The 56797-nt window shown below is 73.3% G+C and carries 52 protein-coding genes (1 of these 52 cut by a window edge); 29 read left to right on the top strand and 23 right to left on the bottom strand.

Going from position 1 to position 56797, the window contains the following annotated elements; genetic code table 11:
* Positions 1-573, bottom strand: a 573-nt coding sequence (locus ACIF9R_RS28275; protein ID WP_399985199.1) for a maltotransferase domain-containing protein, incomplete at its 3' end; no start/stop codon positions are given.
* 73 nt (positions 574-646) lie between these two features.
* Positions 647-949 carry a DUF5133 domain-containing protein gene (locus ACIF9R_RS28280; protein ID WP_399985200.1) on the bottom strand — a complete coding sequence of 101 codons (303 nt, stop codon included), beginning with the start codon at positions 947-949 and terminating at the stop codon, positions 647-649.
* Positions 950-1304: 355 nt separating this feature from the next.
* Here ACIF9R_RS28280 and ACIF9R_RS28285 point away from each other — a divergent pair, with 355 nt between their 5' ends.
* The gene (locus tag ACIF9R_RS28285; RefSeq protein ID WP_399985201.1) at positions 1305-1817 is read left to right on the top strand and encodes a pep a2; all 513 of its coding nucleotides are present in this window, start codon (positions 1305-1307) and stop codon (positions 1815-1817) included.
* Positions 1814-3967 carry a glycogen debranching protein GlgX gene (glgX, locus tag ACIF9R_RS28290; RefSeq protein WP_399985202.1) on the top strand — a complete coding sequence of 718 codons (2154 nt, stop codon included), beginning with the start codon at positions 1814-1816 and terminating at the stop codon, positions 3965-3967. Before ACIF9R_RS28285 ends, glgX begins: the two co-directional genes overlap by 4 nt.
* A 19-nt stretch (positions 3968-3986) precedes the next feature.
* Here the strand turns inward: glgX and ACIF9R_RS28295 are convergent, their stop codons facing one another.
* Positions 3987-4787, bottom strand: coding sequence for a VOC family protein (locus tag ACIF9R_RS28295; protein ID WP_399985203.1), 801 nt, complete (start codon positions 4785-4787; stop codon positions 3987-3989).
* Between the two features lie 245 nt (positions 4788-5032).
* On the opposite strand from ACIF9R_RS28295, the gene ACIF9R_RS28300 reads away from it, so the two are divergent.
* On the top strand, positions 5033-5359 hold the full coding sequence (locus tag ACIF9R_RS28300; RefSeq protein WP_399985310.1) for an ANTAR domain-containing protein: 327 nt from the start codon (positions 5033-5035) through the stop codon (positions 5357-5359).
* A 78-nt stretch (positions 5360-5437) separates the two neighbouring features.
* Here ACIF9R_RS28300 and ACIF9R_RS28305 read toward each other — a convergent pair whose 3' ends face one another.
* Positions 5438-6229 carry an RNA polymerase sigma factor SigF gene (locus ACIF9R_RS28305; RefSeq protein ID WP_399985204.1) on the bottom strand — a complete coding sequence of 264 codons (792 nt, stop codon included), beginning with the start codon at positions 6227-6229 and terminating at the stop codon, positions 5438-5440.
* Between the two features lie 493 nt (positions 6230-6722).
* Here ACIF9R_RS28305 and ACIF9R_RS28310 point away from each other — a divergent pair, with 493 nt between their 5' ends.
* Positions 6723-7244 carry a hypothetical protein gene (locus tag ACIF9R_RS28310; protein ID WP_399985205.1) on the top strand — a complete coding sequence of 174 codons (522 nt, stop codon included), beginning with the start codon at positions 6723-6725 and terminating at the stop codon, positions 7242-7244.
* Positions 7245-7251: 7 nt separating this feature from the next.
* Here ACIF9R_RS28310 and hemC read toward each other — a convergent pair whose 3' ends face one another.
* The 3 genes from hemC to ACIF9R_RS28325 form a co-directional block, all read right to left on the bottom strand.
* Positions 7252-8187 (bottom strand): hydroxymethylbilane synthase, encoded by a 936-nt coding sequence (gene hemC, locus ACIF9R_RS28315; protein WP_399985206.1) that lies wholly within the window; start codon positions 8185-8187, stop codon positions 7252-7254.
* Between the two features lie 81 nt (positions 8188-8268).
* Entirely contained in the window at positions 8269-9045 is a 777-nt protein-coding gene (locus ACIF9R_RS28320; protein WP_399985207.1) for an NPP1 family protein, read from the bottom strand.
* Positions 9046-9189: 144 nt separating this feature from the next.
* Positions 9190-10170 carry an ATP-dependent DNA ligase gene (locus ACIF9R_RS28325; RefSeq protein ID WP_399985208.1) on the bottom strand — a complete coding sequence of 327 codons (981 nt, stop codon included), beginning with the start codon at positions 10168-10170 and terminating at the stop codon, positions 9190-9192.
* A gap of 306 nt (positions 10171-10476) precedes the next feature.
* Here ACIF9R_RS28325 and ACIF9R_RS28330 point away from each other — a divergent pair, with 306 nt between their 5' ends.
* Entirely contained in the window at positions 10477-10944 is a 468-nt protein-coding gene (locus tag ACIF9R_RS28330) for a peroxiredoxin (RefSeq protein WP_399985209.1), read from the top strand.
* A gap of 163 nt (positions 10945-11107) precedes the next feature.
* Here ACIF9R_RS28330 and ACIF9R_RS28335 read toward each other — a convergent pair whose 3' ends face one another.
* The 4 genes from ACIF9R_RS28335 to ACIF9R_RS28350 all read right to left on the bottom strand — a co-directional run bounded on the left by ACIF9R_RS28335 (position 11108) and on the right by ACIF9R_RS28350 (position 15207).
* Positions 11108-11938 (bottom strand): aldo/keto reductase, encoded by an 831-nt coding sequence (locus tag ACIF9R_RS28335; protein ID WP_399985210.1) that lies wholly within the window; start codon positions 11936-11938, stop codon positions 11108-11110.
* A 261-nt stretch (positions 11939-12199) separates the two neighbouring features.
* Positions 12200-13714 carry a metallophosphoesterase family protein gene (locus ACIF9R_RS28340; protein ID WP_399985211.1) on the bottom strand — a complete coding sequence of 505 codons (1515 nt, stop codon included), beginning with the start codon at positions 13712-13714 and terminating at the stop codon, positions 12200-12202.
* Positions 13715-13813: 99 nt separating this feature from the next.
* Positions 13814-14569: a dienelactone hydrolase family protein gene (locus ACIF9R_RS28345; RefSeq protein WP_399985212.1), complete on the bottom strand. Its 756-nt coding sequence runs from the start codon at positions 14567-14569 to the stop codon at positions 13814-13816.
* Positions 14570-14586: 17 nt separating this feature from the next.
* The gene (locus tag ACIF9R_RS28350; protein WP_399985213.1) at positions 14587-15207 is read right to left on the bottom strand and encodes an L-threonylcarbamoyladenylate synthase; all 621 of its coding nucleotides are present in this window, start codon (positions 15205-15207) and stop codon (positions 14587-14589) included.
* Between the two features lie 159 nt (positions 15208-15366).
* On the opposite strand from ACIF9R_RS28350, the gene ACIF9R_RS28355 reads away from it, so the two are divergent.
* The 4 genes from ACIF9R_RS28355 (at position 15367) to ACIF9R_RS28370 (ending at position 20403) form a co-directional block, all read left to right on the top strand.
* A complete protein-coding gene (locus ACIF9R_RS28355; RefSeq protein WP_399985214.1) occupies positions 15367-16863 on the top strand; it encodes a helix-turn-helix domain-containing protein in 1497 nt (498 codons plus the stop codon).
* 560 nt (positions 16864-17423) lie between these two features.
* Entirely contained in the window at positions 17424-19082 is a 1659-nt protein-coding gene (locus ACIF9R_RS28360; RefSeq protein ID WP_399985215.1) for a catalase, read from the top strand.
* Positions 19083-19472: 390 nt separating this feature from the next.
* Positions 19473-19796 carry a hypothetical protein gene (locus ACIF9R_RS28365; RefSeq protein WP_399985216.1) on the top strand — a complete coding sequence of 108 codons (324 nt, stop codon included), beginning with the start codon at positions 19473-19475 and terminating at the stop codon, positions 19794-19796.
* A gap of 73 nt (positions 19797-19869) precedes the next feature.
* On the top strand, positions 19870-20403 hold the full coding sequence (locus tag ACIF9R_RS28370; protein ID WP_399985217.1) for a DoxX family protein: 534 nt from the start codon (positions 19870-19872) through the stop codon (positions 20401-20403).
* 162 nt (positions 20404-20565) lie between these two features.
* Here the strand turns inward: ACIF9R_RS28370 and ACIF9R_RS28375 are convergent, their stop codons facing one another.
* The gene (locus tag ACIF9R_RS28375) at positions 20566-21936 is read right to left on the bottom strand and encodes a trypsin-like serine protease (protein ID WP_399985218.1); all 1371 of its coding nucleotides are present in this window, start codon (positions 21934-21936) and stop codon (positions 20566-20568) included.
* A gap of 692 nt (positions 21937-22628) precedes the next feature.
* Here ACIF9R_RS28375 and ACIF9R_RS28380 point away from each other — a divergent pair.
* From ACIF9R_RS28380 to ACIF9R_RS28410, 7 genes are all read left to right on the top strand, one after another.
* Positions 22629-23219: a hypothetical protein gene (locus ACIF9R_RS28380; RefSeq protein ID WP_399985219.1), complete on the top strand. Its 591-nt coding sequence runs from the start codon at positions 22629-22631 to the stop codon at positions 23217-23219.
* 28 nt (positions 23220-23247) lie between these two features.
* On the top strand, positions 23248-27588 hold the full coding sequence (locus ACIF9R_RS28385) for an HAD-IC family P-type ATPase (RefSeq protein WP_399985220.1): 4341 nt from the start codon (positions 23248-23250) through the stop codon (positions 27586-27588).
* Between the two features lie 476 nt (positions 27589-28064).
* Positions 28065-29138: a zinc-dependent alcohol dehydrogenase family protein gene (locus ACIF9R_RS28390; protein WP_399985221.1), complete on the top strand. Its 1074-nt coding sequence runs from the start codon at positions 28065-28067 to the stop codon at positions 29136-29138.
* A gap of 137 nt (positions 29139-29275) precedes the next feature.
* Positions 29276-29875: a hypothetical protein gene (locus tag ACIF9R_RS28395; protein ID WP_399985222.1), complete on the top strand. Its 600-nt coding sequence runs from the start codon at positions 29276-29278 to the stop codon at positions 29873-29875.
* A 240-nt stretch (positions 29876-30115) separates the two neighbouring features.
* Positions 30116-31771 (top strand): SulP family inorganic anion transporter, encoded by a 1656-nt coding sequence (locus ACIF9R_RS28400; protein WP_399985311.1) that lies wholly within the window; start codon positions 30116-30118, stop codon positions 31769-31771.
* The gene (locus tag ACIF9R_RS28405; RefSeq protein ID WP_399985223.1) at positions 31768-32205 is read left to right on the top strand and encodes an ATP-binding protein; all 438 of its coding nucleotides are present in this window, start codon (positions 31768-31770) and stop codon (positions 32203-32205) included. The genes ACIF9R_RS28400 and ACIF9R_RS28405 overlap by 4 nt, the downstream gene beginning before the upstream one ends.
* 148 nt (positions 32206-32353) lie before the next feature.
* A complete protein-coding gene (locus tag ACIF9R_RS28410) occupies positions 32354-32704 on the top strand; it encodes an ArsR/SmtB family transcription factor (protein WP_399985224.1) in 351 nt (116 codons plus the stop codon).
* Between the two features lie 233 nt (positions 32705-32937).
* Here ACIF9R_RS28410 and ACIF9R_RS28415 read toward each other — a convergent pair whose 3' ends face one another.
* Entirely contained in the window at positions 32938-33588 is a 651-nt protein-coding gene (locus ACIF9R_RS28415; RefSeq protein WP_399985225.1) for a class I SAM-dependent methyltransferase, read from the bottom strand.
* A gap of 108 nt (positions 33589-33696) precedes the next feature.
* Between ACIF9R_RS28415 and ACIF9R_RS28420 the strand changes: the two genes are divergently transcribed.
* Positions 33697-34149 (top strand): flavodoxin family protein, encoded by a 453-nt coding sequence (locus tag ACIF9R_RS28420; RefSeq protein ID WP_399985226.1) that lies wholly within the window; start codon positions 33697-33699, stop codon positions 34147-34149.
* Between the two features lie 112 nt (positions 34150-34261).
* Here ACIF9R_RS28420 and ACIF9R_RS28425 read toward each other — a convergent pair whose 3' ends face one another.
* Positions 34262-35347, bottom strand: coding sequence for a YihY/virulence factor BrkB family protein (locus ACIF9R_RS28425; protein WP_399985227.1), 1086 nt, complete (start codon positions 35345-35347; stop codon positions 34262-34264).
* A 106-nt stretch (positions 35348-35453) separates the two neighbouring features.
* Between ACIF9R_RS28425 and ACIF9R_RS28430 the strand changes: the two genes are divergently transcribed.
* The 3 genes from ACIF9R_RS28430 to ACIF9R_RS28440 all read left to right on the top strand — a co-directional run bounded on the left by ACIF9R_RS28430 (position 35454) and on the right by ACIF9R_RS28440 (position 39341).
* The gene (locus ACIF9R_RS28430) at positions 35454-36086 is read left to right on the top strand and encodes a GNAT family N-acetyltransferase (RefSeq protein ID WP_399985228.1); all 633 of its coding nucleotides are present in this window, start codon (positions 35454-35456) and stop codon (positions 36084-36086) included.
* A 437-nt stretch (positions 36087-36523) separates the two neighbouring features.
* The gene (locus ACIF9R_RS28435) at positions 36524-38524 is read left to right on the top strand and encodes a DUF1996 domain-containing protein (protein WP_399985312.1); all 2001 of its coding nucleotides are present in this window, start codon (positions 36524-36526) and stop codon (positions 38522-38524) included.
* A 238-nt stretch (positions 38525-38762) separates the two neighbouring features.
* A complete protein-coding gene (locus tag ACIF9R_RS28440) occupies positions 38763-39341 on the top strand; it encodes a hypothetical protein (RefSeq protein ID WP_399985229.1) in 579 nt (192 codons plus the stop codon).
* Between the two features lie 105 nt (positions 39342-39446).
* On the opposite strand, the gene ACIF9R_RS28445 is transcribed toward ACIF9R_RS28440, so the two are convergent.
* Positions 39447-42020 (bottom strand): SpoIIE family protein phosphatase, encoded by a 2574-nt coding sequence (locus ACIF9R_RS28445; protein ID WP_399985230.1) that lies wholly within the window; start codon positions 42018-42020, stop codon positions 39447-39449.
* Positions 42021-42185: 165 nt separating this feature from the next.
* Between ACIF9R_RS28445 and ACIF9R_RS28450 the strand changes: the two genes are divergently transcribed.
* Complete coding sequence (locus ACIF9R_RS28450; RefSeq protein ID WP_399985231.1) at positions 42186-42770, top strand: hypothetical protein; 585 nt, start codon at positions 42186-42188, stop codon at positions 42768-42770.
* Between the two features lie 28 nt (positions 42771-42798).
* Here the strand turns inward: ACIF9R_RS28450 and ACIF9R_RS28455 are convergent, their stop codons facing one another.
* The gene (locus ACIF9R_RS28455) at positions 42799-43464 is read right to left on the bottom strand and encodes a GAF and ANTAR domain-containing protein (RefSeq protein ID WP_399985232.1); all 666 of its coding nucleotides are present in this window, start codon (positions 43462-43464) and stop codon (positions 42799-42801) included.
* A 210-nt stretch (positions 43465-43674) separates the two neighbouring features.
* On the opposite strand from ACIF9R_RS28455, the gene ACIF9R_RS28460 reads away from it, so the two are divergent.
* From ACIF9R_RS28460 to ACIF9R_RS28485, 6 genes are all read left to right on the top strand, one after another.
* Positions 43675-44526 (top strand): restriction endonuclease, encoded by an 852-nt coding sequence (locus ACIF9R_RS28460; protein WP_399985233.1) that lies wholly within the window; start codon positions 43675-43677, stop codon positions 44524-44526.
* A 54-nt stretch (positions 44527-44580) separates the two neighbouring features.
* Entirely contained in the window at positions 44581-44847 is a 267-nt protein-coding gene (locus ACIF9R_RS28465; protein ID WP_399985234.1) for a hypothetical protein, read from the top strand.
* Positions 44848-44937: 90 nt separating this feature from the next.
* On the top strand, positions 44938-45810 hold the full coding sequence (locus ACIF9R_RS28470) for an oxygenase MpaB family protein (protein WP_399985235.1): 873 nt from the start codon (positions 44938-44940) through the stop codon (positions 45808-45810).
* A 101-nt stretch (positions 45811-45911) separates the two neighbouring features.
* Entirely contained in the window at positions 45912-46421 is a 510-nt protein-coding gene (locus ACIF9R_RS28475) for an SRPBCC family protein (RefSeq protein WP_399985236.1), read from the top strand.
* Positions 46414-48063: a phytoene desaturase family protein gene (locus tag ACIF9R_RS28480; RefSeq protein ID WP_399985237.1), complete on the top strand. Its 1650-nt coding sequence runs from the start codon at positions 46414-46416 to the stop codon at positions 48061-48063. Before ACIF9R_RS28475 ends, ACIF9R_RS28480 begins: the two co-directional genes overlap by 8 nt.
* A 90-nt stretch (positions 48064-48153) precedes the next feature.
* A complete protein-coding gene (locus tag ACIF9R_RS28485) occupies positions 48154-48612 on the top strand; it encodes a hypothetical protein (RefSeq protein ID WP_399985238.1) in 459 nt (152 codons plus the stop codon).
* A 108-nt stretch (positions 48613-48720) separates the two neighbouring features.
* Here ACIF9R_RS28485 and ACIF9R_RS28490 read toward each other — a convergent pair whose 3' ends face one another.
* The 6 genes from ACIF9R_RS28490 to ACIF9R_RS28515 all read right to left on the bottom strand — a co-directional run bounded on the left by ACIF9R_RS28490 (position 48721) and on the right by ACIF9R_RS28515 (position 53489).
* Positions 48721-49110, bottom strand: a complete 390-nt coding sequence (locus ACIF9R_RS28490; RefSeq protein ID WP_399985239.1) for an STAS domain-containing protein — start codon at positions 49108-49110, stop codon at positions 48721-48723.
* Between the two features lie 2 nt (positions 49111-49112).
* A complete protein-coding gene (locus tag ACIF9R_RS28495) occupies positions 49113-50192 on the bottom strand; it encodes a B12-binding domain-containing protein (protein WP_399985240.1) in 1080 nt (359 codons plus the stop codon).
* The gene (locus ACIF9R_RS28500; protein WP_399985313.1) at positions 50189-51811 is read right to left on the bottom strand and encodes a PP2C family protein-serine/threonine phosphatase; all 1623 of its coding nucleotides are present in this window, start codon (positions 51809-51811) and stop codon (positions 50189-50191) included. The genes ACIF9R_RS28495 and ACIF9R_RS28500 overlap by 4 nt, the downstream gene beginning before the upstream one ends.
* A gap of 271 nt (positions 51812-52082) precedes the next feature.
* Positions 52083-52766, bottom strand: a complete 684-nt coding sequence (locus ACIF9R_RS28505; protein ID WP_399985241.1) for an adenosylcobinamide amidohydrolase — start codon at positions 52764-52766, stop codon at positions 52083-52085.
* 74 nt (positions 52767-52840) lie between these two features.
* On the bottom strand, positions 52841-53266 hold the full coding sequence (locus ACIF9R_RS28510; RefSeq protein ID WP_399985242.1) for an ATP-binding protein: 426 nt from the start codon (positions 53264-53266) through the stop codon (positions 52841-52843).
* A gap of 73 nt (positions 53267-53339) precedes the next feature.
* Positions 53340-53489, bottom strand: a complete 150-nt coding sequence (locus ACIF9R_RS28515; RefSeq protein ID WP_399985243.1) for a hypothetical protein — start codon at positions 53487-53489, stop codon at positions 53340-53342.
* Between the two features lie 549 nt (positions 53490-54038).
* Between ACIF9R_RS28515 and ACIF9R_RS28520 the strand changes: the two genes are divergently transcribed.
* Positions 54039-54467: a hypothetical protein gene (locus ACIF9R_RS28520; RefSeq protein WP_399985244.1), complete on the top strand. Its 429-nt coding sequence runs from the start codon at positions 54039-54041 to the stop codon at positions 54465-54467.
* 180 nt (positions 54468-54647) lie between these two features.
* Positions 54648-56288 carry a phosphoglucomutase (alpha-D-glucose-1,6-bisphosphate-dependent) gene (gene pgm / locus ACIF9R_RS28525; RefSeq protein ID WP_399985245.1) on the top strand — a complete coding sequence of 547 codons (1641 nt, stop codon included), beginning with the start codon at positions 54648-54650 and terminating at the stop codon, positions 56286-56288.
* 53 nt (positions 56289-56341) lie between these two features.
* Here the strand turns inward: pgm and ACIF9R_RS28530 are convergent, their stop codons facing one another.
* A protein-coding gene (locus ACIF9R_RS28530) for a hypothetical protein (RefSeq protein WP_399985246.1) crosses the window boundary here: on the bottom strand, positions 56342-56797 show its 3' portion. It continues 60 nt past the right edge of the window; the window shows 456 of its 516 coding nt (coding positions 61-516); its start codon lies off the right edge, out of view — the gene reads right to left on this strand; it ends in the stop codon at positions 56342-56344.

The following is a 56797-nucleotide window of genomic DNA, read 5'->3' on the forward strand; positions in this document are numbered from 1 at the left end:
CAGGGGCAGCGGGTCGCTGCTGGTGACCAGCTCCCGCAGCGGATGCCGGGCCAGCACCGCCGCCACCTCCGGCGTCAACGCCCCCGCAAGACGGGTGGCGCAGGGCAGGGAGTCGTCGCGCAGCGTCCGGGCCGCGGCCAGGACCGCGTCCCGGCCGTCGTCCCGCGGCACCCCGGCCGCCGCCCGCTCGTGGAGGTCGGCGCCCTCCTCCAGTACCAGGCCGGTGTCGATACCCGCCGGAACCTTGATGGCGGCGGTCCTGCGCCAGGTGGCCACGGGATCGCCCCAGGCCTCGACGCGATAGGTCCACTGCCCCGGGGCGTTCGCGGTCACCTCGGCGCCCCACCGGTCCGTGCCGGGCGTCAGCTCCCGCATCGGGGTGAACGGGCCCGGACGTCCCTCGGGATCCTTCAGCACCACATTGGCGGCCACCGCGTCGTGCCCCTCCCGGAAGAGGGTCGCCGTGACCTCGAACGTCTCGCCCACGACGGCCTTGGCCGGCCGCCTGCCGCAGTCGACGGACGGCCGGACGTCCCGTACCGGGACACGACCGATGGTCCGGGTCGTCTTCATGGGTCTTCGCACCTCCGCCGTGCTCGACGCCCGGGCCGGCGCCCGGGCGTGGTACCAGACAGCGGCGGGAAGGTCATGGCCTTCCCGCCGGAGAGCGCCGCTCGAGGGCCGGCAGGCCGCGTCGGGCCGTCGCGGCCGGACGGGGCCGGTCGTTCTGTTCCTGCAGATAGGTGATGAGGGACGTGCGCAGATACCGTTCGGCGGCGTCCGCGGCCTCGCGCGCGCAGCGCTTGCCCATCAGCACACAGAGGGTGTAGCCGGAGTCCTCGAAGGTGGCCCGCACCGTGTGGTCGGTGGGGGCCGCCAGCATCACGCGTTCCCAGGCCCGGTAGCGACGCAACTGCCGGGCAACTTCGGCTTTGGCGGGTAGCAGCATGCGCCGTTCACCTTTCCGGGGCTCGATTTCGGGCGCGTTGTCCCGGCGGTCGGGCGGGACCGTGCGCACCGATGCACGGGCCCGTAACGGCGATCGAGGTCTTCACACATGGTGCACGGGTGATGACGCAACGTCTTGTTGGGTTTTCAATCACCATGGAAGGGCTCGTGTTCGCCCTCCCGTGTGCTCAGTTGTCGCCTCCTGTGCCTCAGTCGTGCGCTCGTGTTGCACGAATGGACCAACCCCCTCACGCTGAAGGTGACTCAGAAGCGATACCCGCTCACGTTCCGTGTCCGGGGGCTCGTCCCGAAGGGGCGAGGAGGAGCGAGAGCTTCGCGGTGAGGAGCCGACGACGATGAAGACCGCAGCGCCCTGCTACTACCACCTCGACGTGGAAGTCAGCCCGGAGAAAGTGGGACAGGTCAGCCGCATACTGGCCGCGCACCTCCGGTTCTGGGACCTGGAGAACCTAGTGGAAACCGTCTGCGGCGGCGCCGAGATGCTGCTGCGGGCCATCGACGAGCACGCCACCGACAAGAACACGTCGATCGAGATGTGGTGGAACGGCCAGCACCTCATCACGGCCATCGGGGACCACAACCGCGCCCTGCGCCCCGACCAGGAGCTGCGCGGCTGTCTCGAGCACATCGCGGCGAGCAGCGACGGCTGGGGCTGCTGCGCCACCGAGACCGGCAGCAAGGTCATCTGGTTCTCGCAGCGCGCCCGCGCCGGCGAACGCGTCCCCCTCGTACCGATCGGTCCCGGACCGCGGGAGAGCGAGGGTCTGGACCTGCCCCGCGAGCTGAGCGTCAGCAGGCTCACCGGCCGGGTACGAACACCGGGCGGCCTCCTGGAGGAGGTCCGGTGACCCGGCGTCAGACCCGGAAAGGGGCGCCCGCGTGGAGCGGGCGCCCCTACCCGCTGGGTGCGACCTACGACGGTGAGGGCACCAACTTCGCGCTGTTCAGCGAAGTCGCCGAGGGCGTCGAACTGGTCCTGGCCGACGACGACGGGCGGCACCGCACGGTACGGCTCACCGAGGTCGACGGTTTCGTCTGGCACGGCTACCTCCCCGGCATCGGCCCCGGGCAGCGCTACGGCTACCGCGTCCACGGACCGTGGGACCCCGCGGTCGGGGACCGCTGCAACCCGGCGAAACTCCTCCTCGACCCCTACGCCACCGCGGTGGACGGGCAGATCGACAACCACCCCTCGCTGTACGAACGCGATCCGCACGGACCGGACCCGGCCGACAGCGCCGGCCACACCGTGCTCGGCGTGGTGACCGACCCGGCCTTCGACTGGGGCGACGACACCCCTCCCTGCCGCCCCTACTCCGACACGGTGATCTACGAGGCCCACGTCAAGGGCCTGACCCGCACCCACCCGGACGTCCCCAGGGAACTCCGGGGCACCTACGCCGGGCTGGCGCACCCGTCCGTGGTCGAGCACCTCACCTCGCTGGGCGTCACCGCCATCGAGCTGATGCCGGTGCACCAGTTCGTCCAGGACGGCGTGCTGCAGAGCCGCGACCTGGCCAACTACTGGGGCTACAACACCATCGGCTTCTTCGCCCCGCACAACGCCTACGCCGCCCGGGGCACCCGGGGACAGCAGGTCACCGAGTTCAAGAACATGGTGAAGACCTTGCACGCGGCCGGACTCGAGGTGATCCTCGACGTCGTCTACAACCACACCGCCGAGGGCAACGAGAAGGGCCCCACGCTCTCCTTCCGGGGCATCGACAACTCCTCGTACTACCGCCTGGTGGACGGCGACTGGCGCCACTACTACGACACCACCGGCACCGGCAACAGCCTGCTGATGCGCCACCCCTACGTACTCCAGCTGATCATGGACTCGCTCAGGTACTGGGTCACCGAGATGCATGTCGACGGCTTCCGCTTCGACCTCGCGGCCACCCTGGCCCGGCAGTTCCACGAGGTGGACCGGTTGTCGGCGTTCTTCGACCTGATCCAGCAGGACCCGGTGATCAGCCGCGTCAAACTGATCGCCGAACCGTGGGACGTGGGCGAGGGCGGTTACCAGGTGGGCAACTTCCCGCCGCTGTGGTCGGAGTGGAACGGCCTCTACCGGGACGCCGTACGGGACTTCTGGCGCGGTGAGGAGCACACGCTCGGTGATTTCGCCTCCCGGCTGACCGGCTCCTCCGACCTGTACGCGCACCACCGGCGCCGGCCCCGCGCCAGCGTCAACTTCGTCACCGCGCACGACGGTTTCACCCTGCGCGACCTCGTCTCGTACAACGACAAACACAACGAGGCCAATGGCGAGGGCAACCGGGACGGCGAGAGCAGCAACAGGTCCTGGAACTGCGGCGTCGAGGGCCCCACCCGCGATGCGGCCGTGCTGGAGCTGCGCGCCCGCCAGCAGCGCAACTTCCTCGCCACGCTGCTGCTCTCCCAGGGCATCCCGATGCTCTCCCACGGCGACGAACTCGGCCGCACCCAGCACGGCAACAACAACGCCTACTGCCAGGACAACGAGATCAGCTGGATCGACTGGCGGCTCGACGACGAGCAGCGCGCTCTGCTCGACTTCACCCGCACGCTCATCTCCCTGCGCAACGTCCATCCGGTGCTGCGCCGCCGCCACTTCTTCCGGGGCGAGACGGTGCGCCACGCGGACCAGCCGCTGCCCGACCTGGTGTGGCTGCTGCCCAACGCCCACGAGATGACGGACGACGACTGGCAGCGCTCCGACGCCCACTCGGTCGGCGTCTTCCTCAACGGCGACGCCATCGCCGAACCCGGCCCACGCGGCCGGCGGCTGGTCGACGACTCGTTCCTGCTGCTGCTCAACAGCCACTGGGAACCGGTCGACTTCCGGCTGCCGAACGCCTCCTACGGCGAACGCTGGACGGCCCTGATCGACACCGCCGACCCGGACGGCTCCCCCGACGAGGCGGAGCACAAGGCCGGCACCACGCTCACCGTCGGCGCCCGCAGCCTGGTGCTGCTGTCCCGCCCGTCCCGCCCGTCCCGTCCGTCGCGGTGACGCGCGGGCCCCGGGGAGGTCAGCGCTCGCGGCGCGAGGTCACCGTGAACTGGGCGCCGTCGTTGTCGCGGAGCACGGCCTCCTCGGGCCCCTCCGACAGCACGCTGCCGCCGTGCCGTTCGGCGGCGCGGGCGCAGGCCGCCACGTCCTTCACCGCGAAATGGACCTGCCAGTGGGGCCGGATCGACGGGTCGGGGGCCGATCCCAGCGCCCCCGACTCGATGCGTGCCACCACGTCCCCGCCGCTGCGCAGCACCACTTCCTCGCCCTCGTAGCCGACTTCGCAGGTGCCGGGCCCGGCCGACCCCCAGTCGAAGACCTCGCCGTAGAAGATCGCGGCGTCGAAGGCGTCCCGGGTGTGCAGCCGGATGAACGCGGGCTGCGCCCGGTGCCAGGCGGGCCAGTCGGTGAACAGCTCTCCCTCCCACACGCCGAACGTCGCCCCGTCCCGGTCGGCCAGCAGAGCCGCACGGCCGGGCGGCAGGGAGAGGGGACCGACCGCCGACGTACCGCCGCGCTCCTGCACCCGGGCCGCGGCCTCGTCGGCGCTGCGCACCGCGAAGTACGGTGTCCAGGCCACCGCCATCTGCCACATGCCGGCGACGGCGGCGATCCCGGCCACCGGCCGGCCGTCGGCCAGGGCGACACGGAACCGGTCGCCGAGGCGCATCGGGCGCCACTCCCAGCCGAGCACCGCAGTGTAGAACTCCTCGGTCGTCCGCACATCACGGCTGGTCAGGCTCACCCAGCAGGGTGCGCCGAAGACGGAGTGCGTCGAGAAGACCTCCGTCGCGGCGGAGGAGGGCATGTCGTGGTTCATGGCAGTGGTGTCCTGATCTCGTCGGCCTGGCAGCCACCCGGATGGCACCAGTGTCCGTGGCAACCGGCCCGGGCGCCTGCCGGGTACCCCGACGGCGGGCCGGAAACGGTGCCCCCCCGTGCGCCCTCGGACCGCCCCGGTGGCACAGGGCGGGACCAGTAGCGACGATGGATGGATCGGACACTGGGTGAAGGCACTCAAGCACCATGCCGAGGCACCACGAGAGCGGCACACCGGACCCGGAGGTGACCATGCCCACGGACGGGGGCGCGGACCGGATTCTCCAGCTGGAGGAAGAGGTTCAGCAGCTGAAGGACGCGGTCGTCTCGCACGCGGTGGTGGACCAGGCGATCGGCATGATCGTCGCACTGGGCAGGGTTTCGCCCGACCAGGGCTGGGCGGTGCTCAGGGAGGTCTCCCAGCGCACGAACATCAAACTCCGCAACGTCGCCGACATGATCCTGGTCTGGGGGCGCACCGGTCTGCTGCCGGCGGAGGTGCGTACGGTCCTGGAGGAGGTCCTGGACCGGGTCGGCCCCACCCGCCTTCCCGGCACGCCGCCCGAGCGCTGACGCGGCACGCCCGGAGCGCCGGCCACGGCCGCGGGCCGTGCGGGCCCCCGCCCGGCCCGCGACCGTGCGGGGACCCGCTCAGCCGGCCTCCGGCCGCAGTTCCTCGCGCAGCTGGGCGAAGCAACTGCTCAGCAGCCGGGAGACATGCATCTGCGAAATGCCGAGCTGCTCGGCGATCCCGCTCTGTGTCATCCCCTTGAAGAAGCGCAGATAGAGGATGAGCCGCTCGCGCTCGGGCAGCGCCTCCAGGCAGGGTCGCGCCGCCACCCGGTCGACGACGGTGTCGTAGGCCGGGTCGGGGCCGCCGAGCGCGTCCCCGAGGGCATATCCGTCGGTGCCCGGCATCTCCGCCTCCAGCGACAGCGCGGAGAAACACTCCAGTGCTTCCGTCCCGGTGCGCACCTCGTCCTCGGTCAGCTGGGCGTACGCGGCGATCTCGGCGACCGTGGGAGCCCGGCCCGGGGTCGTCTGCGCCAGCTCCTTCGCCGCGTGCCGCACACGGTTGCGCAGGTCCTGGACCCGGCGCGGTACGTGCAGGGTCCACATGTGGTCGCGGAAGTGGCGTTTGATCTCACCGGTGATGGTCGGTACGGCGTATGCCTCGAACGCGTTGCCACGGGCCGGATCGTAGTGGTCGACGGCCTTCACCAGGCCGAGGGCCGCCACCTGGTACAGATCCTCCAGGGCCTCGCCGCGCCCACGGAAGCGGACGGCGATCCGCTCGGCCATGGGCAGCCAGGCGGTGACCAGACCCTCGCGCAGCATCCGGCGCTCGTGCCCGTCGGGCAACGCGGCCAGACGTGCGAAGTCCCCGGCAGTGTCGGGGGCGTCGTCGTGGGAGTGCGGCTTCCTGGGACTGACGGTACGCATCGCGCGCACCTCCCTGAGAGGGGTGCCGGATGGACAGAACCCGTGGGAAGCGCCGACTTCGGACCGGGCGGGCCCGGGGCCGGCGAACCGGTTCCCACGGACGTGCCTCCTGTCCGAAGCACTGCACATTCCATTCCCCGTGCCCCGCCCTTTCAAAACGGCTTTCCCTGATTCACCCGCACCGCATTGTGGAAAGGGTACGTTCTGGAATCGAAGGAATTCGGTGCGTAAAATCCCGGCGGTACGGGCGGCCGGTCCCGCCCCGCGCCGGCCGCACGGGCCGCCGCGGTGGCACGCCGGTGATCACGGCGGCGGACGTGATGTGCGGCACGCCGCGGCGGAGGGCCCGGCGGGCGCTCGGGGGATTCCTCCAGCGCAGCGCTTGATCACTCGTCGGACCAGGTGAACTGCCTGACCACGGCGCATTCCGCGCATTTGACAGTGCGCCGAGCCCCCGGATAGGAAACAGCGGACAGAAGTCGAAAGGTGCACTGTGTACGAGCCGAACGTGGTCGGGGACTGGCAGGAGTACGGCGAGTACGCCGGTCTGCGTGTCCGTGTCCACCGTCTGGAATCGGGCGAACCGCCACGCGGACGGGACGACGCCGCCGAGGGGCTGACGTACTTCAGTGTCCGCGTGACCGTGGAGAATCGCGGCGACCGGCCTTTCTGCATTCATCTCGAGGACGGCCAGATCGATATTCGGACCGGCCCCGACGGCGAGAGCGCGTTCCTCGACTGGCGCAACTCGCAGTTCATCGAGGGATTCGACGTCCACCCGCTGCGCCGCGTCACCGCGGTGCTCTACGCGGCCGGCCCCGAGGCGTCCCTGGGCCAGGTCGACGTCCAGGTCCAGCTGCGCGCCGACGAGGAGTGGGCCGGCCGCCGGCTGTGGACGGGCGGCGTCGGTGTGCACGAGGGTGCCGCCGGGACGCCCGTCGGCGCGTGCCGGGACAGTCTCGCCCAGCAGGTGAGTGTCTTCCTTCAGGAGCAGGCGGAGGAAGGCACCTCCTGAGCGGACGTCAGTGCGGGATGCCGTCGATGATCTCGCGGGCGCCCTGACGCAGCAGGGCCACGGCGACCGAGGTGCCGAGCGTGGCCGGATCGAGCCGGCCCGCCCACTCGTGCGCGTTCAGCCGGGTCTTGCCGTCCGGGGTGAAGACGCAGGCGCGCAGGGACAGTTCGCCCCCGAGGTCCTCCCGCGCGTACCCGGCGATGGGGCTGTTGCAGTGGCCCTGCAGCACATGCAGGAACATGCGTTCGGCGGTGGCCTCGCGGTGGGTGCCCGGGTGGCCGAGGGCGCTGACCGCTTCGATGAGTCCCCCGTCGCCCTCGCGGCACTGCAGGGCGAGGATGCCCGCGCCTATGGGCGGCATCATGGCCTCGGGGGAGAGTACCTCGCTGATCACGTCGGTGCGGCCGATGCGTTCCAGGCCGGAGAGCGCGAGCAGCAGGGCGTCCGCCTCCCCGTCCGCGAGCTTTTGCAGCCGCCGGTTCGCGTTGCCGCGCATCGGCACGCACCGCAGGTGCGGATGGGTGGCGGCGAGCTGGGCGACCCGGCGCACGGAGGACGTGCCGATCCGGGTCCCGGGCGCGAGCTGGTCCAGGGTGAGCCCGCCGGGGTGCACCAGGGCGTCACGGATGTCGTCCCGCCGCAGGAACGCGGCGAACACCGTGCCCGCCGGAAGCGGCCGGTCGGCGGGCACGTCCTTGACGCAGTGCACGGCGACATCCGCCTCACCCGCGAGCAGTGCGGCGTCCACCTCCTTGGTGAACGCGCCCTTGCCCTCCACCTGGGACAGGTCGCCCAGCCACTTGTCCCCGGTCGTTCTGACCGGCACGACCTCGGTGCGCACCTCGGGCAGCGCGGCGGTCAACTCCGCCCGGACTCTTTCCACTTGGGCAAGCGCCATGGGCGAGTCGCGGGAGACGATGCGGATCGTCGAGGGGATCGGCATGGCGACACGATAGACCCTCGGGGGCACCTGCGGTGCCGGGAACGCCGTTCGGCGTCCCCGGCGTCAACGGGACTGTCACGGTCAGCCGTTCGGGTCGAACGGGATGTCCGAGGGCTTGGCCTTCGCCAGATGGGAGGCGAAGCTTCCGTCCTTCAGGCCGAAGTGGGCGCTGCCGAAGTCGTGCGAGACGAGCTTGTCGCGCAGACCCGCCGGGTAGCCGTTCCAGCCGACCAGCGCCGGGTACTGCCAGGTGCCCCGGTGGTTCTCCGGCGGCTCGTCGCCCGCGCCCGCGAGGCGGAAGCAGTGGGTGCCGATGCCGTCCTTGTGGTACGCGATCTTCGGATGCGTGCCCTCGAAACGCACCGCCGACCGCGCGTGGACGGTGAACGAGCCGTGGTTGGACGTGGCGACGTACTGGGCGGCGCCGTCCCGCACCCAGACCACGACATGCTCCCAGTCGTGGCGGTGGCCCCCGAGGCTTATGCCCGGCAGCGCCTGGTCCTTCTCGAAGTACAGGGCGTAGACGACGGCGCACCAGCCGTTGTTGCACTTGGAGCGGGCGTAACCATTGGTGCTGTCCAGGTCCGAGGCGTCGCGGCAGTTGCCGTTGAGGGCGCCGGTCGGCTTGAGGCCGGGGTTGACGGCGCCGTCCGGGCCGATCGCCGCCGTGGGATAGCAGCCGTCGGTGTCGTAGTCGTAGGCGGGCTGGAAGGTCTGCTCCAGGGTGTCGGCACTGGCGGGCAGAGCGGCCGGGGGAGCGGCGAAGGCGGTGGCGGGGAAGGCGATGAGAAGTGCGGCGGCGCCGGCCAGGCCGGTCAGCCATCTCCTGCGGTGCGTTCGCGACGTGCTCGACGGCACTGCGTCCTCCTGTTGGTCCAGGCGCAGCCAAGTGGCTGTGGGGGTGGGGGAGTTCAGCATCCCGGCTGGACGTATACATGCCAAGAGGGTGCGGGCGTACCGCTGGTGAAGCGTGGCGCAACTTCTGCGGCGCCGGGGTCCGGATCAGACCAGGTCGTCCGGAATGTCGGCCGCGGCCTCCTCAGGAGCGAGGTCGGGGCGCAGGCGCAGCCAGGACGGCTGGCGCAGCATTCCGTGCCGGGTGCGGGTGCTGTACCGCACCTCCCCGACCAGCCGGGGCACCACCCAGTGCGCGCCCGGGACGGCCGGCACCGGGTCGAAGGGGCAGGCATCGGTGGCCGCCGCCCGCAACAGCCCGGCGAGCTCGGTGCGTTCGGCCTCGCTCCAGCCGGTGCCCACGCTGCCGACGTAGCGCAGCCGTCCTCCCGCGCGCTGCCCGGCCAGGACCGCGCCCGGCAGCCCGCTCAGCCGTCCCCTGCCGGGCAGCCAGCCGCCGACCAGGACATCCTCGCTGCGCATGTTGCGGATCTTGATCCAGGCGCGGGAGCGCACGCCCGGCTCGTACACCGAGTCCAGGCGCTTGCAGACCAGTCCCTCGAGCCCGTGCTCGAGGGTGGCCCGCAGTGCCTCGGGGCCGTGACCGACGATCGCGGACGGCGTGGACCAGGCCGGCCCGTCGAGAGCGAGGTCCAGCAGCACCTCGCGGCGCCGGACGTAGGGCAGGCGGAGCAGTGACCGTCCCTCCAGATGCATCACGTCGAACAGCACCAGGTGGACGGGGACCGCCGCCGCCCGTCGGGCCGCCCGGCCGGGGGCGTGTGCCAGGCCCATCCGGGACTGGAGCAGCTGGAAGCTCGCGCGGCCGTCCGCGTCGAGGGCGAGCACCTCGCCGTCCAGCACCGCGGGCGTGGCACCGAGGGCGGAGGCCAGTGGATGGAGCTCCGGGTATGCGCCGGTGATGTCCTGGCCGGAGCGGGCCCGCAGGACCACGGTGCCGTCCCCGGGGAGATAGACCACGGCCCGCTGACCGTCCTGTTTGGTCTCGTAGGCCCAGCGGGCGTCCGCCGCCGGAGGCGGCAGCGAGCCGGGTGTGGCGAGCATGGGCGGGATCAGCGGCAGGATCACGGGTGAGGTGTGAACGCCCGCGCCGCCCGCCACGCGCCGGCCGCCGGGGATTCGCCCGAACGGCTGCGGGGCCCCGGTCGGCCTGCGCCGCGCGCTCCGCGGGGACTTGACGCCCGTGGCGTACTTACCATCCGGTAATGTCGTGCCGCAGGTCACCCGAGGAGGAACCGTGACACGGTCCGCACGCTCGTCTCTGCTGCCCGTCGGCCTGCCGGCCGCCGCGGGCAGGCGGGCTCACCGTTTCGACCCCACGGTGCGGCGCACCCTGCCCGGCTCGCCCCGGACCCGGAACGCGGAGGGCCGGTCATGAGCGGACGTCCGGAGAAGGGCGACACGGTCGAGGACTTCGCGCTGCCGGACGAGACCGGCACCGTCCGCCGGCTCGCGGATCTGCTCGCCGAGGGGCCGGTGGTGCTCTTCTTCTACCCGGCCGCCCTGAGCCCCGGCTGCACCACCCAGGCCTGTCACTTCCGGGACCTGACCGCCGAGTTCGCCGCCGTCGGCGCCCGCCCGGTGGGCGTGAGCGGGGACCCCGTCGAGCGGCAGGCGGAGTTCGCCGGACGGCACGCGCTCGGCATGCCCCTGCTGTCCGACCCCGACGGCACCGTCCGTGAGCGTTTCGGGGTGAAGCGGGGCATCGCACTGGCGCCCACCAAACGAGCCACCTTCGTCATCGCACCGGACCGGACCGTCCTGGAGGTCGTCCGCAGCGAGATCCGGATGAACGCACACGCCGACCGGGCGCTCGCCGCGCTCCGCGCCCGCCGGGCGTGACGCCGCCCCGGGTGCCCCGCCGCCGCGGTTGAGAGGGCGCGGCCACGGGGCGATATCGGACCAATGGAGGAAGCCTCCGCCACGGTGGTCGTCGATGCCCGCGGCACCGTGACCGGCCGGCGCGGACACCACCACTCGGCGGGACGCCATCCCGGGCACCCGGTCAGAACTCCTCGTGCACCTCCGGGTCCCCGCCGATCCGACGAGGTGCGCGCTCGGCGATCATCCGCATCTGGGCGGCGTCCAGTTCGAATCCGAACACGTCGAGGTTGGCCCGCTGCCGCAGTGGGTCGGACGACTTGGGGACGGGGAGCACACCCAGCTGGATGTGCCAGCGCAGCACCGCCTGGGCGGGGGTGACCCCGTGTGCCTCGGCGACGGTGGCCACGGCCAGGTCGTCCAGGAGCCGCGAGCCACGGCCGAGCGGGCTCCAGCTCTCGACGAGCACCCCCTTGTCCGCGTGGTAGGAGCGCAGCTCCTCCTGGGGGAAGAGGGGGTGCAGTTCGATCTGGTTGACCGAGGGGAGCACCCCGGTCTCCTTCTCCAGCCGCTCGATGTGGGCGGGCGTGAAGTTGGAGACGCCGACCGACCGGACCAGGCCGTCCTCGCGCAGCTTGATCATGGCCCTCCAGGAATCGACGTACTTGTCGACGCGGGGGAGGGGCCAGTGGATCAGATAGAGGTCGACGTACTCCAGGCCGAGCCGGGCCCGGGACTCCTCGAAGGAGGCGAGGGTCTCCTCGTAGCCGTGGTGACGGCCCGGAAGTTTCGTCGTCACGACGATCTCCTCGCGAGGCACGCCGGCCGAGGCCACGGCACGGCCGACACCGGTCTCGTTGCGGTAGTTCGCCGCCGTGTCGACGAGGCGATAGCCCGCCTCCAGGGCCGTACCCACCGCCCGCTCCGCCTCGGCGTCGTCCATCGGCCAGGTGCCCAGGCCCAGGGCGGGGAGGGTGGTGCCGTCGTTGAGGGTGTGGCTCGGGATGCTGGTCACGAGAGGGCCTTCCCTGGGGGAGTGTCTTTCCTCCAGGGTCGGGGACGGCGGGGACAACGATCAACCGGACGGGCGGGCGCGTGCGCCGGAGGCGCTGTCGCCGGGCCTTGCGTGCCGGGCACCGGCCGGGCGTCGAACACCGCGCACCTCGACCCTCATGCACCGGGTGATGCTCGCCGGTGACGTACCCGTGGGCGTGGACGGCCGTCCGTCGATGGCCTTCACCGGCACCCCACCGGGCCGCTGGTAGCGGGTCCGCGCTCACGTCAGCGGGATGGTCACCTCGTCCTCGACCGGCGGGTCGACCTCGTGCGCGCGCAGGCCGGTGGCCGCGTGACAGCGCAGCCGGACCGCCTCCGGGCTCACGTCGACGCGCAGGAAGCTCTTGAAGAACGGCGGACTGTAGGTCGCCGAACCCGGTGAGAACACCGACGTGTAGGCCTTGCGCACGGGCAGCCGGAACCGCTTGCCCCGGTCCGGCCGGCGACCGGTGCCGAGCACGCCTGCGACCAGCCTCATCCGGCGGGTGACCCGGGCCGGGGTGCCCGGGGCGCGGGTGGGCCCGATCCCGAGACGCTCGGCGATCACGGCCATCGCCTCGGCCTCGGTGAGTGCGAAGAAGCGCCGCAGCCGCAGCCGTCGCCCGTAGAGGGCGCTGTAGAACGCGAGGGAGTCGCCGCGCAGCGGATAGCAGCGGAAGTCACGCTCGGTGACTCCGGCGACGTCGACCCGGGGGATGGTGTGGGTGGCGTGGGTGAACGCGCCCGAGCCGCCCGCCACCACGTACTGCAGGGTGCGGCCGTCGTCCAGCCGCACCGGGTAGCGCTGGTAGTTGTGGATGTCACCGCCGATCGCGGCCACATAGTGGTGACCGGGGTCGCGGACGATGTCGTCGACGGTGCCGCCGCCCTCGATCGGGCACGGGTGGTACGCGCCGTCGACGTACAGGGGTGAGCCCGTGACGAGGATCTTCGGGCGCGGTCCCCGGGAGATCTCCCGCAGCCAGGCGCCCTGTTCGGCGTCGACCGTGCCCAGCAGCCCGGTGTCGATGCCGACGATCCGCACCGGCCCGGCGTCGATCGCCCAGTACGGCCCCGGCTGCACCGCCTGCTGGGCGGGCGCCGAGCGCAGCGTGCGCGCTTCCGCGAGGCGCCCGCCGTCCCCGGGGCGCGGCCGGTGCCACAGCAGGGAACGCAGCCAGGCCCGGGTGAGGGGGCGCGGGGCGGGCGCGGGCGGCAGGGGCGGGGCGTCGTCGCAGAAGACGCGCATGAAGCCGGCCAGGTCCTCGTACCAGTCGTGGTTGCCGGGTATCGCGTAGATCGGGGCACGGTAGTCCCGGTACGGCCGGAAGAACTTGGCGTCGTAGTCGTCGGCACTGCCCACGGGGTAGATCACATCGCTGGCGAGTATCGCGAAGGCGGTGTCCCGGCCCTCCTTCAGCAGGCCCGGCACGACCGCGTACTGCGGCTCGTCGCCCTCCCCGGTGTCGCCGAGGACCAGGAACGAGAACCGGTCCGGTTCGTCGCGCCGGATCACCTTGTCGTCCGGGGCGCCGGCCGCCGCGCGCTGGGCCGTCCAGCGGGCCCGGACACCCGCTGTGGGGTCGCCCAGCCAGGAGGCCAGGACACCGTTGCGGGCGGCCCAGAGCATTCTCGGGTCGAGCCAGGAGATCTTCTCGGTCCGGGGCGGCATCAGCTGCCGGTACGCGCCGGGTTCGGCGGAGCCCCAGCCGGCACCCTCGGCGGTCTCGCGTGAAGAGCGTGAAGAGTCGGACACCGGTGCACCGTAACAACGGTGCGGTGAACCGCCGGTGACCGGGGGCCCGGAACGAGAGCGGTGAACTCCCGCCACCGGGCGCCCGGTTGACGGAGGGAACTAGAAGGTGCGGGCCAGCAGACCGAGCAGCGCCGCCCAGTGCAGCTCGTCCGCGTCCTTGTCGTAGGCGGCCGTGTCGGACTGGGTGAATCCGTGTCCGGCCCCGGTGTACACCTCGCAGCGGTGCCGGACACCGGCGTCCGTCAGGGTCCGCTCCAGACGCTCGATCTGCTCCGCCGGCAGCGACGGGTCCCGGTCGGCGTGCCCGAAGTAGAGCTCGCCGGTGATCCGGCCGGCCAGGAGATGAGGGCTGTCCGGCGCGTCCGATGCCAGCCGGCCCCCGTGGAACCCGGCCGCGGCGGCCACGCGCTCCGGATGGGTGGCCGCCGTGCGCAGGGACAGTGCCGCGCCCATGCAGTAACCGGTCACCGCCACCGGGCCGTCGGCCGCCGACGGACAGCCTTCCAGCCACCGCAGATACGCTCCGGCGTCACGCGCCGCCCGCTCGGGCGTGAGCTGCCGCATCACCGGCATGAGGCCCCGCAGCAGCCGGCCCCGCGAAGCGTCGTCGATGAACTCGGGCAGTTCGGCCACCGGGGCAGGACCGCGGCGGTAGAACACGTTCGGCACCAGGACGGTGTACCCGGCCTCCGCCAGCCGGTCGGCCATCGCCCGCAGCCGCGGGCGGAGCCCGAAGGCGTCCATGTAGAACAGCACCGCCGGCCGGGGAGTCCCGTCGGCGGGACGCGTCAGATAGGCGTCGGCGGTCCCGTCCCCGGTAGGGATGCCCACGCCGGTTCCCCGTACGGCGGACATGGCCGGTCCGCTCCCGGTCACTCGAACCGCGAGACGTCGCCCGCGCCCCGTCGCACGATCTCCGCCTCGCCGCCGGAGAAGTCGATGACCGTGGTCGGCTCGGTGCCGCACTCCCCGGAGTCCAGGACCGCGTCCACCTGGTGGTCGAGCCGGTCCTTGATCTCCCAGCCCTGGGTCATCGGCTCGTCCTCGCCGGGCAGCAGCAGCGTGCTCGACAGCAGGGGCTCACCGAGCTCCGCCAGCAGCGCCTGGGTGACCACATGGTCGGGGATGCGCACGCCGACGGTCTTCTTCTTGGGGTGCTGCAGCATGCGCGGCACCTCCTTCGTCGCGGGCAGGATGAAGGTGTAGCTCCCCGGGGTCGATGCCTTGACCGCGCGGAACACGTCGTTGTCGATCCGGACGAACTGACCGAGCTGCGCGAAGTCCCGGCACACCAGGGTGAAGTGGTGCCGGTCGTCCAGTTTGCGGATGGTGCGGATCCGGTCGATGCCGTCGCGGCTGCCCAGCCGGCAGCCCAGCGCGTAGCAGGAATCCGTGGGGTATGCGATCAGGGCGCCCGCACGAATGCTGTCGGCGACCTGGCCGATGGTGCGCGGCTGGGGGTTGTCGGGGTGCACGTCGAAGTACTTCGCCATTCATCGAGCTTATGCCGCCCGCGCGGGAGCACCGCACACCTCGGGGCTTGGCGTCCTCCTCCGCCGGGTGCGGCGCCGCGCCGGGGTGAGCGCCGCCCACGTGTGGGGTAACGTCCGCGACCTGGGCCGGGACGGCGGCGGGACGAAGGGAGGACCGGGGTGGCAGGCCGTGACGACGGGATCCGGGGAACGACCCGGGACACCGGGGATGGGGAGCCGTCGACCTGGGCGCGGGAACTGCTCGATCATCTGCGGCCGTCCGGGCGGGACGCCCGCCGGGTCGTCGACTGGCTGGCCGGCACCGCGCGCGCGGACGTGTCCCTCCAGGACGCCGCCGGCACCCTCCTCGCCGGGACCCGGCTGCCCCTGGACGGAGCCCTCGTCGCCGATATCGGCTCCGGCCGGATCGCCTCCGCCGCCTGGGAGGGGGAGGGACGCCATCAGCGTCTGGTGCGGATCGGCCACCCTTCGGGCACGTGTGTGCTGGCCGTCTCCCGCGAGGCCCCCTTCGACCGGCACACCGCCGAGGTCGTCACCCGCACCGCCCAGGTGATCGAGCTCCTGCTGGCCGCCCATGAGACGACCGAGGCCGGGCGCCGCCTCCGGCGGGCCACGGCCGATCTGCGGCTGGCGATCCTGCAACTGCTGATGGTCGAGGACACCGTGGCGGCCCGACGGGTCGCCGCGGGACTCTGGCCGGGCCTGCTGGACGCCGACACGGCCTGTGTCTACGTCGTCGAATCGGCGCCCGCCCGGCGCGAACGGCTGGTGGCGGAGTGCCTGGACACCACGGGGGACGAGGCACTGGTCGTGCGGTGCCCCGCGATGGACGGGCACGTCATCGTCGTCAGCCCCCGCGCGAGAACCGCCTCCGATCTGCGGTCGCTGGTCGGCCGGCATCCCGGCACGTTCCTCGGCGGCAGTGTGTGGCAGAGCCTCGCCCGTACCGCCACCGCGTACGGACAGGCCGTCAGCGCGCTGGCGGTGGCGCGCTTCCGGTCGGACAAGACGGCCGTGTACGCCGAGCGCACCCACCCCGAGCGGCTGATGGACCCCGCCGCCCTGCGCGGCTGGGCGGGCCGGGTGCTGCGTCCGCTGGACGCGCTGGCCCACCACACCCGGGCCGAACTCCTCGCCACCACCCGCCTCGGCCTGGAGTTCACCGCCGTCAACACCGCCAAGATCCTCGGCGTCAGCCGCAACACCGTGCGGGCCCGCATGGAACGCGTCGAGACCATGCTCGGTGTCGACTTCGACGACGTCACCGCCCGCGCCGTCGTGCACCTGGCGCTGCACACCCAGATCAACCTCCTGGACGGGCAGGCGGGCACCGGCCAGGACACGCACGCCCCGGGCCTCGCCGGTCTGCTGGCCTGCCCCGCCGTCGACGCCTGGGCGCGGGAACTGCTGGGCCGGCTGGACCACGACGCCCGCAACGTGCGGCGCACCCTGCGCACCTGGATCGACGCCGGAGGCAACGCCGAACGGGCCGCGCAGAGCCTGGGCGTCCATCCCCAGACCGTGCGCGAGCACGTGCGCAGCGCCGAACCGGTCCTCGAACGCCAGCTGCTGGCCACCGGGACCGATCTCTACGAGGTCGTGCTGGCCCATCTGGCGGTGGGCGATCTGGAACAGCCGGTACTGACAGCGGGGTAAAGCGGACCTTTCGGGCGTGGTTGTGCACGGATGAGTGCTCCGGCGGCCGCAGCGGGCACCGGCGCGATACACAGGCGCTCCCGCTCCGGTTACTTTCGAGCCACGGCGGGGGCACGACCGGAACGGGGGACCGGTCGCGGCCCCCGCCCCTCGGCCGCTGCGCGCCCCGTCCTCCGCCGTTCCCGGCGCCGGGCGCTCCCTTCTTCGTCGCCGTGTGCCACCGCCGCCGGCGGGTGCCCGCCCGCGGCGGTGAAAGCCCGTTTCCCTCCGTACGTCACGGACCGGGGTGCGGTGGACGCACCGCGAAGGGGGGATCCGGAGCACGAAGCCGACGCCCGCGCTCACCCGTGCCCACCGACGCCGCCGTAGCCCATCGACCGGATGGCGTACGGCCGCTCCACGGGCCCGTCCGACGGTGGCGTCCGCCCCGGTGCCGTTCGCACGGTTCGCCGGCGGCATCCGCCGTGCCTTCGAGTCGCAGCCCGCCGTGATGCGCGGCAGCATGACCCCCGTACACACGCGACCGGGGGGACGACGAGCAGCGCAAGGAGCCCACCAACATGACGGACGTTTCGAGCCGGGGCCCCGCTCCGGGCGACGACCGCAAGGTACTGACCAACCGGCAGGGTCATCCGGTCTACGACAACCAGAACCAGCGCACGGTCGGCGCCCGGGGCCCCGCCACGCTGGAGAACTACCAGTTCCTGGAGAAGATCAGCCACTTCGACCGGGAACGCATCCCCGAGCGCGTCGTGCACGCCCGCGGCGTCACCGCCTACGGGTACTTCGAGGCGTACGGGAAGTGGGGCGACGAGCCCATCTCCCCGTACACCCGGGCCAAGCTCTTCCAGGAGCAGGGCAAGCGCACCGACGTCGCCGTGCGCTTCTCCACCGTCATCGGCGGTCGCGACTCCTCCGAGGCCGCCCGTGACCCGCGCGGCTTCGCCGTGAAGTTCTACACGGAGGACGGCAACTGGGACCTCGTCGGCAACAACCTGGGCATCTTCTTCATCCGGGACGCCATCAAGTTCCCCGACGTCATCCACGCCCTCAAACCGGACCCGGTGACCTTCGAGCAGCAGCCGCGGCGCATCTTCGACTTCATGTCGCAGACGCCCGAGTCCATGCACATGCTGGTCAACCTGTTCAGTCCGCGCGGCATCCCGGCGGACTACCGCCACATGCAGGGCTTCGGCGTGAACACCTACAAGTGGGTCAACGCCGCCGGCGACACCAAGCTGGTCAAGTACCACTGGATGCCCAAGCAGGGCGTGCGCTCCATGACCGAGGAGGACGCCGCGAACGTGCAGGCCCACTCCCTCGGCCACGCCACCAAGGACCTGTACGAGGCGGTCACCCGCGGCGACCATCCCGAGTGGGAACTGCTCGTCCAGATGATGGACGACCACGACCACCCGGAGCTCGACTTCGACCCGCTGGACGACACCAAGACCTGGCCCGAGCAGGACTTCCCGCCGAAGCCGGTGGGCCGGATGGTGCTGAACCGGATGCCCGGCAACTACTTCGCCGAGAACGACCAGATCTCCTTCGGCACCGGCGTCCTCGTCGACGGCCTGGACTTCTCCGACGACAAGATGCTCGTCGGCCGGACCTTCTCCTACAGCGACACCCAGCGTCACCGGGTCGGCCCGAACTACCTGCAACTTCCGGTCAACCAGGCCAAGAACGCGGAGGTGCACACCAACCAGCGGGACGGCCAGATGGCGTACCTCGTCGATGACTCCGGGGCGAACCCGCAGGTCAACTACGAGCCGTCGATCACCGGCGGTCTGCGTGAGGGCGAGTACCCGACGCACGACGACCAGGGGCCGGAGATCGTGGGCCGGCTCACCCGCAAGCGCATCCCGCGCACCAACGACTACCTCCAGGCAGGCCAGCGGTACTGCCTGATGGAGGACTGGGAGCGCGACGACCTGGTGAAGAACTTCATCGAGCTGTTCGCCCAGTGCGACCGCCAGGTGCAGGAACGCATGCTCTGGCACTGTCTCCTGGCCGAGAACGACCTCGGCCGCAGGGTCGGCGAGGGACTGGGCATCACGCCCGAGGAGGTCGCCCACCTGGAACCCCTCGCGGGCCAGGACCTCACGGAGGAGGACCGCAAACGGCTGGCCAGCCTCGGCGACAACCCCCCGCGCGACGTGGAGGGGCTCACCATGACCCACTGCGTGCCCGACGCACGGCATGTGGTGACCCGCTGAGCGGTCGGACACAGGCAGCCGCGCGGGCCGACGCGAGCACCCGCTCGGCGTGGCCGCGGCCGAACGGCACGGCGTGCACCAGCAGCGGGAACGGCTGGTGCACGCCGACGCGTGTCCCCGACCCGCCGGCGAGCGCCCCGCCGGGACGATCGGCCGGTCGTGCCCCCGTCGGCGCCCTGGGCACACGGCCGTTCCCCGGGTCCCGTGCAGCCGCGCGGCCCGGCCGGAGCGTTCCGCCGTCACAGACCCGCTCGACGCCCCCCACCCGGGTCGGCGTGCCCACGTCGACCGCCCGGCGTACCGGCCCGACGGCCGCCGAACGCTCACGCGGGACGGTGAAATCCCGGCGCCCGCCGATCGGACCGGGCCCCGCCGGGGGAGCACTGGATCATGACGAGTACACCGTTCCAGCGCACCCTCACTCTGCCCGCCTCGCTCTGCGAGAACGCCGCACAGCACCTGGAGCAGGCCGCCAGGCGGACGGTCGACGGAGCCGGAATCCCACTGAAGGCGTTCCGCGCGGCCGCCGACAGCGACTACACCCTCCCGGTCTCCGTGGTCGAACAGGCGGCGGGCTGTCTGCTCGTCCTGGCCACGGAGATCGCGCAGACGGTTCGCCCCTCGGTCCTGCGGACCACCATCGGCGTCGCCCTGTGCCTGCGCGACGCCGTCGAGGCGGTCCACCAGCCCGCGCTCACCACCCGGTTCTGGTGACGGCACGCCGATTGCCCCCGCACCTCGGGGGAACCCGGCGCGTTCGCACCACCGACACTCCCAGGAGCAGTCCATGAGTCTGTTGCGTGTCCTCGGCCGGCCGATGCTGGCGTCGATGTTCCTCGCCGGCGGGCTGGATTCCCTTCGCCACCCCCAGACCGTCGCAGGCGTCGCGGAGCCCGTCGTACGGCCCGTCACCGATCGGGTCCCGCTGCTGCCGGACAGCACCGAGGACTGTGTACGCCTCAACGGCGCCGTCCAGGTCGTGGGCGGGCTGCTGCTGGCGACCGGACGCCTGTCCCGTCCCGCCGCGCTCGCCGTCGCCGTCACGCTGATCCCCACCACGCTGGCCGCGCACCGCTTCTGGGCGGAGGAGGACCCCGATCAGAGGGTCCAGCAGCGCATCCACTTCCTGAAGAACCTCTCCATGCTCGGCGGTCTGTTGATCGCCGCGGACGACACCGGATCCGCTCCCTCCCTGCTGTGGCGCGGCCGGCACGCCGCCCACGACCTGCGCCGCGACGCCCGCCTGGTACGCCGCTCCGTGCGGGCCGGCGCCGCCCCCGCCACGATGACCGGCTGGGTCCGGGCCAAGCTGTCCTGCTGAGGCACCGGCCGCGTCGGCACTCCGCCGTCCCGCATCCGCCGCTCGCGCGCCCCCGACACGCTCCCCGTTACGGCGTACCACCTGCTCGCGCAGGAGCGGCGGGAAAAGCGGGGCGCCGGCCACGGCCCCGGGGCCGCGGCCGGCGCCCCGCCGGTCGGACGGTCACACTCGCTGCCACAGCGCCGGGGTGCCGGCGGGCGCCCACGCGCCCTGCGCCTGGTGGCTCTGCAGGCACTGGTACGTCACGCCCTCGCGGGTCACCGTCGCCCCGGTCTCGTAGACCCGGCCGGCCGTCCACGCCTCCGCGCCGTCCTCCTGCGCGCCGGGTGCGGTCTGCGCTGCGGCGGTGGTCAGTGTGAGCCCGAAGTCGCCCAGGATCGGGTTGACCGGCTGGTAGAACGTGGTGCCGCCGCGGGTGCAGTCACCGGAGCCGCCGGAGGTGACGCCCTGGGCCTGCGCGCCGGTGACGAACGGCCCGCCGGAGTCGCCCGGCTCCGCGCACACCGTCGTCCGGGTCAGGCCGTCGACCCTGCCCTCGGCGTAGCTGACGCTCGTGTCGTGCTGCTGCACGGTCCCGCAGTGCCATCCGGTGGTCGAGCCGGAGCGGCATACCGATGCCCCGACGAGCGCCTGTGCGGAACCGGTGATCTGCACCTCCTGGCCGTCCTGCGCCTTCACATCGGGTGTGGGCGTCCACCGGGCGTTGGTGGCCACCCACGCCATGTCCTTGCCGGGGAACACGGAGGCGGCGAAGACGCCCTGCGCGGTGCCGTCGTAGCCCGTGGTCGTCGCGCCCGGACTGCCGCAGTGCCCGGCGGTGACGAAGCCCGCCTGCTCGCCCCGGGTGACGGAGAAGCCGACGGAGCAGCGCGCGGAATCGTTGATGTAGAAGGCGTCACCACCGGTGATGTCCTGCAGCAGCCGCGGCCGTTCGGCCGTCACACGGACGCCGACGTCCTCCCCCTGGAGCCCGGCGGCTCTGATGAAGGCGGTGCCGGCCGACCGGCTGGTCGCCTCCACCGTGATCCGGTTCTTCGCCACATCGATGTACCAGACCGGTGTGTCGAGGGTCGTGCCCCGGGTCGCCGCCGTGTCCAGTCTCCGCTTGGCCGCCCGCAGTTCGGCCAGAGTCCACCGGACCACCTTCGCCGTGGCGCCCTGGGCCTCGATGGCCGCCACGTCCCCGGCGCCGGTGGTGGCGACCGTGAGTTCCCCGGAAGTGTCGCCCCGCACCCAAGCCCCGGCGAACCGCTCTCCCAGGGCGTTGCGCAGCCGGCCCGCGCGGGTGCCCGCCTCGGCCTCGTTGACCAGCCGCTCGGAGGCCTGCTGCGAGTTCAGTCCGAGGTCGCGTCGCAGCGCGCTGAGCAGATGGGGCGACGGGCGGTCGGCGCCGAGGGTCTGGGCCGCGCTCGGCTTAGGACCCGCCGCGGGCGTGGGGTCGGCCGCCGCGGTGGAGGGGAGTGCGGCGAGGACGAGGGCACCGAGTGCGGTGAGGGCGGTGCGGCGCGCGGTCCGGACCTGGCGTGTGGCCATGCGGTACGTCTCCTTCGTCAGGGCGGCGAAGCCGCCGAGGAGACTTAGGCCTTTCCGGGCGCATCCGACGCGATGTCAGGACACGCCGGAGTTAGCGCTTTGGAGACATGAACGGACGCCAAGTGCAGTACGGACGTACGACGGCGGACACCCGGACGGGTCAGACGGGCACCGGACCGGGCCGGCCGGCCTCCGTGACGAAGGAGACGGCAGCCGAGACCGGAGCACCCGGCGTCGTCACGGCCGGGACGGCCCGGAAGCCGGCGCGGGGCAGGGTCCCGGGCCGGCTCGACGCGCACCCAGCCGCGCCGGCCGTCGTGGAGCCTGGATCGGCCCGCCGTCGCCTCCCGCCCGGGGCCGTACCTCGTCCGGACCAGCCGGCGGTGGCGCCTCTCCCGGGGCGTCCGAGGCCGGACGGAGGTCCGGGAACGCCGTGCGCCGGGCGGGCGTCGTGTCCCCGTCGTTCTCCGTCATGACCACTCCCTTCGCCGGCCGGACGGTCCGGTACGGCCGCTGGTCCGGGCCCTCCGCCCCGGACGGCCCTGTGCGGGCCCGGTAGCCGGAGTGCCCGCTCCGGCACGGACACGGGCGCGAAGAGGGCCCTCCGCGGACGGCGGTGAACCGGCTCGGACGTCCTGGAAAAGCGCTCGGGCCGGTATCGGTCGAACATGGGGCAAACGGTATATATGCCTATGGGTTCCCTGAGGGTCGCGCTCGTGGAGGTCGACATGGACCAGGACACGTCTCGTTCACCGGATCTTCCGCAGCCCCTGCGGGCGGTGGCCTCCGGCCTGCGCCGGCTGCCGGGTGCGGAGCAGGTGGAAAGGGCGGCGGGCGGCGCCCTCGACACGATCGGCGCGGTGTCCCCCCGCGGGCGCCGGATCGCCGTCTACACAGGGGCGGGGGTGCTCGGGGTGGCCGGGATCGTCGAATGGCCGGTGGCGCTGGCCGGGGCGGCGGTTGCCTGGTTCACCCGGCCGCGTCCCGACGGCGAACCGGCCGACCGGCCGCCGGCCGTCGCGGACGGCCGGCCGGAGGCGCCGGACCGGGGACTCCCGCGGGGCGGTCCGGGCGCCGGCTCCGAGCCGCCCGAGGGCCCCGGCGACCGGCTCACCCCCTCCCGCCGCACGACCGGCCGGACCGACCGCCCGGTGCACGAAGAGCCCGCGAAGGTCGGCGACACCGCCACCGCCGCGGGCTTGAAGCAGGTGGCCGAGGCCACCGCGCACCACGGACCGCCCACCACCCCCGCGCGGCCCCGCGACGACCGGCACACCCGCTGAGCCGGCCACGATCACAGGACCCTCAGAGATGCTCGCACTCTTCGACGTCGCCCCTCTCGCCGGTGCTGTCGCGGGAGCCGCCGCCGGCGCCGCGCGCGGCGCCGCACACGGCATGACGTCCGTCCACGACACGACGCGCCGGATCGGCCACGTGGCCCGCGGCGCCCTCGGCGGTGGCCGGCACTGGCGGGCCGGATCCCGCGTCCACCTGGCACTGCGCAGCCCGGACGGCGAACTCGCCCCGCTCGCCCGCAAAGCGGCCGCCGAACTCCTCGACCACCCCGACGTGCTGACCGCCTACTGGGACGACGGACTGTCCCGTCTCGTGGTGACCGCGCTGACGGACGCCGCCGGCGACCGCGTGAGCGAGCACGCCATCGCGCTCGCCGCCCGCCTCGGACTGACCGAGGACGCGGATCCCGAGGAGGCGGACCCCGAGGAAGAGACCGGGACCGTCCACCCCGGCGACCCCCGCGACGTACGGATCGCCGCCGCCGCACTGCTGCTGGACGCCGCAGGCGCCGCCGGCGCCCTGGCGGGCCGGTCCCTGCGCCTGCCCCGCAGCCCCAAGGCGGTCACCGCCGCCGTCACCCTGCTGCGCGAGAACCCCCGTTTCCGTGCCCTGCTGCGGCAGCGGTTCGGCCGCAGCGGCATGGAACTCCTCCTCGCCGCCGCCAACTCCGCCGCCCACGGCGCCGGACAGTCCCCCGTGTCCCTCGTACTCGACGGGCTGCTGCGCGCCGGCCAGCTGACCGAGGCCGCCGCCCGGGCGGCGGCCTTCGAGGCCCTGCACGACGACCTCTGCCTCGAACGGCGCACCAGCATCCCCGGCCCCGCCGGCATCCGCCCGCTCCTGCGCGTCACCCCGGCCCAGGCCTACGCGGCCCACGCCGGCACCGGCAGTGTCGCGGGTGCCGCCGCCACGCTCCTCGTCACGCACAACGCCGCGGAGACCGCGGAGGCGGTGCTGGCCGGATCGCCCAAGGCCGCCCGCTACGGCCCCGCCGCCTTCGACGCGCTCCTCGGCGCCCGTCTCGCCGGGTCCGGTGTCCTCGTCCGCAGCGGGCGGCGACTGTGGCAGCTGGAGATCGCCGACTCCCTGGTCCTGCACGCCGACGCGCTGCGCGGACCCGCCCCGTCGGCCGGCCCGGCCGTGTTCCACGACCCCGTCCACCCCTGCGCCGAGGCCGTCCTGGACGCCGCCCGCCGGGCGGGGCTGCACGTCGTGATCACCGGCGGCTCCGATCTGCGGGACATCACCCGCCTCGCCGACGAGGTCGCCCCCGCCGACCTGCCGTTCGGCGACGTCGTACGGGCGCTGCAGAACGACGGGCACATCGTGGTGAGCGTCGCCCGGGTGGCCGCGCGCGGGAACGACGACGTGGCGGACGGCCTGCCCGCCGGTGACGTGGCGATCGCCCTCACCGACGCCGGCTCGGCGGTCGTCTGGGGCGCCGACGCCCTCGCCACGGGCGGACTGGAGGACGTCTGGCGGCTGCTGACGGCGATTCCGGCGGCCGGCCGGGTCGGCCGCCGTTCGCAGACCCTGGCCCGGGCGGGTGCCGCCCTGTCCGGGCTCATGGTGGCCCGTGGCGGAACTCCCGGCGGCCGGGTCTGGCAGCGGCTCACCCGGCACGCCCCGGTGAACATCGCCGCGGCCGCCGCCCTGCTCACCGGCTGGGCCGAGGCCGTGCAGGTGGCTCGCGCGGCACCGCCCGAGCCCCGGCTGCACGTGCCCTGGCACGCCCTGGAACCCCACCAGGCACACGACCTGCTGCACGACACCCGCACCGGCACCGCACCCCGAGGGCTCGCCCTGCTCACCACCCGTACCCGCCGGGGAACGGCACGGCTCGCCCGTACGCCCGTCCTCGGCCCCGCCCGCTGGACCTGGCAGGCGGCCGGTGCCGTCCGCCGCGAACTCGACGATCCGCTCACCCCCGTCCTGGCCACCGGGGCGGTCGCCTCGGCGCTGCTCGGCTCGCTCGTCGACGCGCTGCTCGTCGTCGGCGCCATGGACATCAACGCGGTGGCGGGCGGGCTCCAGCGGCTGCGCGCCGAGCGGGCGCTGGCCCGGCTGGCCGCCCGGCAGCGTCCCAAGGCACGCCGGCAGGACGCCGACCGCCGCACGGTCACCGTGGACGCCGCCCGGCTGCGACCGGGGGACCGGATCACCCTCGGGGCCGGAGACGTCGTACCGGCGGACGCGCGGCTGCTGGAGGAGGACGGGCTGGAGGTCGACGAGTCCTCGCTCACCGGCGAGTCCCTGCCCGTGACCAAGGGCCTCGAACCGACGCCCGGCGCGCCGGTGCCCCGGCGGACCTGCATGGTCTTCGAGGGCACCACCGTGGTGGCAGGCCGGGCCGGCGCGCTCGTGGTGGACACCGGCGACCGCACCGAGGCGGGCCGTGCCGTCGCCCTGGCCGCCCGCACCCCGCCGCCCGCCGGAGTCCAGGCACGCCTGCAGGAACTGACCCGCAAGGCCCTGCCCGTCACCTTCACCGGCGGGGCGCTGGTGACCGGGCTGTCGCTGCTGCGCGGCAGCCCGGTCCGGCGGGCCGTCAGCGGCGGTGTCGCCGTGGCCGTCGCCGCGGTCCCCGAAGGCCTGCCCCTCGTCGCGACCGTGGCCCAGATGGCGGCCGCCCGCCGGCTGTCCCGGCGCGGTGTCCTGGTCCGCACCCCGCGCACCCTGGAGGCGCTCGGCCGGGTCGACACCGTCTGTTTCGACAAGACCGGCACCCTCACCGAGAACCGGCTCCGGCTGGTGCGGGTGGCCACCGCCGACGGCACCGTGCTCACCCCGGGCGCCGACGACGCCGGACCGGTCCTGCGGCCGGCCGCGCGCGCCTGCCCGCAGGAGGAGACCTCCGAAGGACGCCGGGTCGCCCACGCCACCGACGAGGCGGTCCTCGACGCCGCCCCGCCCGACCCCGCCTGGACCGCCGAGGGCGAACTGGCCTTCGAGGCCAGCCGCGGCTACGCGGCGGCCGTCGGCCGGGAAGGAGGCCCGGACGCCCCACGGCTCCTCGTCGTCAAGGGGGCCCCGGAGACGGTGCTGCCCGCCTGCCGGAACCTCCCCGACGAGGCGGCCGGGACGGCCCACACCCTCGCGGGACAGGGGCTGCGCGTCCTCGCGGTCGCCCACCGCCCGTGCCGGGGGTCCGACACCGACGCCGAACTCGACGCCGAACTCGGGGACCTGGAGTTCGCCGGGCTGATCGCCCTCGCGGACGTTCCGCGCGACACCTCACAGGAACTGCTCACCGCACTGCGCCGGACCGGCATCCTGCCCGTCATGCTCACCGGCGACCATCCGGAGACCGCCCGCGCCATCGCCCTGCAACTGGGCTGGCCGGAGGACACCGAAGTGGTCACCGGCGACGAACTCGTCGCCATGGGCCGCGGGGACCGGGTCCGCGCCCTGCACGGCGCCGGGGTCGTCGCCCGGGTCGCACCCGAGCAGAAGCTCCATGTCGTGGAGGCACTGCAGCAGGCCGGCCGGGTGGTGGCGATGGCCGGTGACGGTGCCAACGACGCGGCCGCCATCCGCGCCGCCGACGTGGGCGTCGCCATCCAGTCCCGCGGCTCCGCCGCCGCCCGCAACGCCGCCGACATCGTGCTCACCACCGGGGACCTGTCCGTCCTGGTGGACGCCGTCGGCGAGGGCCGCGCCCTGTGGCGCAGCGTCGCCGACGCGGTGAGCATCCTCATCGGCGGCAACGCCGGCGAGGTCGGCTTCAGCGTGCTGGGCACCCTGCTCGCCGGGTCCTCACCGCTGTCGACCCGTCAACTGCTCCTGGTCAACCTGCTCACCGACATGTTCCCCGCCATGGCGGTGGCGGTGACGCCGAGCGACGACCCGTCGACGGCGGCGCACGCCGCGACCGGTCCGATGGGCCTGGACGTCCTCGGAACGCCCCTGCTGCGCTCCATCCGGCGCCGGGGCGTCACGACGTGCCTCGGCGCGGTCACGGCCTATCTGTTCGGCCGCCTCACCCCCGGTACCGAACGCCGCTCCACCACGATGGCGCTGTGCGGAGTGGTCGGCGCCCAGCTGGTGCAGACCCTCTCCGGACGCCGCCACAGCCCTCTGGTGTGGGTGACCGCCCTGGGCTCCGCCACGGTGCTCGCCGCCCTCGTCCAGACACCCGGCGTCAGCCACTTCTTCGGCTGCACCCCGCTCGGTCCCGTCGCCTGGCTGGGCATCGCCCTCGGCATCGGCCTGTCGGCGTTCGCCCCGCGCCTGGAACGCCTCGAAGCGGTACGGCACCTGTACGACCTTCTCGCCCGCCTCGTCCTGCGCCTGGGCGACACCGTGCGCCACACCCGCCACCTGCTGCACAGCGGCATCGCCCGCCCGGTGGCGTGAGCCCCGAGGGGCGCGGGATTCCGCGGCCGGACCCTTGGGGGTACGAGGGCGCCTGTGGGCGGAGTCCGCTTGAGGCGCGGGGCTGTGCCGGCTCGCCGCGAGGCCGCGAGGGCGCCCGGTGGGTGGAGTCCCGGGTGGGGTGGTGCGGGTCCGCCGGGTGGGTGTTTGGGTGCCGGTGGCCGGAGCCCCGACGGCGCGGGGAACCGCGCGGACGGGGATGCGGGGGGCGGAGCCTCGAGGGAGGACGGCGGGGCGTGACACGGGGGGCCGCGCACGGCAGCGTGCACCGGCCCATCGGCGCCGGGCCGCGTGCCCGCGCGGCCGGCCCGTGTGCCGTTCCCCGCCCCGAGCGGATCCGCCGACCTGCGCCCAGACTGGAAGTGCAGGGCGGCCCCGGCACCCACCCGGGTCCCGCCGACGCAGGTGGGCACGTCCGGTGCCGGGGCCCGCCGCGGAGCGAGAAGGGTGAGATCGGCATGAAGGGCTATGTCTTTCACGGCCCCGGGCAGTCCGCCTGGGAAGAGGTTCCCGACCCGGACATCAAGGAACCCGGCGACGCGATCGTACGCGTCGACGCCGTCACCATCTGCGGGACGGACCTGCACATCCTGAAGGGCGACGTGCCCGAGGTCCGCCCCGGAACCGTCCTCGGCCACGAGGCCGTCGGCGAGGTCGTCGAGATCGGCGGCGACGTGCGCACCGTACGCCCCGGAGACCGCGTCCTGGTCTCCTGCATCACCGCCTGCGGGCGCTGCGGCTACTGCCGCGAGGGCATGTACGGGCAGTGCCGCGGCGGCGGCGGATGGATCCTCGGCCACCGCGTCGACGGCACCCAGGCCGAGTACGTACGGGTCCCGTACGCCGACCTCTCGGTGCACCCGCTGCCCGGCGCCGTAGCGAGCGAGGACGCCGTGCTGCTGGCCGACATCTTCCCCACCGCCTACGAGGTGGGGGTGCTCAACGGGCGGGTCCGCCCCGGTGACACGGTCGCCGTGGTCGGTGCCGGGCCCGTCGGGCTCGCCGCGATCGCCGCCGCCCGGCTGTTCTCGCCCGAGCGCATCGTCGCCGTGGACCTCGCCGCCTCCCGGCTGCAGGCGGCGAAGGAGTTCGGCGCCGATGCCGTGGCCGACGCGAGCGAGGCACCCGAGCAGCTGATCGCGGACCTCACCGGCGAGCTCGGAGCGGACGTGGTCATCGAGGCGGTGGGCCTCCCGGAGACGTTCGAGTTGTGCGCCCGCATGGTGCGCCCCGGCGGACATCTCGCCAACGTCGGGGTGCACGGCGCGCCCGCCACCCTGCATCTCGAGGATCTGTGGATCAGGAACCTCACCCTCACCACCGGGCTCGTCGACACCCACTCCACCCCCACCCTGCTGCGGATGGCGGCGGCCGGCCGGCTGCCCACCCGCCAGATGGTCACCCACACCTTCCCGCTCGACCACATGCAGGAGGCGTACGACGTGTTCGGCAACGCCGCCGAGACAGGGGCGCTCAAGGTCGTACTCGGCGTGCCGCAGCACGAGGTGGTCCCCGTGCACCCGACGGTGTGAAAGCCCCGGTCCGGCGGCACGCGGTCCGTCCGGCCGGGCCCGGAACGGGCCGTTCGGCCCCTGCCTGACCGGGGGCCGAGGGGTCACCCTGGAGGAGTGGCGTCGTCGGGCACCCGCGTGTGAGGAGGTGACCTCCCATGTCGACAACGCAGGGCGCGAGGCCGCACAGGGTGCGGTTGTGGCGGTGGCGGAGGAACCCGCTGCGCCGCCGCAGCGATCTGGTCGAGGCCTGGCTGATGCTCGCCACCTTCGTCCTGGCCCTGCTGATCGGGGTGTTCGCCGGAGTGGCCGCGGCCGTCGTCGTGGACGGGTCGATCGAGGACCGCCGCGAGCACACCCGCCCCGTGCCGGCCGTGCTCGTGGAGGACGCCGCCCATGCGCTGCCCGCGTCCGTGGCGGAGGACGGCGACGGGGGTGTCTGGGCCAAGGTGCGGTGGACCGCCCCCGACGGCACCAGTCGTACGGGCCGGGCGGAGGTCGAGGCGGGGGCGAAGGCGGGCGCCGCGGTCACGGTGTGGAACGACCCCGAGGGCCGGCTCGCCTCCGCACCGCCCGAGGGCGCGGACGCACGGTTCCAGATCGTCATGTCCGGCCTCACGGTCTCGGTCGCCGCCGGGGGACTGGTCGTACTCGGCGGATGGATCGTCCGGTCCCGGCTGCAGTGGCGGCGGCTGGCCGATTGGGAGGCCGAGTGGCAGCGGGTCGAACCGTCGTGGCGGAAGCGGATGACCGGCTGAAGCGCTGAGCCGGCCATACCGGCTGACGACGAGAGAGGCCGCGCACGGGACGGTGGCGCTTCGTGACGCGTCAGGGCGGGGTGCTGAACTGCTGAATTGCAATTTTTCGCAATTCATTACATGCTGGATTCAGCATCCAGTCGCGAGCGAAGTCGAGGAACCGTGTCCGTACCGTCGCCGCAGTCCGGAGTCCGGTCCCGGATCACCTCACTGCTGCCCACCCGCGCCGACCTGGACCAGATGCGGCGCCGTCCCCGCCGGGACCTGCTGGCCGGCCTGACCGTCGCGGTGGTCGCCCTGCCGCTCGCGCTCGGCTTCGGAGTCTCCTCCGGGCTCGGTGCCGAGGCGGGGCTGGCCACCGCCGTGGTCGCCGGAGCCCTGGCCGCCGTGTTCGGAGGCTCCAACCTCCAGGTCTCCGGGCCGACCGGGGCGATGACGGTGGTCCTCGTGCCGATCGTCGCCCAACACGGGCCCGGCGGTGTGCTCACCGTCGGGCTGATGGCGGGCGTGATCCTGGTCGCCCTGGCGTTGCTGCGGGCCGGGGGCAGCATGCGGTACGTGCCCGCCCCGGTGGTGGAGGGCTTCACGCTCGGCATCGCCTGCGTGATCGGACTGCAGCAGATCCCGAACGCTCTCGGTGTGCCCGAGCCCGAGGGCGAGCGAGTCCTGGTGGTGGCCTGGCGGGCGGGCCAGGAGTTCGTCCGCGCCCCCAACTGGACGGCGCTGGCGCTGGCGTTCGGGGTGGCGGCCATGATGCTGCTCGGGGCGCGCTGGAAGCCCACCATCCCCTTCTCCGTCCTGGCGGTGATCGTGGCCACGGTCGTGGCGCAGGTCGCCGGCCTGGACGGGGCGCGGCCGATCGGGGACCTGCCCCCCGGTCTGCCCGCCCCCTCGATCTCCTTCGTCGACACCGCCGCGCTGGGCAGCCTGGTCGCGCCCGCCCTGGCCGTGGCCGCGCTCGCCGCTCTGGAGTCGCTGCTGTCCGCTTCCGTCGCCGACGGGATGACGGTGGGACAGCGGCACGACCCCGACCGCGAACTGTTCGGCCAGGGCCTCGCGAACATAGCCGCCCCGCTGTTCGGCGGCGTGCCCGCGACCGGCGCGATCGCCCGCACCGCTGTCAACGTCCGCTCCGGCGCGACCTCCCGGCTGGCCTCGCTCATGCACGCCGCGGTCCTGGCGGTGATCGTCTTCGCGGCCGCCCCACTGGTGTCGCGGATCCCGCTCGCCGCCCTCGCCGGCGTGCTGCTGGCGACCGCGGTCCGCATGGTCGAGGTCGGTTCGCTGCGTGCGATGACCCGCGCCACCCGCTCCGACGCGGTGATCCTGGTCCTGACCGCCGCCGCGACTCTGGTACTCGACCTCGTCCAGGCGGTGATCATCGGTCTCGCCGTCGCCGGTGTGCTCGCGCTGGGGGCGGTCGCCCGCCAGGCCCGGCTCGCGCCGCTGCCGCTGGACCGGGGCGATCACACGGAGGAGGAGCACGAACTGCTCGCCGAGCACATCGTCGCCTACCGCATCGACGGCCCCCTCTTCTTCGCCGCCGCGCACCGGTTCCTGCTGGAGCTGACCGAACTCGCCGACGTCCGAGTGGTCATCCTGCGCATGTCCCACGTGAGCGTCGTCGACGCCACCGGGGCCCTGGTCCTGAAGGACGCGGTGACCAAACTGAGACGGCGCGGCATCCTCGTCCTGGCCTCCGGTATCCGCCCGGCCCACCGCCGCGCCCTCGCCTCCGTCGGCGTCCTGGAACTGCTGCGGGACGAGGGCAGGGAGTACGCCACGACACCCGAGGCGATCGGCGCGGCCCGCGCCCATCTGGAACGCAGCGGTGTTCTGCGGGGTGCCGCCGTGCCCCGGGCCACCGTGCCCACACCCCACCGGGAGGCGCCGTGACCTCGGCACTGGGAACGCTGCCGCACCGCCATGTGCTCACCGTGCCCACCGGGCCCGGTGCCGTACGGCTCGCCCGCGAAACCGCCGAACTGGCGCTTGCCGAATGGGGCATCGGCGCACGCCACCCGGCGGTGGGCCCGGCGCTGCTGATCCTCAGCGAACTGGTGGCCAACAGCGTCCGGCACACGGCCGGCGTCTCCCCGCAGACCACGGTGGTCTACGCGGCGAGTCCCGACTGCCTGGTGCTCGCCGTGCACGACCGCCATCCCCACCGGCCCCGGTTGTTCGGACCGGACCGTACGGGGCCGGCCGGTTCCGGGCCGGGGGGCCTCGCCATGGTCGTCGAACTGACCCACGGCCTGGGCGGCACCGCCGTGGTCCGGGGCGACGCCGACGGCCGGGGCAAGAGTATCTGGATCACGCTCCCGCTATGAGGCGGCATGCCATGGCCGCCGGAGAGCGGGGACATATGAAGTTGCTAATGTCGGAAAACGTCGAAGCGGGTGTCGACGAACGGATGGGGCGATGGACCGAGGACCGGCTGTCCGGGCCGTGCTGCCGCGCCGGAAAGGGGACGGCACGATGACCACGCCGCTGTACCAGCTGAAGGCCGAGTTCTTCAAAACCCTGGGCCATCCCGCCAGGATCCGCGTACTGGAGCTGCTCAGCGAGCGTGAGCACGCGGTCGCCGAGTTGCTTCCCCAGGTGGGGATCGAACCGGCCCATCTCTCCCAGCAGCTGGCGGTGCTGCGACGGGCGAACCTGGTGGTCGGCCGCAAGGAGGGCTCGACCGTGTACTACTCGCTGACCAGCCCGCACGTGGCCGAACTGCTGAGGGTCGCCCGCACCATCCTCTCCGGCGTCCTCGCCGGCCAGGCCGAACTCCTCGCGGACCTCCAGGCCGCCCAGAAGGAGACCCGGTCCTTGCCGTAGCGGCCCCAGGCCCGCCGTGTGGCCGGGCATGGCCGGGACCTCCGTGCACACCCGCGCCACGTTGCCGGATCAGGACGGACCCCGGACCACGCCGTCCCGGTTCCGGCGGGCGGAGAGGTCCGCCGGCCCCGGCGGGCCGCCGGCCCGCATCGGGGACGGCCGGGATGCCCGGCGGTGCGGTGCCCTCGCCGGGTTCCGCCTCGCCCGGTACGGTCGGCCGCTGCGGGCGTCGGTCAGCCGGCTGTCGTGTCCTCGCGGCGGCAGTGCAGGAAGAGGTGCGGCTCGGGCCGGGCGTCCGGATGCGTCGGGGTGAACATCACGCTCTCCCGCGACTGCACCGTCAGCCCCGCCGCGCGCACGAGGGCGATGAGGTCCTCCGCCGCGAAGCTGGTGACCCGTACGGGCTGCCCCATGAACACCCCGTCGAACTCCTCGACGTCCAGCGGCACGGTGGCCAGCGCGAGCAGGCCGCCCGGCCGCAGCGCCCGCGCCAGCCGGCCCAGGAGCGCGGACTGCTCCGTCCGGGGCATCTGCAGCAGCGAGAAGTACACGCAGACCGCGTCGAAGGAGCCGTCCTCGAGGGCCATCCGCCGGACGTCCTCGCAACGGAACTCGGCCTCGGGCACCTGCCGCGAGGCGATCTCCACCATCACCGGGGACACGTCCACGCCCAGCACACGGTGCCCGGCCGCGGCGAGCACGGCGGCCGTGGGCCGGCCCGTGCCGCTGCCCACGTCCAGCACCCGGCTGCCGGGCGGCAGCCGTTGGAGCAGCCAGTCCAGGGACGCCCGGTGGGCCGCCGAGGAGGCGAACGCCTTCTCGTACTCACTGCCCAGCGCGTCGAACACCGCCGCCGCCGGTGACTCGTGCTCCTCGTCCACCACGACACACCCCGTCTCCGCGTTCCGATGCGGGGCATCGTGCCACCCCTGTCCCCTCGTGACAAAGGCCCCGGGTTGCGGGCGCGGCGATCCGCACGGCAGGGTCGGGGCGTGCCCACTCTGCTGATCGTCCATCACACCCCCTCGCCCAACTGCCAGGCGATGTTCGAAGCCGTACTGGCCGGTGCCACCGCTCCGGAGATCGAGGACGTGCGGGTGGTGAGACGGCCGGCCCTGTCCGCCACCGCCACCGACGTGCTCGACGCCGACGGCTACCTGCTCGGCACCCCGGCCAACCTCGGCTACATGTCGGGCGCGCTCAAGCACTTCTTCGACCAGGTCTACTACCCCTGCCTGGACTCCACCCGCGGCCGGCCCTTCGGCTTCTACGTGCACGGCGGCAGCGATGTCACCGGCGCGCTGCGGGGCATCGAGACGATCACGACGGGCCTGGGCTGGCGGCGCGCCGCGGAGCCCGTACGGGTCACCGGAGAGCCCGACAGAGCCGCCGTCGAGCGCTGCTGGGAGCTGGGCGCCACGCTCGCGGCGGGTCTGATGGGCTGAGACGCCCAGCCCGTCCGCCGGTGCCGCCCGTCCGCCCGTCCGCCGGTGCAGCCGGTGCCGCCCGTCCGCCCGTCCGTCCGTCCGGGAAGTCCGGCGCCTCGGCCGGCGCCCCTCAGGTCTCCTCCGCCCGCCGTCGGTCCTCCTCGTCCCAGGCACGCGTGTCGCGCGGCTGCGTGTACGGCTCCGCCTCCGGCGGATGGCCCCCGGCGATGGCCCGCTGCCGGGCGATCTCCGCGTCGAACTCCAGCCCCAGCAGAATCGCCAGGTTGGTGATCCACAGCCAGATCAGGAACACGATGACGCCGGCCATCGTGCCGTACGTCTTGTTGTACGACCCGAAGTTGGCGACGTACAGGGCGAACCCGGCGGAGGCGAGAAGCCAGATCACCAGTGCCAGGAAGCTGCCCGGGGTGACCCACCGGAACCCCTTGACCTTGGCGTTCGGCGCCGCCCAGTAGAGCAGTGCGATCATGACGGTGACCAGGACGACCAGCACCGGCCACTTCGCGATCGACCATATGGTCAGCGCTGTGTCGCCCAGACCGAGCAGGTCACCCGCCTGCCGGGCCAGCCCGCCGGTGAACACCACGATCAGCGCACTGATCACCGCCATCACCATCAGCGCGACCGTCACCCCGATGCGTACCGGCAGCACCTTCCAGATGGGCCGCCCCTCGGGGATGTCGTAGACCGCGTTCGACGAGCGCATGAACGCCGCCACGTAGCCCGACGCGGACCAGATGGCCAGTACCAGACCGATGATCGCCACCAGCGAGCCGACGCCCGCGTTGCCCTGCAGTTGTTCCACCGCCTGGGTCAGGATGTCGCGTGCCGCACCGGGGGCGGTGAGCTCCTGGAGGTTCTCCACCACCTTGTCCGTGGTGGACTTGCCGGTGAGGCCCAGGATCGACACCAGGGCCAGCAGCGCCGGGAACAGCGCCAGCACGCTGTAGTACGTCAGCGCCGCCGCCCGGTCGGTGAGCTCGTCGTCCTTGAACTCGCGCAGACTGCCCTTCAGCGCCGCGCGCCATGCCCCTTTCGGCAGCTTGGCCGGTGAGTCCGGTGCCGCCCGCTCCACCTCGTCGCTCGGCCCGGGTTCGTCCGGCTCCGCGCGCCGCGCGCCACCCTCCGTGCGGCGCCCGTCCGTCGCGTTCTCGTGGGCCTGCCTGTCGTTCCGGCCCGGGATATGCAGCTTCATGGACATCGAGTAACCAGCGACCGGCATGTCACGCCCGCACGGCGCAGGCCGGCCCCCGGCGGGAAAGGGCTTGTGGGAGCGCTCCCAGGAATGCAGGATGTCCGGCATGACCGAGCCCCCCAGGATCCGCCCGTACCGACGCGAGGACCGGCCGGCCCTCGACGACATCTGCGTGCGCACCGCGCACATCGGCGGGGACAGTCGCCCTCACTTCGCCGACCCCGCCGTCTTCCCCGCCACCTTCGCGGCCCCCTACGTCCATCTGGAACCCGAACTGGCCTTCGTCCTGGACGACGGACGCGGCAGGGCGGTCGGATACATCGTCGGCACCGCGGACACGGTCCGCTTCGCCCGGACCTTCCGGGCCGCATGGCTCCCTCTCGTCGCCGACCGCCATCCCGCGCCGCCCGGGCCGCCGCGGACGCCGGACGAGGAGATCGCCTGGCTGCTGCACCACCCCGAACGGATGATCGTGCCCGAACTGGCGGCCTGGCCCGCCCATCTGCACATCGACCTGCTGCCCGAGTGGCAGGGCCGCGGTCACGGCAGGCAGTTGATGCGGACCTTCCTCGCCGCGCTGCGGGACGCGGGAGTGCCCTCCGTCCATCTCGTGATGGTGAGGGCCAACCAACCCGCCCGGGCCTTCTACGACCGTATGGGCTTCGAGGAGATCGCCGCGCCGATGGACGACTCGGTCGTCTGCCTCGGGCGGACGACGAGCGGTCTCGACCGGCTCTGACGGTCCGACGCCTTCCACGTCGAACGGATCGAACGGCGCCACGGTCCGCCGGGAAGTGGCGCAAACGCACATGGCCGCTCCGCCGCACGAGGCGCATCTGGCAGGCCTCGCACATGGACCAGACCTACTTCCTGTGCAGTGACGTGAACTTCGGCTGAGCCGACCTCACTTCACCGCTCACACCCCAAGTCCTCGCCGGACGCCCCTTGCCCGGCGAGGACTTGAGGCGTCCGGGACTCGCGTTCTCCAGGATTCCGGGAAGAATTCGTGAGGCACGTTGAACGCGCGGTGCTCCGCCTGCGTATGGGGCGTGGGAATCCCATGCCGACCCCCCGCGACAGATGCGTAGGAGTACTACCGTGGCACGCAACACACGCAGACGCCCCAAACAGCGCGCGACGCTCGCCGCCTTCGCCCTGATCCTGGGCGGAGGCGGGATGATGGCGGCCAACGTCTACGCTTCCGCGACGGAAGAGGGCGGGGCGGGTGACGCGCAGGTGCTCGCGGCCGCCACGATCGACTGCCCGGACGTGTCCACCGCCACGCAACTGGCGTCGGTGCCCGATGAGGCGCGGCCCGAGGTGGACAAGGAACTCGCCGCCCTGGACGCGCAGATCGCCGATGCCTACAAGCGGCTCGGGGAGTCCGCCGACGCTCTGCGGCAGGACCCGGGCTTCGCGGAGAACGCGATCGCGGGGCCGCTCGAGGAGAAGCGCTCCGCCACCCTCGCCCGCATCGCGACCGCCGTCGACCGGGTGGGGGACCGGCCCGAGGGTCTCGAGGAACTCGCCGCCTGCGCCGTGCGCGAGTCCGGCAACGCGCCCGCGCAGCCGGACGCCGGGCAGGAGGCCGACGGCAACGAGGGTGAGCAGGCGGGCGACGGCGGCGACGGCCAGGACCAGCAGGACCAGGACCAGCAGAACCAGGGTGACGGGGGCCAGGACCAGGGCGGGAACGGCGGTCAGGCCGGCAACGGCCCCGTGGCCGGCGACTACGTCGACATCGAGAGCGTCCAGCCCAACGTCTCCGCACCGAAGCAGACCGCCAATGCCTCCCGCGGCACCTTCACCAGCGAGTGCGGCGTCAACGAGAACGGTCTGTTCAACTCGGACAACGTGATCGCCGCCCCGGGTGTCTCCAACGGAGCCCACCACTTCCACGACTACATCGGCAACCAGGCCACCAACGCCTTCTCCAGCGACGACGACCTGGCGCAGGCGGACACCACCTGCCAGGACCAGGGCGACAAGTCGTCCTACTACTGGCCGGTGCTGCGTCTGCAGAACGGGGTCGAGGAGCAGGACGCCAACTCTCCGGGCGGCGGCATCGAGGGCAACGCCGGTGAGATCGTCACGCCCAAGGAGGTCACGCTGACCTTCGTGGGCAACCCGCAGGGCGAGGTCACCGCCATGCCGCGGCTGCTGCGCATCATCACCGGCGACGCCAAGTCGTTCGTGAACGGCCCCGGCAACGCCAACGCGTCCTGGAGCTGCACCGGTTTCGAGGACCGTCAGCTGACGGACAAGTACCCGCTGTGCCCGCAGGGCAGTGACGTGGTGCGCACGTTCGACTTCCAGAGCTGCTGGGACGGCCGCAACATCGACAGCGCCAACCACCGTACGCACATGGCGTTCGCGGACGCCCAGGGCACTTGCCCGTCCGGCTTCAAGCCCGTACCGCAGCTGGTGCAGCGCATCGTCTACGACGTCGACGCGCCGAGCCTGAACGACGGCGGGAAGACCACGCCGCTGTTCGCGGTGGACTCCTTCCCGGAGCAGCTGCACAAGCCGATCACGGACCACGGCGACTTCATCAACGTCTTCGACGAGGGCCTGATGAACGAGGTGGTCGACTGCATCAACGAGGGCCGTACGTGTGGTGTCGGCGCCGGTGGTGACGGCGGTGGCAACGGTGACGGCGGCGGTAACGGCGGCGATCAGGGTGAGGAGCCCCAGCAGCCGGAGGACCCCACGGCCACGCCCGACGACCCGGGCCAGGGTGACGGCGGCGACCAGCCCGGTGACGACGGCAACCAGGCCAACGGCGGCGACAAGCCGGGCAACGGCGGCGACAAGGGCGACGGCGGTCAGGAGCAGCCGTCACAGAACCCCGCCGACCCGGCGACCCAGGAGCCCGCGGACGGCGGCGCCACCGCGCAGCCCGGAGTCAAGGCATCGCTCCCGGCCCAGGACGGCAAGGACGCCGGTGCCGGAGACCAGGCCGGCGACAAGGGCGGCAAGGACGACGGCGGCCAGGCGGCCCAGGCCGCCGCGGTGCCCGGCAGCCTCCCGGAGCTCGGGACCGAGGACCGGACCGGCGCACAGGCCCAGGGCGGCAGCCTGGCCGAGACCGGGGCGCAGCTCTGGCCGGCCGCGCTCGGCGGAGTGCTGGTGATCTTCGGGTTCTTCGTCCTGCGGAGCGTGCGGCGAAACGCCTGACCCTCCGCGGTACACGAACGGCGGCAGATCCCCTGGAGGGGGATCTGCCGCCGTTCGTGTACCGGCACGCCGGCCGCTGCTCCGGAGCCGCCGACAGGACTTCCTGATCGAACTGGTCGTACCGCCGCGACATGAACTACCTTTTCCAGACCTGTGATGAACCAAAGGGCCATGTACGGCGTGCAACCGGGCAAGAACTGGCCGCAGCCGAACGCAGCCGGGAAAGGAACAGTGCATCGTGCCCACGGATTACGCATGCCATGCGGCGGCCGAGCAGGCCGCCAACTCACTCGGCCCCGTCTGCGCGGTGCTGGCACCCGAAAGGAACAGGCCCGAGGCCGAAGCCGAGGTGATGCCGGTCATGCTGCGCGACTACCTGGGCGCCGGACGGCCGTCGCCGACCGTCCGGGCCGGGATTCCGGTGGTCGGCGTGGCGAAGGGCGCCATGGTGCTGCGGCTCTGTCTCGACGGGCTGCGCGCGGAGATGGACGGGACGCTGGTGCTGTGGCACGCCGGCCTGCGGCAGCGACTGCCCGAGGTGCTGAGCCAGACCAGGGGGGCGGCGCGGGAGTGGCAGGTCCTCCAGGAACTCCAGTCCGACTCGCAGGACGTTCTCACGTATCTGGCCCGGCGGGACCGGAGCGGCCAGGCGGGAGCCCGTATGCTCGGTGAGCAGGTCGCGCTCATGGAGGATGTCCTGAGCGGGGCGCTGCGACGGCTGTCCGTACCCGCCGGGTCCGCGGACGAGTGCGCGAGCGGCCTCGCGGGGGCCGTCGGGGCACTGTTCGGTCTGAGGTCGTCCCCGGTCGAGCGCTGATCCGTCACAGAGCTTCGCTCTGACCCATGAAGGAGAAGGGCGGCAGCGCCGTGCGCCCACCCGCGGGGTGACGGTGCCGTGCGGCCACCGCCGCCCCGGCCGGTCTCAGCCGCCCGCGTCCCGGTCGTATGCCGTCAGCAGCAGCGCCACGTCGTCCGGGCGGTCCTCGGTCCGGCGGGCCGAGCGGATCAGCCGGTCGGCGATCACTTCGACGGAGTCCGTGGGGCTGTCGGCCAGGGAGCGCAGCACCTCCTGGATGCCGGTCTCGATGTCACTGCCGGGCGTCTCGACGAGCCCGTCCGTGTACAGGGCGAGCACGCTGCCGGGGGCCAGGACCAGCGTGGTCACCGGGTAGACGGCGTCCGGCTGTACACCGAGCATCACACCACCGGGCAGTTCCAGGCTCTCCGCGTGCCCGTCGGGATGGCGCAGCAGCGGCGGTGGGTGACCCGCCCGGACCGCCAGGGCCCGTCCGGTGGCCGGCTCGAGCTCGATGTAGCAGCAGGTGGCGAAGACATCCGTCTCCAGCTCGGCCAGCAGCCGGTTGGTGTGGGTGATGACCTCCTGCGGCGGACGCCCGCTGGAGGCGAAGGCGTGTACGGCGCTGCGCAGCTGCCCCATCACGGCCGCGGCGCCGACGCTGTGCCCCTCGACGTCACCGATGACCAGGGCCACCCCGCGCCCGGTCCGGATCACGTCGTACCAGTCGCCGCCGATGGCCATGCCCTGTGTGCCGGGCAGGTAGCGGCCGGTGGCGCGCAACCGGTCGATGACGGGCAGCCGGTGCGGCAGCAGACCCTCCTGCAGTCCCCGCGCCACGGCGGACTCGGCGTCGTAGAGCCGGGCCCGCTCCATCGCCTGCGCGGCCAGTCCGCCCAGCGCGGTCAGCGCACTGCGTTCCTCCGGCGTGAACCGGTGGTGCGCGTCCCAGCCGAGGATGCAGGAGCCGACCGGATGGCCGGAGGCGATCAGCGGCAGGAACGCCCAGGCGCTCTTCGTGTCCAGGGCGATCTCGGGATAGGCGTTCACCAGCGCTTCCGACGACTCGAAGAACAGCGGGAGGCGGGTGGTCAGCGCGTGCACGCCGGGCAGGTTCGCGTCGAGCGGGACTCCCTCGAACGGGTCGAGGAAGTGCTCCGGGTAGCCGGACTCCCACAACAGGTGCATCCGCCCGTCACGGATCGTGTATAGGGCGATCTCCTGCGCCCCGAACCCGGGCAGCAACTGCTCGGCGACGGCGCGGCACACGTCCCTGACGGTCACGGCCTCGGTCAGCACGCTGGCCATCTGCACCACGTGGTACAGGGCCCCCGCGCGGGTCGGCGCGCCCAGCGCCGACGCCGCCCCGGTGCCCGCGGTAACCGGCTGCGGCACCAGGCCCGGCCCCGCCCCGGCGGGAGCGTCGGTGCGGAAGACACGGCCCGTCAGCCCGTGCACACCCGGGTAGAGCACGAACCCCAGCCAGACGCCGGCGGGGTCCTGCAGCAGGTACGACACCGGTTCCTGGGACAGCATCGCCGCCCGGTAACGGTCCTCGTAGGCGGGATCGCGCAGCCATGGGAGCACCTCCCACGGGTAGTGGCCGAGCAGGCGTTCCAGCCCGCTCCCCAGCAGTTCCTGGCAGCGGCGGTTGGCGTAGACGACCCGGCCGTCCTGGTCGAGCGAGAACAGGCCGTCCGGCAAGCGCTCCGCGGCCTCCGCCGCGGTCACCCCACCGGCCGCGTCGACCAGCGCACCCACCAGGATCCGGGCGGTCCCCTCCACCCGTACCACGTGGCCCCACAGCTCCACCGGCCGGTAACGGGGGTGGCCGTCGTCGTCGGGCCGGTCCAGCACCCTGAAGTGCCGGGCCCTGACCTGGCCGGTGTCTTCCGCCTCCCGCCGGCTCGCCCGGAGTTCGTACAGGTCCTCGGGGCTGATCCGCTCCTCGACCTCCGCCATGGTGCCGCCGAACTCCTCCCGGGTGACGCCCAGCAGGGACAGGGCGTCGTCGTCCCCGGACCAGCGGTCGTGGTCGAGGTCCCACTCGACGATGCCGACCTCCACGGCCAGCGCCGGGGGAGTGGGCAGCCGCACGTTCACCGGCTGGTCGTCGTAGTCGATGCCGTACGCCACGGCGTCCGCGCCCTCCGCGCCGGGCATCCGGCGGGCGAACTCGGCCAGACGCTCCTCCATGTCCCGTCCGGCCTCGCGCAGCGCCGCCCGCACCGCCTGCTCGTCCGCCGGCTCCCGGCTGGCCGAACGCAGCACGGCCAGGACGCCCACGTCCTCGCCGCCGACCCGCACGGGTCGGTAGGCGTGCGCGAACGAGTACGGCAGCGCGGCGGTGAACTGCGGGAAACGCAGCATCGTCGCCCGCTCGTCCGGCAGCCACAGCACCTCGCCCCTGCGGTACGCCTCGGACATGGGCAGGGAGCCGCCCACCGGGATCCGCCACCACGGCTTCAGCAGCGACCTCGGGACGCCGGACACCACGCACAGCACCAGCGAGCGCCGGTCACGCGAGCGCAGATAGACCAGGCCGCCGTACCCGCCGATGTTCCGGACCGCCGCCACGACCGGATCGGCGAGCGCGTCCTCGACGCGGTACTCCGGATGCGCGGTCCGGCTCTCCTCCGTACCCCGGCCGTGCATGCCCGCCGGCCGCTTCCCGTGCGGTACGGCGGCTGCATCATCCATGTCGCGCCCTCCCGGTGCGGACGCACGGGACATCCATTCGGTTGCTACCCCCCAGGATGTGCCATGCCCGCCGGTCCGGCGACCGGCCGGAAAAAGACCGCAACCTTCGGGGCATCCCGCTCGTCTCACCCGATATCAGCAGGATGCGAGCCCAGGGGGCATAAAATGCTTCAACCAAGAACAATCTGCGCGACGGTCGTACTCGCGGGCACGGTGCTGGCGACGGCGGCGGTTCCGGCCGCGGCCGTCCCGGCGGCGCCCGCCCGGGCCGCGGCGGCCTGCCCCACCGGCTGGGGCAGTCTCACCAAATCCGACACCGGCGGCACCGCCACACCGGTACGCGACATCCGGACCGGCCGGCACGACTGCTTCGACCGCATGGTCGTCGACCTCCCCGGCGCCACCACCGACGGCCTCGGCTACTCGGTCCAATACGTCGACCGTCTGTACCAGGACGGATCGGGCCGGCACATCCCCGTGGCCGGCGGCGCCGTCCTCGAGGTGCGGGTGGCCGCGCCCTCCTACGATCCGGAGACCGGCGAGCCCACCTACCCGGCGCGCGCCGGGAACCCCCTGCCCGGCGTGAACCTCACCGGATACCGCACCTTCAGGGACGCCCGGTTCGCCGGCAGCTTCGAGGGCGCGACACAGATCGGCCTCGGCCTGCGCGCCCGGCTGCCGTTCCGCGTCCTCGAACTCCCCGGCCGCCTCGTCATCGACGTCGCCCACACCTGGACGAGCGGCGGCTGACCCGCCCACCCGCGGTCCCGGTCCGCACTCACTTCGCCGCGGTGCCGGTCTCGCAGACCCGGCGCGCCACCTCACGCAGTTTGACATTGGTGCGCTGGGACTGCGTGCGCAGTATGTCGAAGGCCTGATCCTCCGTGATGTGATGCCGCCCCATCAGGATGCCCATGGCCTCGCCGATCAGATGCCGGGTGGCGATGGCCTCCTGCATCTGGGCCTCGGTCACGGCCGTGGAGAAGGCGACCGCGGCGTGGGAGGCCAGCAGCCAGCCCGCCGTCTCGCTGTCCTCGGTGAACACCCCCGGCTTGCGGGAGTACATGTTCAGCGCGCCCAGCTCCTCCTCCCGCGTGTACAGCAGGAAGCCCATCATGCTGCCCACCCCGAGCTCGCGGCAGCGGGGCACGAACAACGGCCAGCGCTCCGGGTCCCGGGTGAAGTCGGGGATGCGGAAGACCCGCTCCGCCCGGTCCGGCCGGGCCGCGTCGAAGCAGGGCCCCTCCCTCAGCAGCCCCTGCAGCCGGTCGCTCTCGGTCACGAGCTGTTCGGTGGGGGCCAGCGAACTCACCCGGCCTTCCCGCAGGACGAGGATCCCGGAGGCGTCGCAGCCGTCGACGAGGTCCACCGCGGAACGCGTGATCTGCTCCAGGGTGGAGTCGAGGGTGTGTTCGGCCAGGAGATCACGGGCCATGGAAGCCATCTGCTGAGCGAATCCCCGCCAGTCCACCGTCCGCCTCCCTGAGGGTCACCGCCGGCACGCACCGGCACACACCGCGTCTACCCCGCCGGCCTGTGCGGCACGCCGGTGAACGGGCCGATCACGGGCAGACGGGCGTACGTGATCTTCGGCGGCCCCCGACCTCCCGTGGGGGGCGCGTCCTGCCGGCTGCCAGAGAAGGGAACCACCACCGTGACCACGCCCCAGCACGGTACGCGTCCGATGCCCCGCGGGCGGCGCTTCGACCTGCGCGCGACCGCCATGTTCTTCGGTCTCCTCGCCATCGCCCTGGTCACGGCCGGCTTCGCGGTGCGCGCGCTGGCCGGGGTCGCGCAGCGGCGCCCCGCGTGGGCCGTGGTGCTGCTGTGCCTGGCCGTCGCGGCCGTACTGGCCCAGCGGCGCAGACGGCGGCTGTCGGCGGCGCGCCTCGCCCGCCGGACGGGGGAGGCGTTTCACCGGGCGACGGCGACGGCACTGGAAGCCCTGGACGCGCCGGCGCCCGAGCCGGCTCCGGCCGGACCGGTACCCCTCGCCGACGACTTCGGTACCGGCCACAGCCATGATTCCGTGCCCGGCCGCGACGACGGTCCAGGCCCCGACGCCGACGGGCCCGGCCTCGACTTCGACGCGCTGAGCCCGGACGACTTCGAGGAGGCCACCGCGGCCCTGTGCGTACGCGACGGCTGCTCACAGGTGGAGGTCGTCGGCGGCGCCGGTGACCTCGGGGCGGACGTGGTGGCGCTGTCCCCCGAAGGCCTTCGCCTCGTCATCCAGTGCAAGCGCTACGGCGACGACAACAAGGTCGGCTCACAGGACCTGCAACGCTTCGGCGGCACCTGCTTCACCGTCCACGAGGCGGATGTGGCGCTCGTCGTCACCACCGCCGGCTTCACCGCGCCGGCCGAGGAGTACGCCGAGCAGTGCGGCATAGTCTGCGTCGCGCGCGAGGAACTGCTCGCCTGGAGCGAAGGCCGGGCACCGGCGCCGTGGACGAGGGGCACCGGCGGCCCGGAGGTCCCCGGTCGGCAGATCCCGGTCCGGTGACCCGGGTCCGGTGGGCCGGGGCCGATTGTCAGTGACGGATGCCACCCTGCCGGTATGGACGAGCTGGAGTTCATGCGCGGCCGGGTCTACGGGGCGGACCACGACGACCCGGGACCGCGTGCCGGGCGGACGTACGTGGAGCTGGCCGGCGGGCCGCTGGACGGTCTGCTGCTGGATGTCACCGGGCGCACCGGGACGGAACTCGGGGAGGGTGTCCGCCTGCCCACCGAGATAGGCCGCTACGGCACGGGCGGACGCTCGGTGTACGTACCCCGGAGCCCCGGTGGCCGGGTGTACGACTGGTGGGGCGATGTCCCCTGAGGTGTGTGGACACCGAGGAGACCGGGGCAGAGGTAAGGCAGGGGGCGTCCGCGGCCGTCGCGGGCGCGCGACGAGGGCGGAGCGAGAGCCATGGGACTGCTCACGGAAGGCGGCACGGCGGTGCGTGACCGGATCGGCCGGGCGATCTTCTCCAGGGTGGCAGGACCGGACGGCCCGGACAACCGCGCGCGCATCCACGACACCCCCGGGCCACGCTGGTTCGGCCCCGAGCGGCCGGTCAGAAGGGTGCACGGGGACGCCTCCATGTTCATCGGCGGCCTGTCCGCCCTGCTGCTCCAGTCGCTCCACCCCCTGGCCATGGCCGCCGTCGCCGGACACTCCGGGTTCCGCGGGGATCCCTGGGGACGCCTCCAGCGGACCAGTACCTTCCTCGCCGTCACCACCTACGGCACCGCCGACAGCGCCCAGCGGGCCGTCGACCGGGTCCGGGCCGTCCACGAGACGGTGCGCGGCACCACCGCGGACGGCGAGGAGTACCGGGCCGCCGACCCCCGGCTGCTGTGCTGGGTGCACATCGCGGAGGTCGACAGCTTCCTGCGCGCCCACCAGCGCTACGGAGCCCGCCCCCTGGACGAGGAGGGCTGCGACGCGTACGTCGCCGACATGGCGCGCATCGCCACCGCCCTCGGCATACCCGACCCGCCGGTCGACCGGGCCGGCCTGGACGAGCGGCTGGCCGCCTACCGTCCCGAACTGCGCGCCACCCCCGACGCACGCCGTACGGCCCGCTTCCTGCTGGTCAACCCACCCGTTCCGCTGCTCGCCCGGCTGCCCTACGGCGTCCTCGCCGCCAACGCCGTGTCCCTGCTGCCGACCTGGGCCTCCCGGGCCCTGTGGCTGCCCCGGGTGCCCCCGGCCGAAGGCGTGTGCGTCCGCCCGCTCGGCACCGCCGTCACGGCGGGTATCCGCTGGGCCCTGGCCCCGGCCCGTGAGACCGGCTGACACCGGCAGGGAGCTTCCCCTCCACCCGCCGCGCCGGTTGAGGTGTGCCAGAGAGGGCACTCAGTGCTGGCTGGTGTCGCTCGTGCATCCGGGAGGTCGAAGTGGCGGTTCGTCATCGTCTGGTCAAAGCGAGCCCGCACGCCGTCTGGGCCGTGCTCGAGGACGGTACCCGCTACGCGGACTGGGTCGTGGGCACCTCGTCGTCCGAGCCCGTGCGCGGGCACTGGCCGCGGGTCGGCTCCGCGATCGGATACGAGGTGCGCCTCGGGCCGGTCGGCCTGCGCAACGAAACCGTCGTCAGGCGCTGCGAGCCGGGTGAGGTGCTGGAACTCGAGGCCAAGGCGGGGCCGCTGGGCACCGCGCGGATCGCGATCGAGGTGCGGCCCTGGGGCGACCACTGCCTGGTGAAGGTGGACGAGCATCCGCTGCGGGGAGCGGGCGGCACGCTGCACAACGTGGCCGTGGAGGCACTGATCCAGATCCGTCACCGTGCCATGCTCGCCCGGCTGGCGAGCCTCTGCGAGGCCGAGGCGGCGGAGGAGGAAGGACGCCGCCCGATGGGCCAGGTGGTCGCACCGCAGCCCCACGACGGGGGAGGAGCCCGTGCCTGACGCCGTGGTGATCGGCGCCGGGCCCAACGGACTGGTCGCGGCGAACCTGCTCGCGGACGCCGGCTGGAGTGTGGAGGTGCTGGAGGAGCAGCCGGAGCCCGGCGGCGCCGTACGCCACGACCGGGGTGCCGACCCCCACTTCGTGAGCGACCTCTGCAGTTCCTTCTACCCGCTCGCCGCCGCGTCGCCGGTCGTCTCCGGGCTGCACCTGGAGCGTCACGGGCTGCGCTGGAGCCACGCCCCGCATGTGGTGGCCCACCCGCTGAGCGACGGCCGCTGCGCGGTGCTCGACCGCCGCCTCGACGTCACCGCCCGCTCGCTCGACTCCTTCGCGCCGGGCGACGGCGCGGCCTGGCGGCGGCTGCACGACATGTGGGAGACCCTGCGGCCCGACCTCCTGGACGCCCTGTTCACCCCGTTCCCGCCCGTCCGGTCCGGGGCCCGGCTGGCCCTGCGGCTGCGCGGCGCGGGAGGGCTGCGGACGGCGCGCACCCTGGTCCTGCCGGTGCGCCGCATGGCGGAGGAGGAGTTCCGGGGCGCAGGGGGAGGGCTGCTGCTGGCCGGCAACGCCCTCCACGCCGATCTGGCTCCGGAGGCCGCGGGCAGCGGCGGGTTCGGCTGGCTGATGTCGATGCTCGGACAGACCTACGGCTTCCCGGTGCCGGCCGGCGGCTCCGGTGCCCTCACCGAGGCCCTGGTACGGCGTCTGGAGACGCTGGGCGGAGTGGTGCGCTGCGGGCAGCGCGTCGAACGGGTCGTCGTTCGCGACCGCCGGGCCACCGGGGTGCGCACGGCGGGCGGCGAGACGGTCGCGGCGGATCGCGCCGTCCTCGCCGACGTGTCCGTGCCCGCACTGTACGGGGAGCTCGTCGCCCCCGAGCACCTTCCCGCCCAGATACTGTCCGACCTGCGGCGTTTCCAGTGGGACTTCGCCACCTTCAAAGTCGACTGGGCGCTCGACGGGCCGGTTCCCTGGGCCTGCGAGCAGGCCGCGGGCGCCGGAACCGTCCATCTCGCGGACGGACTCGACGAGCTCACCCGCTTCGCGGCCCAGCTGGCCACCGGCCATGTCCCGGACCGTCCCTTCAGTCTGTTCGGCCAGATGACGACCTCCGATGCCTCCCGCTCCCCCCGGGGCACCGAGTCCGCGTGGGCGTACACCCATGTGCCCCACGACGCTGTGGGCGACGCCGGAGGGGACTCCCTCACCGGTGCCTGGGACGCCGGGGAGCAGGAGATCATGGCGGACCGCGTTGAACGCCAGGTGGAACGCTTCGCGCCCGGTTTCCGTGCCAGGATCCGGGCCCGGCGCGTCCTGGCTCCGCCCACCCTCCAGGCCCTGGACCGGAATCTGCGCGGCGGCGCCATCAACGGCGGCACCGCGGCCATGCACCAGCAGCTGTTCTTCCGCCCGGCCCCCGGCACCGGGCGTCCCGAGACCCCCGTCAAGGGCCTGTACCTGGCCTCCGCCGGTGCCCATCCGGGCGGCGGTGTACACGGTGCGCCGGGCGCCAACGCGGCCCGCGCCGCCCTGCGCCGGCCGCTGGCGCCCGCGCTGGCCGGGGTGCAGCGCTTGCTGACCCACCGCGACCGCACGGGCCGCAGGCAACCGGACACCGTCGGGCGGGCCGACGGCGGATGACCCGCGCACCGGACCGCCCGCGGCCCGGCCACCCGCGGCCCGGACCGCGCCGGCCCGGACACACCATCGATCACAGGCGGAGGCGAGACGATGACCGGACACGAAAACGGACCCGACCGTGACCACCGGCGTCCCGAAGGCGTCAGCGACGAGACGGTGGAGGCACTCGGGTCGCTGTCGAAGGCCCTGGAGACCACCGAACGCGCCCGGGGACACCTCTACAGCTTCCACCAGCTCACCGGCACGGCGGACCTCGAACTCGACCGCACGGTCGAACTGCTGCGCAAGGCCGGTCACCCCGACTGGGCCGAGACGGTGCGCACCCAGGTCCTGGGCCGCAACGTGATCCCGGGCCACTGGACGTTCCAGATCGTCGAGGCGTACGACACCACCTACCACCAGCCGTTCAGGGAGATCGAACGAGGCGCCGTCGAGGAACTGGCCGAGGGCCGGGACCACCTCTACGAGGCCGAGATGAAGGAGGCCCGCCGCACCGTCGGCCACCCCGACCACACGGCCCGCCCGGACGCCGAGGGGGACGGCCGGTGAGCGGCGCCCCGCCGCGCGGCCGCACCGCCGTGGGTCATCTCACCATCGGCACCCCACTGCGCCGGGGGCGGGGCGACGCGCGGACCCCGTGGGGGCCCACAGCCGGCGTCAGCCGCCGTACGGGCCGTGCGGCAGGCCGGTTCCCGGGGCGCCCTGAACCGCCCCGGCCGCGTCCCGGGCGGTCAGATGGCCGAGGACGTTGGTCTGGCGCAGGAGGCGATCGAGGGCCGCAGGCCGGTTGTCGAGGTGCAGGACGGCCCGCGCGGCACCGGTGTTGCGGCGGATCATGAGCAGTGCGGCCAGGCCCAGCGGGTCGATGTCCGCCAGCTCGCCGAAGTCCAGCCGTACGGCACGTGGCGGCGTCGGCCCGGACAGATGGGCCACCACGACGGCGATCAGCTCCGAACCGCCGGCGTCGTCGAGGTCACCGCTCACGCGTACGGTCAGCGTGGCCGTCTCCGGGTCCAGCGCGGTGTGCAGGCCGGGACGGTCGGGCACACTCATCCGGTGCTGCCGGGAACGACAGCGTCGGCTGCCCGGACGCGCAGAGCGGCGGCCCCTTGGCGCACGAGACGCAGACCTCGTGGAAACTCGTGCAACTGCTCAGCGAGGATGTCGAGTCCGGTCACCAGAGAGGTCACCGGGACACCGCGCGCCGTGAGTACCTCGGCGGTCCATCCCAGGAACTGGGTGAACACCTCCGCGTCATCCAGGTACAGAGCAGTGGCCAGGAAGTCCATGATGTGGACCAGATCCTCGGCCGTCCGCTCCCGTTGCGCGTCGTTGTAGCCGCGCATCGCCGGGAACCTGCTCTCCAGCTCCACCAGCACGTGCTTGACCAGGCGACTGCGGGAGCGGACCACCGTCGTGTACTCCTGGTCCGACAGATGCGGGAGATCGTCGACCGCGTCCCGCACCGCCGTGGGGCGCGGCAGTCCGGCCTCCAGCGCGGCGGCGGCGCCGCGCGCGTCCGGGGCCCATCCGTCGGCACCCAGGGCCCGTGCCCACCGTCCGTCCTCGCCGAAAGCCCTGCCGCCGGCGAGCACCGGCACCCCGACGGCCTGGCAGGCGGTGATCGCCGCGTGCGCCGCCGGTAGATGGGTGGGGATCGATCCGGAGAGCAGCACGGCGTCGGAGTTGGTGTGGTGCTGGTGCGCGACGAGCTGCGGGGTCGGTGTCTGGGCACCCAGATAGTCCACGCGCCACCCGCGCAGCCGCAGGACCTCGGCGACGAGCCGGGCCGGGAACGCGTGCCATTCGCCGTCGACACAGGTGACGGTCACCCGGCCGCGGTGAAGGGCGGAGGGCCGGGCCGCCGGACGGTGGGCGAGAGCGGCGATCACCCGCTCGTTGATGGCCGTGGCCGCGTGTTCCTGGGCGACGGTGATACGGTCGGCGGCCCATTCGGCACCGATCCTCTCCTGTACCGCCGCCACGACGTCCAGCAGCAGGTCCTCCTCCTGCCACCCCGCGTCCAGCCCGGCGCGCACCGCGTCGACGGCGTCGTACTCACCGCCCTCGATCACGGCCTGCCAGAGCCTGTCGCGCAGCACCCCGGCCGACAAGCCGGTCCCGTTCAAGCCGTCCTCCCCGGATCTCCGCCTCCGGCGGTGTCCGCCGCCGTCGGCCGGGCCGTGCGCGGCGCGCTGATGGCAAGGGCAGCCATGTCGTCATGGACGCCGGCGCCCAGCCACTGCGCGGCCAGCATCTGCACCCGTTCCACGATCGCTTCCCCCGGCATTCCGGCGCATTCCACCAGCGCCTGGCGCAGCCGGTCCTCCCCGAACAGTTCGTCGCCCAACGGTCCGCCGCGCGCCTCGGTGATGCCGTCGGTGTAGAGCAGGCAGGTCTCCCCGGGAGCGAGCACCGCCTCGGCCGTCCGCACCGTGACCGAGGGCAGGGCTCCGACCAGGGTGCCGTGGGTGTCCGCCTCCTCGACGCGGCCGTCGGCGCGGACGATCAGCGGCGGCATGTGTCCCGCGCTGGTCAGCCGGAGGCGCACCCGGCCGCCGTCCTCGCGCCGCACACAGGCCAGCACCATGGTGGCGAACCGGGTGTGGTGCGAGGTGAGCAGTGCTCCGTTGAGCAGGTTCAGGATCTGCTCGTGGTCGGACGCCAGCGGCATCAGCGCGTGCAGCGTGTTGCGTATCTTCCCGGTGAGGACCGCCGCGTCGAGCCCCTTGCCTGCGACGTCGCCGAGGACGACGAACGTCTCCTGCGAGGCGTCCGCCCCGGGATGGACGTCGTAGAAGTCACCACCGATCCGCTCGTGGTCGCCGGCGGCGCGGTACCGGCCCGCGTAGTCCACCCCGTGCACGGTCTCCAGCTTCGGCGGCAGCAGGTCCCGCATGAGCGTGGCCGTGATCGCGCTCTGCTCGCTGTAGAGGCGCGCGGCCGACAGGGCGGTACCCGCACGTGCGGCGAAGAGTCTGACGAACGCCTCCTCGTCCGGGGCGAATGCCTGCGTGGTGCTGGAGCGGAGCAGGATCAGCGCACCGGCGGACACTCCATGGCCTGGAAGCGGTGTGACGATGACCGAGCCGACCGGCTCGCCGAAGCCCGTCGGCACGACCCACTCGGGAAGGGCGCTGGGGTCGATCCAGCGGGCCGGCACCGGCGGGAACCCCTGGAGGGCCTCGGCCAGCCCCGGGACGTCACGAGGATCGAACTGCAGTGAGGTGTGCGCGGCGGAGCCGCCGCGCAGGGCGTGGGTGACGGCGTAGCGGCGCCCGACGGGCGGCAGCACGAGCAGTGCGGCGTCGGCGAGGTGCTCCGCCGCCATCTGTGCGGCGACCTCGGCGCAGCGCGGTACGTTCAGGGACGACAGCAGGGTGCTGGAAACCATGGCGCGGATCTCCGCCTGCTCCCGCGAACTCCGCAGGGACGCCTCCGCCTCGCGACGGGCGGTGCAGTCGACCAGCCACCAGGCAGTGCCCCCGTCCGCCATCGGACTGCCGGGACGCGCCTCGAAGAACCGGCCCGCGATCTCCCCGGCGGCCGACGGCACGCCGAAGTCGGGCGTGACATCGGCCCCGTCGGTGAGGCCCCGTTGCGCGTCCGCCAGCCAGGCCGGTACTCCGACCTGCCGGGTGCCTCCCCCGCGACGGTCCGTCAGCGCCAGCCGGGCGGACGGATTCAGGTCGACGATCCCGCCGTTCGCGTCGAGGACGAGTACAGGGCAGGGAGCGTCCTTCCACATCGGACCGTCACAGACGTCCGTGACGCGCGGGTGGGCGGGTGAGCCGGGGGAACGAATCACAAGCGTAGGCACGCGCCGTGCGCACCCCACCACCTCTCTGCCGGGGACCGGATCCACCTGCCACGGTGCCGCATCCGTCACCGTGAAAGCAACCGGCCGGGGACGCGACGTGCGCTGACGCCCGCGTACCCCGGTGGGAGGACCTCAGTCCTGGTGACGACTCCCCGGCAGAGCCGCGGCCGCCCGCCGTGCCTCCGTGGGACGCTGCGGCTCAGGGTTCCCTCACAGCCGCCCGTACGGCACGGTGAACCGCGCGGGCCAGCCGTGCTCCCCACAGGGAACGGGGTCCGGCGAAGGCGTGCTCCTCCTCACCGGGGCCGGCGGTGCGGGAGATCACACACACCGCGTCGGTGGGGGTCCCGGAACAGTCGTGCCCGGACTCGACGAGGGCCTGCACCTTCGCCTCCGTCACCGTGGCCACCGCGTTGACCAGGGCGGCGTCCCCCAGCGATACCGGCACGGCGGCGACGATGTTGATCGTGCCCGGTGCCGGCGCCCCGCCCGTACCGGCGCCCGGCACGGCGGCCCAGCCGCGCACGTCGATGCCGGCCGTGACGAAGGCGTCCACGCCCTCGTCGTGTCCGTGTGCGTACCCCGAGACGTCCGCCGCCGTCATCAGTCCCGCCCCCGGACCCCGCGCGCCCCAGCCGGCGGCGAGGCCCGCGAGATGCCGGCCGGGGTCGGTGCGCCGGTAGCCGTGGGAGACCTGCGCGTTGAGGACCCAGGCCCGCTCGCCGATACCTCCGCCGAGCACCGCGCTGCTGATCATCCGGTGACCGGGACCCGTGACCCAGAGCAGCGCGTGCAGGAGCTCGCCGCCCTCCTCACGGGTCAGACGCCGCGGATGCGCGAGCGAACGGGTGCCGGTACGGGGCGATGGGACGACAGCGGTCACCTGACGGGGCTCCTTGCGGGATCGGACCGGCCGATCCTACGGCCGGACGTCCGCGCTTCCCGCACGGGGCCCGGTCAGGGCTGCCGCGTCCCCTCCCGGGCGGGCCCGCGGAAGCAGGCGGTGACGGTCTTGCCGTGCGGACAGGGACGTGTCTCCCACGTGTCGGCCAGGGCGTCGACGAGCAGCATGCCGCGCCCGCCGACCCGCTCGGTGCTCGGTCCCCGGGGCGCCGGCAGGGCGGACGAGGTGTCGTGCACCGAGATGTGCAGACACCCCTGGTCCCACGTCATGGTCAGCTGGGCGCTGCTGTGGGCGTGCCGGTGGGCGTTGGTGACCAGCTCCGACACGGTCAGCAGCACGGCGTCCACTGTCTCCGGGGCGGTACTGGTCCAGCCCAGCGCGTCGAGATGCCCGCGCGCCCAGTCCCGGGCCGCCTTCACCTCGGTGTCCAGCGGCAGCGAGCGTGCCCAGCCCACTGCGCGGACCGACGTTCCGGTCATGCTGGTCCTTTCTGGTCATGGGCGTACGGCCCGGTCGTCACCCGCCGGGCCGTACGAGAGGGCGAGCCGGTACTCAACGCCGGCCGCCGCGCAGCTTGCCCAGCAGACGCTGGGCCTGGGCCCGGCGCCGGGGGTCGGCCGCGGCCCTGCGCACCTGCTCGGTCGTACGCCGTCCCTGAGGGCTCCTGGCGAACTGCTTGATGCGCTCCATCATGTTCGGCATCGGTCTTCCTCTCCGGGGGTCCGCTCTCTGGTGGCTGCCGTACTCCGCCTACCCCCGGCGGGCCGAGTCAGCCCTGAGGCAGGTCCGGCTCGTCCTCCCGCGCCCGGCCACGTCCACGCGCCACCTCCTTCCCGGACGTCCGCGTGGCGGGCGCAACACGTGCGAGGACAACGGCCCCACCGCCGGTTTCCCGCGCCCGGCTCCCGGGGGCCCGGCGCACTCCGACGCGATCGGACCGGAGTTGTTCCTCCGGCACGGCCACCCACGAGCGCAGGCGAGCCCGCTCCGACGGACCTGACCCTCCCTCACCGTGGCCCGGAACAGACCCGTCCCGGCGCCCGGTTCGGCAGCGGAAGCAGCCGCTCCCGCACGCCGCGCCCGTCCTGCCCGCCCCCACCCGCGACAGCCCCGTCAGCCGCCTCCACCGCGAAACAGCGCCGCTGTACGACGTGTTCGTCCGAGGGGTTCCGGAGCGGGTTCCGGCGCCCGACGGGCGGCGCGGGGCGACGGGGCGTGTTTGCCGTGGGGGACAGCGGCAAGTCGGTGTCCATGAGTGAACAGAACAAGAACGCCAACCGGAAGACCACGACCGTCCGCTCCACCGCCTCCAGGACCAAGGACGCCGCGGACAAGGCGACCGCTCCCGCCGGGCGGGCGGCGGACGCCGCCGCCGGCAAGGCCGGTGACGCCGCGTCAGTGACCGTGTCGGGTGCTGGGCGCGCCGCGCAGGCGGCGAGCGACGCCGCACAGTCCGCGGCCAAGGGCGTCGAGGCGGGCCGCCGCGCGGTCGTCGCCACGTCGGGACAGGTCGCCGCCGGTGCCAAGACGGCCTGGACGGTCATCGCCAACCGGAGGCTGGTCGCCGCCGGTACCGCGGCGGGACTGACCGCGCTGACCGCCGCCTCCTACGCGGTGGGCCGCCGCGCGGAACGCCACACCTACGGGCCCCTCACCCGGATGACCGGCGGACGGATCTGACCCGGCGAGCGGAACCGGCCGGGGAACGGCGGATCGGGCCCGGACGGCGGACCCCCCCCGGCGAAGGGCCCGGACGGCGGGGCGGAGGCCGGCAGGTCCGGGCCCCCTCGCGCGGTGCGGCCCCGACGGGAAAGGATGTCTCCGCAAGCGAGGATTCACATCATGCGGAGGAGTGGGGACATGCAGCACGAGCGAGCGGGCGGCCCGGCCGGCCCCGAGGATCTCGTCGACGTCGCTCGGCTGGTCACGGCGTACTACGCACTGCACCCCGATCCCGGCGATCCGGGACAGCGCGTCGCGTTCGGGACGTCGGGACACCGCGGTTCGTCGCTGACGGCCGCGTTCAACGAGGACCACATCGCCGCGACCAGCCAGGCCATCTGCGAGTACCGTGCCGCACAGGGCACCGACGGACCGCTCTTCCTGGGCGCCGACACCCACGCGCTCTCCGAGCCCGCGCGGGTCACGGCCCTGGAGGTGTTCGCGGCGGCCGGGGTCACGGTGCTCATCGACAGCGCCGACGGCTACACGCCGACCCCGGCGGTCTCGCACGCCATTCTCACCCACAACCGGGGCCGCACCACGGGCCTCGCGGACGGCGTGGTCGTCACCCCGTCCCACAATCCGCCCGCGGACGGCGGGTTCAAGTACAACCCGCCCAGCGGCGGCCCGGCCGGCTCGGACGCCACCGGCTGGATCCAGGACCGGGCCAACGAGATCATCCGCGGCGGTCTCAAGGACGTCCGCCGCATCCCGTACACCCGCGCGCTCGCCGCCCCCGGCACCGGCCGGTACGACTTCCTCGGTACGTACGTGGCGGATCTGCCGAACGTGCTGGACCTGGACGCGATCCGCGCGGCCGGGGTACGGATCGGCGCCGATCCGCTGGGCGGGGCGTCCGTCGCCTACTGGGGCCGGATCGCCGAACAGCACCGCCTCGACCTCACGGTGGTCAACCCGCTCACCGACCCCACCTGGCGGTTCATGACGCTGGACTGGGACGGCAGGATCCGCATGGACTGCTCGTCGCCGTACGCCATGGCGTCCCTCATCGGCCGGCGCGACCGCTTCGACATCGCCACCGGGAACGACGCGGACGCCGACCGGCACGGCATCGTCACCCCGGACGCCGGGCTGATGAACCCCAACCACTATCTCGCCACGGCGATCGGCTACCTCTACGCGCACCGCGAGCAGTGGCCGTCGGCGGCCGGGGTCGGCAAGACGCTGGTGTCCTCGGCGATGATCGACCGGGTGGCCGCCGATCTGAAGCGTGAACTGGTCGAGGTGCCGGTCGGGTTCAAGTGGTTCGTGGACGGACTGGCCGACGGCACCCTCGGCTTCGGGGGAGAGGAGTCGGCCGGGGCGTCCTTCCTGCGCCGGGACGGCTCGGTGTGGACCACCGACAAGGACGGCATCCTTCTCGCGCTGCTCGCCTCCGAGATCACGGCGGTCACCGGGAAGACGCCCTCCGAGCACTACGCGGCGCTCACCGCACGCTTCGGCGAGCCCGCCTACGAGCGCATCGACGCCCCGGCCACCCGTGAGGAGAAGGCCCGGCTGGCGAAGCTCTCCCCGGCCCAGGTCACCGCCGACACCCTCGCCGGGGAGCCGGTCACCGGGGTGCTCACCGAGGCTCCGGGCAACGGGGCGCCGATCGGCGGGATCAAGGTGACCACGGACAGTGCCTGGTTCGCCGCCCGCCCCTCGGGCACCGAGGACGTGTACAAGATCTACGCGGAGTCGTTCCAGGGTCCCGGTCACCTCCGCACGGTGCAGGAGGAGGCCAAGTCCGTGGTCCTCGCCGCGCTGGGTGGCTGATCAGCACCTCGTACGGTGGTGTCCCGGTCGCCCCGGCGGGTGACCGGGACATCTCAGCCGGCCTGAACGGCGGGGTCGGCAGGGGAGGGAGAGGCGAACCCGAGCGGCTCGGACGTGGCGGACGTGGGCAGGTCCACGGGCGCCACCTCGGACTGCTGCAGCACGCCGTCCCCGCCCGGCCCCTCGACCGGTGTGCCCGCCCCGGCGGACAACTGGGACCACGCCCCAAGGGCCAGCGCGATCGCGGTGGCGGTGCCCACCACGCGCCCGACGCGGCGCAGTCGGGCGCGGCGGTCCAGATCCCGCCAGGAGGGGCCCTCCCACGGATCGTCAGGACGCCACAGATCACCGACCGACGCGGTGGCGCCGGCGTCCACCCTCGCCGCACCGGTGCGGCAAGAGGACTGCGGCCCGGCCGTCCGCTGCCGCGCGGAGGGCTCCTTGGGGGCGGTCGCCCTGATGGCGTGCTCGGTGTCGCTGAGGAACCGCTGCCAGACGGCCTCGGGCAC

The sequence above is a fragment of the Streptomyces sp. NPDC086080 genome, assembly GCF_044540255.1.
GTDB lineage: Bacteria > Actinomycetota > Actinomycetes > Streptomycetales > Streptomycetaceae > Streptomyces.

What these genes read in the sequence shown, in the direction of transcription:
- ACIF9R_RS28280 (WP_399985200.1), bottom strand. Translation starts at nt 949, where the DNA reads ATGCTGCTACCCGCCAAAGCCGAAGTTGCCCGGCAGTTGCGTCGCTAC.
- ACIF9R_RS28285 (WP_399985201.1), top strand. Translation starts at nt 1,305, where the DNA reads ATGAAGACCGCAGCGCCCTGCTACTACCACCTCGACGTGGAAGTCAGC.
- ACIF9R_RS28295 (WP_399985203.1), bottom strand. Translation starts at nt 4,787, where the DNA reads ATGAACCACGACATGCCCTCCTCCGCCGCGACGGAGGTCTTCTCGACG.
- ACIF9R_RS28305 (WP_399985204.1), bottom strand. Translation starts at nt 6,229, where the DNA reads ATGCGTACCGTCAGTCCCAGGAAGCCGCACTCCCACGACGACGCCCCC.
- hemC (WP_399985206.1), bottom strand. Translation starts at nt 8,187, where the DNA reads ATGCCGATCCCCTCGACGATCCGCATCGTCTCCCGCGACTCGCCCATG.
- ACIF9R_RS28330 (WP_399985209.1), top strand. Translation starts at nt 10,477, where the DNA reads ATGAGCGGACGTCCGGAGAAGGGCGACACGGTCGAGGACTTCGCGCTG.
- ACIF9R_RS28345 (WP_399985212.1), bottom strand. Translation starts at nt 14,569, where the DNA reads ATGTCCGCCGTACGGGGAACCGGCGTGGGCATCCCTACCGGGGACGGG.
- ACIF9R_RS28350 (WP_399985213.1), bottom strand. Translation starts at nt 15,207, where the DNA reads ATGGCGAAGTACTTCGACGTGCACCCCGACAACCCCCAGCCGCGCACC.
- ACIF9R_RS28360 (WP_399985215.1), top strand. Translation starts at nt 17,424, where the DNA reads ATGACGGACGTTTCGAGCCGGGGCCCCGCTCCGGGCGACGACCGCAAG.
- ACIF9R_RS28365 (WP_399985216.1), top strand. Translation starts at nt 19,473, where the DNA reads ATGACGAGTACACCGTTCCAGCGCACCCTCACTCTGCCCGCCTCGCTC.
- ACIF9R_RS28370 (WP_399985217.1), top strand. Translation starts at nt 19,870, where the DNA reads ATGAGTCTGTTGCGTGTCCTCGGCCGGCCGATGCTGGCGTCGATGTTC.
- ACIF9R_RS28375 (WP_399985218.1), bottom strand. Translation starts at nt 21,936, where the DNA reads ATGGCCACACGCCAGGTCCGGACCGCGCGCCGCACCGCCCTCACCGCA.
- ACIF9R_RS28380 (WP_399985219.1), top strand. Translation starts at nt 22,629, where the DNA reads ATGGGTTCCCTGAGGGTCGCGCTCGTGGAGGTCGACATGGACCAGGAC.
- ACIF9R_RS28385 (WP_399985220.1), top strand. Translation starts at nt 23,248, where the DNA reads ATGCTCGCACTCTTCGACGTCGCCCCTCTCGCCGGTGCTGTCGCGGGA.
- ACIF9R_RS28390 (WP_399985221.1), top strand. Translation starts at nt 28,065, where the DNA reads ATGAAGGGCTATGTCTTTCACGGCCCCGGGCAGTCCGCCTGGGAAGAG.
- ACIF9R_RS28395 (WP_399985222.1), top strand. Translation starts at nt 29,276, where the DNA reads ATGTCGACAACGCAGGGCGCGAGGCCGCACAGGGTGCGGTTGTGGCGG.
- ACIF9R_RS28400 (WP_399985311.1), top strand. Translation starts at nt 30,116, where the DNA reads ATGCGGCGCCGTCCCCGCCGGGACCTGCTGGCCGGCCTGACCGTCGCG.
- ACIF9R_RS28410 (WP_399985224.1), top strand. Translation starts at nt 32,354, where the DNA reads ATGACCACGCCGCTGTACCAGCTGAAGGCCGAGTTCTTCAAAACCCTG.
- ACIF9R_RS28425 (WP_399985227.1), bottom strand. Translation starts at nt 35,347, where the DNA reads ATGAAGCTGCATATCCCGGGCCGGAACGACAGGCAGGCCCACGAGAAC.
- ACIF9R_RS28430 (WP_399985228.1), top strand. Translation starts at nt 35,454, where the DNA reads ATGACCGAGCCCCCCAGGATCCGCCCGTACCGACGCGAGGACCGGCCG.
- ACIF9R_RS28435 (WP_399985312.1), top strand. Translation starts at nt 36,524, where the DNA reads ATGATGGCGGCCAACGTCTACGCTTCCGCGACGGAAGAGGGCGGGGCG.
- ACIF9R_RS28445 (WP_399985230.1), bottom strand. Translation starts at nt 42,020, where the DNA reads ATGGATGATGCAGCCGCCGTACCGCACGGGAAGCGGCCGGCGGGCATG.
- ACIF9R_RS28450 (WP_399985231.1), top strand. Translation starts at nt 42,186, where the DNA reads ATGCTTCAACCAAGAACAATCTGCGCGACGGTCGTACTCGCGGGCACG.
- ACIF9R_RS28455 (WP_399985232.1), bottom strand. Translation starts at nt 43,464, where the DNA reads ATGGCTTCCATGGCCCGTGATCTCCTGGCCGAACACACCCTCGACTCC.
- ACIF9R_RS28465 (WP_399985234.1), top strand. Translation starts at nt 44,581, where the DNA reads ATGGACGAGCTGGAGTTCATGCGCGGCCGGGTCTACGGGGCGGACCAC.
- ACIF9R_RS28470 (WP_399985235.1), top strand. Translation starts at nt 44,938, where the DNA reads ATGGGACTGCTCACGGAAGGCGGCACGGCGGTGCGTGACCGGATCGGC.
- ACIF9R_RS28485 (WP_399985238.1), top strand. Translation starts at nt 48,154, where the DNA reads ATGACCGGACACGAAAACGGACCCGACCGTGACCACCGGCGTCCCGAA.
- ACIF9R_RS28500 (WP_399985313.1), bottom strand. Translation starts at nt 51,811, where the DNA reads ATGTGGAAGGACGCTCCCTGCCCTGTACTCGTCCTCGACGCGAACGGC.
- ACIF9R_RS28510 (WP_399985242.1), bottom strand. Translation starts at nt 53,266, where the DNA reads ATGACCGGAACGTCGGTCCGCGCAGTGGGCTGGGCACGCTCGCTGCCG.
- ACIF9R_RS28515 (WP_399985243.1), bottom strand. Translation starts at nt 53,489, where the DNA reads ATGCCGAACATGATGGAGCGCATCAAGCAGTTCGCCAGGAGCCCTCAG.
- ACIF9R_RS28520 (WP_399985244.1), top strand. Translation starts at nt 54,039, where the DNA reads ATGAGTGAACAGAACAAGAACGCCAACCGGAAGACCACGACCGTCCGC.
- pgm (WP_399985245.1), top strand. Translation starts at nt 54,648, where the DNA reads ATGCAGCACGAGCGAGCGGGCGGCCCGGCCGGCCCCGAGGATCTCGTC.